The sequence below is a fragment of the Brucella pecoris genome, from assembly GCF_006376675.1.
GTDB lineage: Bacteria > Pseudomonadota > Alphaproteobacteria > Rhizobiales > Rhizobiaceae > Brucella > Brucella pecoris.
The window spans coordinates 1-54,398 of the sequence record NZ_VEWK01000004.1 but is presented as its reverse complement, the minus strand read 5'-3'; the positions used below and the strand labels follow the sequence as shown (position 1 = coordinate 54,398).

The window sequence follows — 54,398 nt, the reverse complement described above, 5'->3', positions numbered from 1 at the left end:
GGTATTGGCCAGAATGAAATCGCGCGCGCTTTTATGTGCCGGATCGAGCATCAGATTTCTTTAACATCGAGTCCGCCCATGCGGCAGACTTCGATCCATTCGTCTTCCATGACCGGCTGTACCGAAAGCCGCATCGAGGTGACGAGTGCCATCTTCTCCAGCTTCGGATTGGCCTTCACATCCTTCAGCGTCACCGGCTTCGGCATGTCGCGGACAGCCCTGATGTCCACGCAGTCCCAGCGCGGATCGTCCGTTGTACTGTCAGGATGTGAAAGGGCGCAGACCTCGACGATGCCGACAACTTCCAGCCCTTCATTGGAATGATAGAAGAAGCCCTTGTCGCCCAGTTTCATGGCACGCATGTTGTTGCGCGCCTGATAATTGCGCACACCATCCCACTGCTCGCCTTTTTCGCCACGGGCTTTCTGCATTTCCCATGACCATTTGAACGGTTCGGATTTGAACAGCCAGTAAGCCATCAGTCATGAGCCTCAAGCGTTGGCAGGGTTGTTGATCGCCCAGTTCCACGGGCGCACGGTCACATCCTGAAACAGACCTGCGAGTGCATAAGGGTCATTGGCGGCGATCTTTTCCGCTGCGGCTTTGTCGGCAGCTTCGACAACGACAAGGCTGCCGTTCGGCTTTCCATCTTCACCAAGGAAGGGGCCTGCGAACTTCAGCCCATCACCAAGACCCTTGAGATAGTCGAGATGCGCGGGGCGCGTATCAAGGCGCACTTGCAGATGGTCCGGCTTGTCGTTGCACAGAAGAGCAAAAAGCATTGTCAATTATCCTTTCCGTTCGAGCATGATCTTGTCCGAAAACCGGTTCCCACTTTTCGGGGTCACGCTCTAGTCCTCGGTCTTGAGTGGTCGGTTGAGCAGAGCCGTCACGGCTTCGTCAATGGTGATGGTGCCGTCGAGCAGCGCACCTGTTGCATCAATGATGGGCGCGGAGATGGCATGTTTGCGGCATAGCTCGGCGGCAATCGGCGCGGTGGCCACGCCTTCGGCGAGCGGGCGATTGGTCAAATCCTCCCCGCGTCCGAGTGCCAGACCGTAGGAATAATTGCGCGATTGCGACGACGAGCAGGTCAGCATCAGATCGCCGAGGCCGGAAAGGCCCATGATGGTTTCGGGCCTTGCACCCATGGCCCGACCAATGCGGCGCAGTTCGGCAAATCCGCGCGTGACGAGTGCGGCTTGAGCGCTCGCGCCAAAGCCGCGCCCAATGGCAGCACCGGCGGCAATGGCAAGAACATTTTTCAAGGCACCGCCGATTTCAACCCCCTTGAGATCAGTTGTCGAATAGCAGCGGAAGGCGGGGCCGGACAAAAGTGCAGCGAGCTGATCGGCGGTTACCGCATCCTCGCAGGCAACAGTCACGGCGGTCGGAAGCCCTCTGGCGACGTCTGTTGCAAAACTTGGACCGGATAGCGCTGCGATCCGGTGGTTTGGCAGAACTTCGGCCACGACTTCCGACATCAGTCGTCCGGTACCGCGTTCTATCCCCTTGGCGCAGAGCACGACGGGCGCGCTTTGGGGGATGAGGCTGCTCAACTCCGAAAGTCCGGCGCGCATGGCCTGGGCGGGAATGACGGCCAGAACGGCATCCGCTCGCTCGATGACAGCGGCCGCATCCGTGCTTGCATTTATAGCGCGGGGAAGTTCGATCTCGCCCAGATAGCGTGGATTGCGGTGTGTCTGGTTGATGGCTTCGACCATCACCTCGTCGCGGGCATAAAGCCATGTGTGATGTCCGCTGCCGCATGCCATGGCCGCAAGGGCCGTGCCCCAGGCGCCGCCACCCAGAATGGCAATCTTGCTAGTCTTTCCGTTCTTGCCTTGGCCGTTCATGCCTTGGCTCCACGTCGTCCGGTTCCGATCAGCGGAGCCGACTTCTCGTCCAGCGGCCAGCGCGAGCGCGGTGCAAGATCAAGCTTATCGGGAGCCTCGGTCGCTGCACGTTCGGCACCGGCCCAGGCGATCATCGCGGCATTGTCGGTGCACAGATCGAGCGGTGGGGCGATAAAACTGAAACCGTGCCGGGCGCAAAGAGTTTCGAGAGCTGTGCGCAAGGTCTTGTTGGCCGCGACCCCACCGGCAACGACAAGTGCCGGCGTTTCGCAGTCGGGAAATTCGTTTCTGAAACGTTCAAGCGAACGCCCCACCCGGTCGGACAGCGTGTCGGCGACCGCAGTCTGGAAAGAGGCACAAATATCGGCGACGTCCTGATCCGACAATGGCACCAATTCGGTTGCCGTCTGGCGCACTGCCGTCTTGAGACCGGAAAAGGAAAAATCGAGTCGTGCTTCGCCTTTCAACGGCCGAGGCAGGGCGAATCGCTTCGGATCGCCCGTGAGCGCCATGCGTTCGACTGCCGGGCCCCCTGGATAAGGCAGGCCTAGTAGCTTCGCCGTCTTGTCGAAGGCTTCACCAAGCGCATCGTCGATTGTTGTGCCAAGCCGTTCGTAGTCGCCAATGCCGCGTATCAGCACCATCTGCGTATGACCGCCGGAAACGAGCAGCAGCAGATAGGGAAATGGCAGGCCGTCGGTCAGACGCGCCGTCAATGCATGGCCTTCCAGATGGTTGACGGCGTAAAACGGTTTCTGTGCAGCCATGGCCAGCGCCTTGGCGGTCATGAGCCCCACGATCAGCCCGCCGATCAGTCCCGGCCCCGCCGTGGCTGCCACCGCATCGACGTCGGCAAGTTTCATATCGGCGTCATCTAGCGCGCGAGCAATCAGCCGGTCCAGCGCTTCGACATGGGCGCGTGCGGCAATCTCGGGCACCACGCCGCCATAGGGCTCGTGCTCGGCGATCTGGCTCAGAACCACATTGGACAATATCCGTCCTTCGCCCCGATCGTCACGTTCGACGATTGCGGCGGCTGTTTCGTCGCAACTTGTTTCTATTCCAAGAATGCGCATTTGCGGTTAGACCCTGCCTGTCTCATAATTCATTGAAAAATCCGGTATCATGGACGGCGCAATATGCAAACAGCATCCTTGAAGAATGGCACGTTGAAGATAGGCACGCGGGGCAGCAAGCTTGCTCTCGCCCAGGCTTACGAGACGCGTCGCCGCCTGATGGAGGCGCATGGTCTGCCGGAAGAAGCCATTGAGATCGTCCCCATGTCGACGGCGGGCGACCGCATTCAGGATCGCGCGCTTTCCGAGATCGGCGGCAAGGGACTTTTTACCGAAGAAATCGAGCAGGCGCTGACGGACGGGCGAATCGATCTTGCGGTCCATTCGACCAAGGATATGCCGACGATTCTGCCTGATGGACTTCATCTTTCCGTTTTCCTTGAGCGCGAAGATCCCCGCGATGCCTTTATCGGTCGCACGGCTTCCCGCCTTCTTGATCTGCCGCAGGGCGCGACAGTCGGATCGTCATCGCTGCGTCGTCAGGCTTTGATCCGCCGTCTTCGCCCCGACATTCAAGTGGTGATTTTCCGCGGGAATGTCGATACCCGCCTGCGCAAGCTGGAAGCTGGAGAAGTCGACGGGACGTTTCTCGCCTGTGCGGGATTGCGGCGTCTGGGGCTTGGCGATGTCATTACCGATCTGGCCGATCCGGAAAGCTTCCCGCCTGCGCCCGGACAGGGTGCCATCGGCATAGAAACCCGTATCGGCGATACACGTATCGATGCGTTGCTGGCGCCTCTTGCGCATCGCGAAACAGGCATAGCCCTTGCCTGTGAACGAGCATTTCTGGCTGCCCTTGACGGTTCCTGCCGCACACCGATTGCCGGTCTTGCAACCGTGAATGGCGATACGGTCTCGTTCCACGGCATGATTTTGAAACCCGACGGGTCTGAGGCGCATGAGATAAGAGCGGAAGGTCCGGTATCGAATGCGGCCGCACTCGGTACGCAAGCAGCAGAGCATCTGCGCGTGAAGGCCGGTCCCCAATTCTTTGAGGGCTGGGAGTAGATTTGGCGGGGCGCGTACAAATCGCATCTGTCGGCCGCGTTTTGGTGACGCGGCCACAACCGGCTGGCTCCGAGACCGCCGTAAAACTGGCGTCGAAAGGGTATGAGCCGGTTCTGCTTCCTTTGAGCCGGACCGTTGCGCTCTCCTTTGCTATGCCCGAGGGCTCGTTTGCGGCTTTAACGGTGACGAGCGCCAATGCCTTTCACCACATCGACATGGAACGACTGATGCCGTTTCTCGACCTGCCGCTCTTTGCAGTGGGGCACGGAACAGTTGAGGCGGCGCGGAAGGCCGGGTTCAGCCGGGTGATCGACGGCGGCGGCGACGCGGTTCGTCTTGCTGCAACGATGCGGCGTGATCTTCCCGAACGATCCCGTGTTCTTTATCTCGCCGGACGGGTACGCCAGCCGGTGTTCGAAGACGAGATGCGGGCCGGAAAACTCGATATGCATGTCGCCGATGTCTATGACACGGAGATGATTCCTTATTCTGCGCCAGCACTTCTGGATGTGCTTCACGGCGCGCCTTTTGTCGCGGTCATGCTTTATTCCGGTGTCGCTGCGACGAGCTTCATCGAAGCAATGCGTGAGGTCGAGCCGCCTTTTGACGAGAAAACGCGGTTTTTGTGCATTTCAGCCCGCGTGGCCCAGCGATTGCCGCCATTCTGGCGGGCAAAAGCTCTTGTTGCAGACCATCCGGATGAAGAAGGACTTTTCCGGCTGTTTGCCAAACTTTGACTCATTTCGGCGCAACCTTCCTTCATCTGGCGATTTTATCTGTTAGACTTTCAGGCAACCAATCGGCATTTACGAGAGGATCCATGGCGAAACCCGGCACTCCGCGACATTCCAAACCGGCCCGTAATCCTGTGACGATCAATCTCGATCCATCAGACGTCAAGCGGGTTGACGAACCGGCGAAAGCGACGCCCGATGCGGAGCCGGTAGGAAACTTCTCAAAACCTGAGAACCCAAAGCCGGAAACCCCGAAGTCCACATCGCCTAGACCGGAAGCAGCGACTGCCGAAAAGACCGTGAAAACCGAAACGCCGGAAAACTCGACATATGCCAGGCCGCCTTTTACGTCGGGCGTGAAACCTGAAACTCAGCAGCCTGCGCAAAAGAGCGGTGCGACCGCGTCACATCTTCTGGCCGGTGTTGCCGGTGGTATTATCGGACTTGGCGGATTGCTGGCGCTGCAATGGGGCAATGTTATTCCCTCTCCGGGTACAAGAGTGACCGCAGAACAGCTTGCGCATATGGAGCAGCAGATCGCCGATCTGCGGAGCAATCCAACGCCCGCACCGCTTGATGATGCGAGCCGCGCGCAGCTTGCAGCTCTGGAAAAGAACGTACAGGCCGCCGAGATCAAGTCAGAGGCGGTTGCAGGTTCCTTCGCCGATCTTCAGCAGCAATTTGCGGCCTTGCCGAAAGAGGCGGGACAGGAAGCGGCAGCCGATACCTCTGCTCTGACCGAGCGGCTTGACGCGCTGGAGAGCAAGCTTTCAGCGGCGCAGAGCCGGGCCGATGAGGCGACAGCCGGAGTTTCGGGAAATAGCGGCACGATTTCATCGCTCGAATCGAAACTGACCTCCTTGCAGGAAAAGGTCAGTCAGGCTTCGCGCCAGCCCGATGCGACGGCGCTTATAGCGGCAAATGCGCTGAAAACGGCGATCGATCGCGGTGGTTCTTTCAAGGCGGAACTGGACACTTATGCGTCGGTGGTGCCCGACGAGGCATCAATCGAACAGCTCCGTGCCCTCGCCGAGAAAGGCGTTCCGACCGTTGCAGACCTGAATGCCTGGTTCGGTGCCATTGCAAACCGGATCATCGCGACGGAGAACAAGCTGCCTGCCGATGCCGGAATTTGGGATCAGCTTGTCGCCAGCGCCAAGGGGTTGGTCAGCGTACGTCCGGTTGCGGGCAATGTCAGCGGCACCGGCGTCGGACCGATCACGGCCCGCATGGAAGCAGCACTTCAGGCAGGCGATCTGGAGCGTGCGCTCAGCGAATGGGAGCAGTTGCCTGCCGATGCCAAAGCCACCTCACAGGAATTTGCCGATCAGGTCCGGGCGCGACGGGATGCTGATGCGCTTGTACAGCGCCTCGTGGCGGATAGTCTGAAACCGAAGGTTTCGGCGGGTGAAACCGGCGGGGCTCCGGCCTCTTCCGGTCAATAGGAGGCGGGCCGATGCTGCGTGTCCTGTTTTATCTCTTCATCGTTGCTGCGCTCGGCTTCGGCTTTGCCTGGCTTGCGGATCGTCCGGGCGAACTTGATGTCACCTTCGCGGGCAACCACTACAATGTGCCCCTGATAACTGCCGTTGCGGGAATCGTTGCCATTGTCGCGGCCATTCTCATCCTGTGGTGGCTGGTCAAGAGTATCATCCAGTCGCCCTACACGCTGCGCAGGCATTTTCGTGCTCGCAAGCGCGATCGTGGCTATCAGTCGCTGTCGACCGGACTGATTGCAGCCGGTGCCGGCGATGCGGAAGCAGCGCGCCGTATGACGAAGCAGGCGGGCAAATTGCTCAGCTCCGACCAGGAACCGCTGATAAAGCTTCTGGAAGTGCAAACCGCGATGCTGGAAGGGCGTACGGAAGATGCCCGCAAGGGTTTCGAGGCGATGGTGGATGATCCCGAGACACGACTGCTCGGTTTGCGTGGGCTTTATATCGAAGCCCAGCGTGTTGGCGCTCGCGATGCCGCTCGTCATTATGCTGCCGAAGCCGTCAGCCAAGCACCGCAACTTGAATGGGCCTCGTCGGCCATGATGGGGCAGCTTTGTGCCGAGGGCGATTGGGATGCGGCGCTGAAGCTTGTCGATGCACGCAAGCAGGCGCTCGCCCATAGCAAGGATGTCGTGAAGAAGGAACGCGCCGCGCTTTTGACCGCCAAGGCGATGGCGATGGTCGATGTCGATCATGCGCAGGCAAAGGCGCTGGCGCTTGAGGCGAACAAAATCGCGCCCGATCTGGTGCCTGCTGCCGTGGTTGCCGCGCGTGCGCTTTTCGCCGATGGTGATGTACGGAAAGGTTCGAAAATTCTCGAAGCGGCCTGGAAACGGTTTCCGCATCCCGACATTGCTTCGACCTATGTCTACGCCCGGTCTGGCGATACCACACAGGATCGCCTGAAGCGTGCAAAACATCTTGTATCGCTGCGCTCCAACAATGCCGAGGGCAGTCTTGCTCTGGCGCGTGCCGCCTATGAAGCAGGCGATTATCGTCTTGCCCGCGACAATGCCGAGCAGGTTCTGCGCGCTTCACCACGCGAGAGCGCTTATCTGCTGCTTGCCGATATTGAAGAAGCCGAAACCGGCGATCAGGGCAAGGTTCGTGAATGGCTGGCGCGTGCGGTCAAGGCACCGCGTGACCCCGCCTGGACCGCTGACGGCTATGTTTCCGAACAATGGTCGCCTGTATCGCCGGTCACGGGGCGGCTCAACAGTTTCGAGTGGAAGGTTCCAGTGGTGGAACTCGCTCCGGCTATTGAAGCGGAAAAGCCAGAAATCAAGGGACCGGTGGAAGCAAAGCCGATCAATCCACTTGTTCTGGCTGAGCCGAAAGACAAGGCTGATATGGTGGATATATCCGACAGTGTGGAGAGCAAACCGCTTGTTCGTGATGTGGAGGAAGCCGAAGTCGTGCCTGCTGCCGAGCCCGTCAAAGTGTCGTCAGCCCCTCCGGCAAGGACGGTCGAAAGGATGGAGCCACCTATGGCCGACGATGATGCGGATGATGAGCCGCGCCGCGCGCATATTGTGGTGGACGATCCGGGCGTCGAGGAAAGCAAGCCTTCACAGAAAGCCCAGAGCGGATTGAGACTTTTTTGATTCTGCTCTGCTAAGCGTTGCCGAAAAACAACGCGACACATCTCTTGGGCGACAAACGGCTGTGCAAACCGTTTATCGCCTTGCTTGGCGTTTTCAGCCCGTTACCTTCAATCTTGCTAACAAAGGATGCCGGAATCGCCGTTCCGGTCGACAAGCAGTGAATGTGGCAGCGAGGTTGAATGTTCGATCGTCTCCTGGATTTTTTGAAAGAACTTCCCGCAAATGGTTTTCGCGACCGGAGCGAAAAATTTTCCAATGACGATCCGAGACTGGCTGCTGCTGCTTTGCTCTATCACATCATGGATGCCGACGGCGAAACGCGCGAAAGCGAGCGCAAGAAGCTCTCATCAATGCTGTCGCAGAAATATGGCCTGAAGGGCGACAGTCTGAAACGGCTCATCCGTGCGGCGGAAAAAGCTGATCAGGAAGCGATCGACCTGTCCGATTTTACGTTGGTTTTGAAGCGGCAGCTCGATTATCAGGCCCGTCTCGACCTGGTCGCCCTGATGTGGGAGATGGTCTATGCCGACGGTAAGGTGAGCGAAGTCGAGGCCGACGTGATGTGGCGGGTTGCCGAACTTATCGGCATTCGGGAAGACGACCGCAACATTATTCAGGATCGCATGGACAAGGCGAACCGCAGCACGCCTGCGTCCTGACGGATTCTTATATTTCCAACGATCAGGTCCGTCCCTGCAGGTGACGGGCCTTGCGCAATTGCGGGAACATGGCAGCCCAGGCGACCGCAACGGCGATTGATCCCAACCCGCCAATGACAACGGCGGGAACAGCGCCGATGGCTGCGGCCATCAGACCGGCGCGAAATTCGCCGAGTTCGTTTGATGCGCCGACAAAGACCATATTGACGGCATTGACCCGGCCACGCACGTGATCAGGTGTCCAAAGCTGCATCAGCGTTTCACGGATATAGACGCTGATCATGTCAGCCGCGCCCGCAAGTGCCAGGGCAACGACCGACAGCCATGTCAGGGTCGAGACGCCGAAGATAATATTGAAGAAGCCGAAGAGACCGACGAAGACGAACATCACGCGGCCTGCATGGTCGCGGATCGGATGCCCGGCCAGCCAGACCGCAGTCAGAACCGCGCCTATACCGGGAGCGGAGCGCAGCAATCCCAGCCCCCAGGGGCCAAGATCGAGGATGTCGCGTGCATAAATCGGCAATAGAGCCACTGTCCCGCCGAGAAGAACGGCGAAAAGGTCGAGCGAAATCGCACCAAGGACGATCTTTTCCTTCCATATATATCGGAAACCCGCCAGCATGCTTGTCAATGAGCGCTGTTCGGCAAGCGTGTGCTGTTTGGGCTTTGGAATGGAAAAGATCAGGAAGGAGCCGAACAGCAGGAATACCGTTGCGACGGAATAAGCCGCAACGGGCGAAATTCCATAAAGCAAGCCACCTGCGACCGGACCGACGATTGTCGCCACTTGCCATGCAGATGAATTCCAGGAAACGGCGTTGGCGAAATCCTCCGTCGGCACGAGATTGACCACCAGCGATGCTGAGGAAGGTCCGAGAAATGCACGCGCTACGCCAAAAAGTGTCAGTGCTGCAAAGACGGTCAGGGGCTCGAACAGGCCTGCAAGAGTCAGACCGAGCAGCAACGCCGTCACGACACTTTCCAGGATAAGCGACAGGCCCATGATGAAGCGCCTGCCGAAGCGGTCGGCAGCAGCGCCGGTTACCAGAACCAGCAGCAGGGCCGGTAGAAATTGTACCAGTCCGACCATGCCCAGATTGAAGGCGTCGCGGGTCAGATCGTAGATCTGCCAGCCAACCGAAACACTTACGATTTGAACCGCAAATGCGCTCAGGAAACGGGCGCCCCAATATTTTTTGAAGGCAGAGTGCCGGAATGCTGCGTAACGATCCGCAGGAGAAGCATCGGTGGAGGGGGACATCGCTCACAACATCTAGGGCATTTCCAGCAAAAGTGCGTAGCGGTTTTGCGTTGGACAATGCGCGACAACAAGAAGATAGATGTTACTTACAGCATCCTTCCCATGATCGGAACCATTTTTTGGGATCTGTTCGAGACAGTCCAAGGGTAGCCAGAAAGCATGAAAGGCCGGTTTCAACCGACCTTTCATTGTTATGGTTCTGGATCAATCCTTGCCGAGCAAGCCTTTCCAGATGATCGCGCCGATCGCGGCGCCGACGAGTGGTGCAAGCCAAAACAGCCAAAGCTGGCTGAGCGCTGCCGTTTCGGCGAAGAGCGCAACGCCGGTCGAGCGGGCCGGGTTGACCGATGTATTGGTGACTGGGATCGAAATCAGATGGATCAAGGTCAGGCCAAGACCGATGGCAATCGGGGCAAAGCCAGCCGGAGCCAGCGACGAGGTGGAGCCCAGGATGATGATGAGGAAAAAGGCCGTCAGGATGATTTCGATCAGCAGGCCAGCCATCATACTGTAACCGCCAGGCGAAAGTTCACCATAGCCGTTCGAGGCGAGGCCACCGGCCGAGAAGCCTTCCTTGCCCGAAGCGATGAGGAAGAGCACGGCTGCGGCCGCAATGGCACCCAGAACCTGCGCGACCCAGTAAGGGATCAGGTCTTTGGCCGGAAGACGGCCAGCCACCATGAGGCCCAACGAGACGGCGGGGTTGAAATGGCCGCCGGAAATGCCGCCGACGGCGTAGGCCATTGTAAGGACCGTCAGACCGAAAGCGAGGGCGACGCCAAGAAAGCCGATGCCCAGTTCAGGGAAGGCTGCGGCGAGGATCGCGCTGCCGCAACCCCCGAAAACGAGCCAGAACGTTCCGAAAAATTCAGCCGACAATTTATTGAGCATGAAAGTCCCCAAGGTTGGTGTAGTGAAACTGTCGCATGCGAATCATTTAACGAGAAGCATATAATTGTATTTTTCTTCGATCAATCTTGTTTAACTTGTTATGTCGTGGCCGTTTTCTGTGGGTTTGACCAGTCATTTCAGTAAACGAGAAAGCTATTCTTCTTATATTCGTAATTGCTTTTATAACTCTTCCAAATTGGGTGCCGAGGGATGGTAGGCGTTGATTGGTCTGTTCTTTGGAGCGCGTTTCGAACTGATTGAAACAGGTCGGAGCTCTAAATATTTGTTTTAACGCGCATCTTTTTCGAAAACCGTTTCACACTTTTCGGGATGCGCTCTAAACGGTGTCGAACCAGTTCAGCGATATTGCGGAGAGGGGCGGCGGCACGTTATAAGCACAACTGTCGAATGGGCGACGCTGGCCAGTGCACGTGCAATTGGCAGGTGATTTCGCGGGGCAGATAGGAGTTGTCAGCCTTGAACACTCATCCTGGGACGAAAGCGCAAAGGCTTGTTTTGGGGGTTGTCAAAGTCGTTCCGATTATTGCAGCCTTGTCGGGTTGCACGGCGACGGCATGGACGGAGAAGGTGAAGATCGACACCACCCCGATGCCGACTGAATGCACGGGCTGGCAGAAAATCGATCTCAAGCAGCGCACGACACTGGTTCTTTTGCGTGAAGACCCGCGTCTTGTGGTCGATATTGATGCGCACAATCTTAAGGGGCGTAATTTGGGTTGCTGGCAATAGAGCGCCGTGCGTCCATTTGGACGCACAAAGGTCGCTCTGACTTATTGAATCCACGCATCGCGTCAGGCCGGGCTGGCCAACCGGACATCGACTTTTTCGATTGTGCCGCGCAGAGCCGGGAACATTGTTTCGAAGTCGATATATCCACCTGGTTTCAGCATTGCTTCTCCCGAGGCCAGAGGACGTTCGCGCTTGCTGCCGTCGCTATAGATAATCGTGACGATCAGCGGTGGCGCGGCGCGTTCTTTGGTTGTGTTGTTCAGGATGCGTCCAGCAACACTCAAAACGTCACCCTTGTCACGTATTCCGACACTGGTTTTCAGTTCTGTGAGCTGAAGCGCTGAAATGAGCGGCAGTGTCGATTGTTCGACGGAGAGGGCGGGCCTCTTGTCGGAAAGCAACGTATATCCGCCAGCTACCCAGAAAGCGGTTGTCGCGCAAAGAGCGACGAAAACCCAATATCCGAATCCTGGCCATTCGCTGGCGAGATATGCTTCAGACACAGATTTTCGTTTGATGAGCGGCATTTCCGAAATACTGGGCGAGAAAGATTTTCGGGGCGCAGAGGCGGGAACAATGGTTTCGAATTCTGCGTCCTCGACCGGCCCGGCATTGGAAGTAAACCATGCTACAGGAAGCTGTCCACGCGAAGGCGTGCGCGAAATCTGCGCTGTCGATGGTTGTTTCGCCATCATGACGTCATCTTCCTTTGCGTTTTTCGCCGCTTCGACCGGTGTTATACACTGGCTCATAATGGTTAATGCTTCATGGGGGCAGCTTCGTTCACGTATTTTTTTGAAGCGCGCGCACCCGGATTTAACGCAACATTAACCATAGAGGATAAAGGTCGATCTGATATCGATGTCATCCGTTCGTCTTCAAAACGCGCGGACAATTTAAGAGAAACAGCCGGTGATACGTTTTGAGAATGTCGGCCTGCGATATGGAATGGGTTCTGAGATCCTGCGCGATGTCAGTTTCCATATTCCGCCGCGTTCATTCCAGTTTCTGACCGGCCCTTCCGGGGCGGGAAAGACTTCGCTCATGCGCCTTCTCTTCATGGCGCTGAAGCCGACGCGCGGTCTTATCAATATTTTTGGCAAGGACGTTGCACGGCTCAATCATGCCGAAATTCCGCTTTTGCGCCGCCGCATCGGTATTGTGTTTCAGGATTTTCGCCTGCTTGACCATATGACCACCTATGAGAACGTGGCTCTTCCGCTGCGGGTGCGCGGAAAGGAAGAGGCAACCTACCGCCATGAGGTGGAGGAGCTTCTGCATTGGGTTGGGCTCGGCGACCGCATGAATGTACTGCCGCCGGTTCTTTCAGGCGGTGAAAAGCAGCGTGCCGCAATTGCTCGAGCGCTTATTGATCAGCCAGAACTGCTTTTGGCCGACGAACCGACCGGGAATGTCGATCCACCGCTCGCAAAGCGCCTCCTGCGCCTTTTCACCGAGCTGAACCGTTCGGGCACGGCTGTTATCATCGCGACCCACGACCTTTCCCTGATGGATCAGGTCGATGCGCGGCGCATGATCCTAGAACATGGGCGGCTCGACATCTATGATTGATGCAAGGAAGGCCTGGCAGCGCACGCTGGATGATATTCGGGTTCGTCTTGAAGACCTCAAGGATATGGTGCTCGTCCGTATCGGCAAGCGCCGGAAACGTCAGGGGCCAAGTCCCATCGTTCCCGATGGCAGCGTTACGGGCACCGCACTTGTCATTGTTATCGCCATCATGACCTTTCTGGCATGTCTGACGATGGGCGGCGTGACACTCGTTCGCGCCTCGGCTGCTGCCTGGCAGAGCCAGATCGCTCGAGAGGCCACGATCCAGATACGGCCTGTCGATGGACAGGACATGGAGAAGGCTCTGGCTCAGGCAAGTGACATCGCGCGCGGGTTTGCCGGTGTGAAAAGCACAACTATTGTCGACAAGGATGCGACCGCACGCCTGCTCGAACCATGGCTCGGCAGTGGTCTTAATATCGATGAACTGCCTGTGCCGCGCCTTGTCGTCGTCACGATCGATGAAAATGCACCGCCTGATTTTGAAACCATGCGCGCTGAAATCACACGTGCTATTCCGGCTGCGTCCTTCGACGATCATCGCACCTGGGTCGACCGGCTCGTCTCCATGGCGCATACGACGGTGTTCGTCGGCACGGGCGTTCTCTCGCTTGTGATCGCCGCGACCGTCTTGACGGTAATCTTTGCCACACGCGGCGCGATGTCGGGCAACGGGCACATTATTGAGGTATTGCATTTCATCGGCGCGGAATCGAAATTTGTGGCGCGCGAGTTCGAATGGCATTTCTTTCGTACCGCATTGAAGGGCGCTCTGTGTGGAGGAGCGGCAGCAATGCTGGTCTTCCTGATCTTTTCCTGGTGGGCATCGAGCCGCATGGCGACACCCGAAGGCGATCAGGCAGCGGCCCTGTTCGGCAATTTCGCCATTGGGCGCAACGGCTATATCGGGGCTGCCATCATCATCATTCTGGTCAGTTTCCTGACCATGCTGACCAGCCGGCTGACGGTGATCCGTCAGCTTGCTACCATGGATGGGCCGGGAGTGCGCTCTGAATGAGGGCCTTCTCGGACACAGGTGCTTTCAAAGCAAGATTTTCGGCTGTTTCTCCGACTTCTCGCCGCAATGCTGGCTATGATGAAAGAAGAGATGGTACGCGAATCCCGCAAGCGCTATCGGGCGGGCACCGGTCGAGTGACGATGCAGTGGCACAGAGGCAGACAGCGAACGGATTTTCCACGGGAGATGTGGTCTGGCGCCGCAGCCGGAACGGCATTCCCCTGCAATCCTTTGCACTTGCGTCCGGCAATTTCCTATGGTCTGTCATGATGCGCATGTTCAGACGTTTCCAACCCGTTTCCATCGTCTTGTTTATAATTCTTCTGGCGTTTCTCGTCGGCTTCGTCGCGTTCGGCGAAAAGGTTACCAGCATGCAGCCTCCCGTCATCGACGAACCTGCCGATGCGATTATCGTCCTGACCGGTGGCCAGTCCAGAATTCAGGCTGCGGTCGACCTCCTGAAGGACAAGCGGGGAAAGCGCCTCCTCATCAGCGGCGTTCATCCGGCGACCAATGAAAAAGCACTGCAGCGTGCGACCCATGCCGACCAGAGCTTGTTCGATTGTTGTGTTGATCTCGATCGGTCGGCCCTCAACACCATCGGCAATGCGGCCGAAAGCGAACGCTGGATCCGTAGCAACAATTATCGTCGTGTGATCCTGGTCACCAACAACTATCACATTCCGCGCAGCACGCTGGAAATGTCTTATCGCATGAAAGACGTGGAATTCATTCCCTATCCGGTCGTGAATGGCGAGCGCCGCGAACATAGCTGGGTTGCCGAAGGCGACACATTGCGTGTGCTCTTCATCGAATATGTGAAATATCTCGGAGCCGCCGTTCGCGTGGGTACGACCGAACTGTTTGGAACACAGCCCGAGCACAGCGCAACGACCGAGAACTGATCTCACCGCCGGATTACGATTTCCTGATGGAAATGGCCGATCTTCCTGATATATCGATGCCGTCACTTTCTGAAGAAAGTCCAGAATTTGCGCATGATCGTTTCCCGCCAGCCGGGAGCGGGAATGCTTTAGCCAGGGTCTCCGCCGACAGATGCTTCTCTATCTGCGCTCAATCGTGTTCAATGCGGCGTTTTATATCTGCACACTGGTTCAGATGATCGTCTATACGCCTTTCTATTTTCTCCTGCCCCGCAAGAAGGCCTGGATCGTGCCGAAGCTGTGGGCACGGGTCAATCTCTGGCTCCAGAAGCATATCGTGGGCACCGACTATGTGGTCGAGGGATTGGAGAACATTCCCGAAGGAGCTTACATTTGTGCGCCCAAGCACCAGTCTGCCTGGGACACCTACGCTTTCCTGCCGTATCTCGATGATCCTGTGCTGATCCTGAAGCGGGAACTGATGCGCATTCCACTTTTCGGCTGGTATATCGCCAAGATGCAGATGATACCGGTCGATCGCGGTTCCCGTGTGAAGGCGCTGCATTCCATCACCAAGGGCGCGGAAAAGGCGATTGCGGAAGGTCGCCAGATTCTCATCTATCCCGAAGGAACGCGCCGGGCACCGGGCGCTCCGCCGCAGTACAAATACGGCATCGTCCATCTCTACGAAGCGCTCAATCTCCCGGTTGTGCCGATCGCGCATAATGCCGGCCTCTACTGGCCGCGTCGCAAGTTCCTGCGCTATCCCGGAACCGTTCGTGCCCGTATTCTGCCACCTATCCCGCCGGGCCTTCCGAAGGAAGAATTCCTCAAACGATTGATCGAAACGACCGAGACGGCTTGCGATGAATTTCTGGTCGCTGCCAGCCGCGATCCTAATCCACCACCCATGCCACCGACCGCCGTTCAACGATTGAACGAGCTCGGCGCTTAACCTTCACAGCATGTTAACGGCCTGATCACGTTCAATTGCGTTGCGAGAACGACAATTCGCCGCGTTTTCTAGAACTTTCGTTTTTCTTGCGCGCAACCTTGAAACCCGTTATCAGAGCCCGACACGAAAGGACACATCATGAATATTGATGCCATCTCCATCGGCTCCAATCCTCCTGAAGACGTCAACGTCATCATTGAAGTGCCTGTCGGCGGCCAGCCGATCAAGTACGAGATGGACAAGAAAGCCGGCGCCCTCATCGTCGATCGCTTCCTCTACACGCCAATGACCTATCCGGGTAATTACGGCTTCGTGCCGCATACGCTTTCGGAAGACGGCGATCCGATTGACGTTCTCGTCTGCAACACCCGTCCGCTGGTTCCTGGCTGCGTGATCAATGTACGCCCGATCGGCGTTCTGGTCATGGAAGACAATTCCGGCAAGGACGAGAAGATCATCGCAGTTCCGTCGCCACACCTGACGCGCCGCTACGAGAAGATCCACGACTATACCGATATGCCGGAGATTACTCTGAAGCAGATCGCGCACTTCTTCGAACACTACAAGGATCTGGAACCCGGCAAGTGGGTCAAGATCGGTGACTGGGGCGACGAAGATTACGCACGCAAGTTCATTGTTGAAGCTATCGAACGCGCCAAGGGCAAGTAAGCGATAGCTCTCCGATCTGCATAAAACAAAAGCGCCCGGCAATGTCCGGGCGCTTTTGTTTGTGGGCTTGTGAACGTGAGCTTTTGAACAGTCGTGCACGCTTACAGGAAAAGCGGCAGCAGCGTCGTCCACATGAACTGGCGGATGAAGAAGATAATCAGCAGCAGGACAATCGGCGAAATATCGATTCCGCCGAGATTGGGCAGAATATTACGGATCGGGCGTAAAACGGGTTCCGTCACCTTGTAGAGAAACTCACCGATCGAGGCCACGAAGCGGTTGCCGGAATTAACGACATTGAACGCATAGAGCCATGAGAAAATGGCACTCGCAATAATGATATAGGTGTAGATATCGAGCGCCAAATCAATGGTGCGAAACAATGCGATCATGGAGGCCTCCTTGGCAATTGGCCGAGATGTAGCGGTTGCATGGGGCAAGAACAAGGGCTGAGCGCGCGGCCGTCCGAATTTTTGAGAAGTGCGGTGCGCTCTTTTAGTCGCTCGAATCGTCCGATTGTCGTTGAATATTGCGGTAAATGAGATCGTTGACATGCTCCAGCCAGTGGTCGCGCACACGCATATTGCGCAGATGCTGGAGCGTATTGGTGACGTAATCCACATTGGCGCCAGAATCGCCACGGGCGGATGCGACGATTGCCGCTGCATTCTCGGCTGAGAGCGATCCGGCATATTGCAGGTGACGACGGTCGGCCACATAGGTGACCGCGTCGACATTGCGCCCGTCGTTGAGACGCAGGCGAAGATGCCTCTCGTGGTAAACCTGGTTCGACATTTCACGTTCGCGCAGATAGGTCATCACTTCATCGGTCATGTCGCCGGGCACGCGAAAAGCAATGCCGAGGCACGAACCACCGGCATCCAGACCGAGGACCAGACCGGGATGGTCTGGTGTTCCACGATGAACGTGCGAATAGATGCAGAGGCTGCGCCTGTAGCCATAAAGACGTGCGCGCACGGTTTCCACATGCGCAAAGCCCGGCCGCCACATCAGCGACCCATAGCCGAAAACCCAGAAATCATTCATTCGTCCGTCATCGAGGCGTGTGGTCATGAGGGTATCCATAATGATTTAGTGAACGCTGATTTCCACCGGTAATCAACGGATATCCCTCGATTTTTCTGCTCAATCCCTTCACAAGGCACATTCCTGCCATAATATGGCCAACAGTCGGGAGGAGCAAACATAACGGTGTTGGAATAATCATTCTGAACCGGGAGCGAGGCTCTTCGAAACAACCGTCTGATAATGTAAGGCTTTTGAAATGGCGCACACTCGAATGAACGCACCGAAAGCCAGAAAGCGTCCCATAGCGCTTATCGTCATTCTGGTTGTCTTGATCGCTGGCTATACGGCGGGCTGGTTCTATATAGCAAACAGGCTTGAGGTGCGGGCCAAGGCAGACATGGCCAAGCTTGCTGCCCAAGGTGTCGGCGTGAAATGCGAAGACCTGCGCATGGGCGGTTATCCGCTGCGCGTCAATGTCATTTGCGACAGCATTTCCTGGCAGCGCCCTTCCGAGGGCATGTCGTTCCGTGCCGGACGTTTCACTTCGGGGTCTCCGGTCTATGCGCCACGTTCCCTGTCGAACGACTTGACCGGACCTGCCTTCATCGAGTTTCCGGGGCTGGAACCACTGGAAGTCAACTGGAGCAAGTTTAATTCCAGTACCCGGCTCGCCCGTCCGTTCCCGACCGAAATCGAGTTGGCGGCACGTGAGGTCGCGGTTGGTCTCCGCACTGAAACCACCACGACGGAGCCGCTCAGCACGCTTGAGCAGATGGATTTCCGCATGAGCGAAGCGGATGGCACCTTGAAGATCAATGGTCGCTTTGCTGGATTAAAGCTTGCCAAGGCCGTGATCGGCAGTGCCACCAGTCCTGAAATCGACGGTGTGGCGGATATCGATGTGTCAGACGCTGCGACACTGCTTGCAAGGGGCGACGCTCCTTTTCATGAACGGCTGCGCGGGCATTCCGGCACCATCAATCAAGCTTTCCTTTCGATGCCCAATGGAGCCATGGTTTCAGTTGCGGGACCGTTTTCGGTTGATCCTGATGGGCTGATCAATGCCGATGTAAAGCTTACGCTGGTCAATCCGCAAACGCTGGCACAGGCAGGACAAACGGTATTCCCCGAGCAGGGCGGCAATATCGCGACCGTTCTGTTTGCTCTCTCGGCCATGCCGAAAGACGAAAACGGCAATCCCGTGATGGAGATTGCCGTTCGCAAGGGCAAAGTCAGTGCCGGATTTATTCCGCTCGGGCGACTGCCTTCTCTTTAGGGGAGTAGGGGAATAGGGGAGTAAGGCAATAGGGCAGTATGTTTTTGCCCTATCCGTTGTTCCTACTTCTGTTCGCTGGTGCGCGTCGCGGCCTGACGGCCGAAGTCGGGCGCATCCACTTCCTGACCCGCATCGATGATGCCGCGCCGGACAGCGCGTGTGCGCGTGAAAAGATCGAACAGTGCTTCACCGTCACCCCAGCGTATCGAGCGCTGCAGCGAGGCGAGGTCCTCCGAAAAGCGCCCGAGCATTTCGAGAATGGCATCCTTGTTATGCAGGCAGACGTCGCGCCACATCGTCGGATCGGATGCGGCAAGGCGCGTGAAGTCGCGGAAACCGGAAGCGGAATATTTGATGACTTCCGATTTGGTCACCTGTTCCAGATCGCTTGCCGTGCCGACGATATTATAGGCGATGATGTGCGGCAGATGCGAGACGATGGCAAGTACCAGATCGTGGTGCTGCGGGTCCATGCGATCGAGCCGCGAGCCGCAGGCGATCCAGAAGTCGCTCAGCTTTTCCAGTGCTGCTTCATCCGTATCGGGCAGGGGTGTCAGGATGCACCAGCGATTGGTGAAGAGCTCCGCGAAGCCGGCATCGGGGCCGGAATATTCAGTACCTGCCAATGGGTGGCCGGGAATGAAGTGCACATAGTCTGGCAGCTCCGGCTGCATCTGCGCGATCACGGAAGCCTTGGTGGAGCCGACATCGGTGACGATAGCGCCAGGCTTGAGGTTTGCCGCGATCTGGCTTGCCACTGTTCCAGATGAGCCGACCGGAACCGACACGATGACCAGATCGGCATCCTTGACGGCTTCGGCACTGTCAGTTGTGTAGCTGTCACCGAGTCCCAGTTCTTCGGCGCGCTTCAGTGTTTCACTGCTGCGTGTGGCAATAGCGATGTGATCTGCGAGCTTTTCACGTCGAATGACGCGGGCCAGCGATGAACCGATAAGGCCGATGCCGATCAGGGCGATCTTGTTGAAATGGACCGTGGACATTGTTCTACTTCAAAAATTCGGTCAGGGCGGCGACTACGCCGCGATTGGCTTCTTCCGGTCCGACCGTCATGCGCAACGCATTGGGAAAACCGTAACCGCCGACACGACGCAGAATGTAGCCACGTCTGGAAAGCCATTCGTCAGCCTTGTCCGCCGAATGCGTGGCATCGCCCGGAAAATGGATCAGCAGGAAATTCGTGACCGAAGGCGTTACCCGAAGACCGAGCTTGGTGAACTCTTCAGTCAGCCAGCCAAGCCATTTGTCATTATAGGTGATCGACTTTTCAACATGGGCGCGGTCGCGTATGGCCGCAGTACCGGCGGCAATGGCGGCTGAATTCATGTTGAACGGTCCGCGAATGCGATTGACGGCATCAACCACGTGCAGCGGCGCATACATCCAGCCGATACGCAGGCCCGGCAGCCCGTGAATTTTTGAGAAGGTGCGCGTCATGACGACGTTCTCGTTGGATGAAACGAGCTCGAGGCCTGATTCATAGTCGTTACGACGGACATATTCGGCATAGGCTGCATCGAGAACGAGAAGCACGTGCTTCGGCAATCCGGCATGAAGGCGACGGACCTCTTCGAAAGGCAGATAGGTTCCGGTCGGGTTGGCTGGATTGGCGATGAAAACGATCTTCGTGCGCGGAGACAGGCCAGCCAGAATGGCATCCACATCGATCCGCTCGTTCTTCTCCTTGACCGTGACCGGCGTCGCACCGGCGCCCAGCGTCTGGATCTTGTAGACGGCAAAACCGTGTTCGGTGATGATGGCTTCGTCGCCCGGAGCAAGATAGGTCTGGCAGATCAGGCCGAGCAGCTCATCGGAGCCGTTGCCGCACAGGATATTGGCCATGTTGAGCCCCTGCGTTTCGGCAATTGCCTCGCGCAATGCGAACGCCTGCCCATCGGGATAAAGCTCCAGTTTTTCGCCCGCGTGTCGATAGGCTTCAACCGCATGCGGGCTTGGGCCTACCGGCGTTTCGTTGGAGGAGAGTTTATAGACCTTGGCAACGCCTTCCACATGTTCCTTGCCGGGTACATAGGCTGCGATATCGAGCAGGCCTGCCTTGGGCTGGGGACGGGTAAGGTTCTGCGTATCGGTCATGTTTTTGGCTCCGCCAAAAGGTCAACGTTGATTGTACGATGGCGGCATATCCCGCCATTGCGTCCAAGTCGAGAAAAACCTTGTTCGATAGTACGTGCCGACCGCAGCAACTGTACGTTTTTGCGGGCCATGATGCGCAAATGCCCTAGCTTTTTCTCTCTGTCCGGCTGATCTGCGCCGGTGTTTTCCGCAATCCGCCGACGGGTGTTCCTTGCGGTGCGAGAACCGGAACGAAGACGCGACGTGACGAGCGTTGAGCGACAGGCAATCCCTGATAGAGCCGTTTCTGCGCCTCGACTATCAGAACGCCTGAAAAGACCGGCCACAGCCGCCGCCCCATTCCTTCCAGTGCGAGACAAGGCCGCATCATCCATCGGCGTGTGGCGGGTGGAAAATGCAAGGCATCGCTCACCGTGTTGACAGTGAAATTCGCCTCACGCAATAGGGTCGTTAGCTGCGTCCGGCTATAAGGCCGCCCGCTGCCGAAAGGTGTATGTTCGAAGCGGGCCCAAACCCCGCGGCGGTTTGGCACCACGATAACGAGCCGCCCATTGGGGGCAAGGACGCGCCACATTTCCTTCAGCGTTTCCGTCGGGTTTTCTGCATACTCCAGCGCATGGACCATAAGCACGCGATCAATCGAGGAATCGGGCAGCGGCAGTTCCTCATCGAAGACGAGAGCGGTGGCCGTTTTCTCAACCGAAGGCCAAGCTACGGCTCCCTGACCTGCCGGCATGAACGCGAATGTGCGCTCGGTATCGGCACTGAAGCGGTCGAGATAGGGCAGGCTGTAGCCCATGCCGACAAGCCGCTCTCCCGGTACGTGGCCCCATAGCCCCGCAAGTGCCATGCGGATGGCACGCTCCGCGAGATGGCCCAGCGTGGTGTCGTAAAATGATCGCAGTTCAATGATGTCCGGATGCATGACGGTCACGCTATATGAAATCTCGACGCTGGGAAATGGAGAAGCCTGAGCATCTTCATCTGGTGGGGTGCAATTTCCTCAAACCATGCTATAGAGCGTGCCTTTCCGGCGCCTTTGATGCGCGCCAAGTCTGCGCGAAAGCGAACGATCAGGAGAAGCAGCAGATGCCCGAAGTCGGTGGCAAGACAATCGAAGTTCTCTTTAGCCCGGACGAGATTGCCAGTCGCAATCTCGATCTCGCCAAGGCTATTGCTGAACGCAAGTTCCACAATCTGCTGACGATTTCGATCCTGAAAGGTTCCTTCATTTTTGCGGCCGATCTTATTCGTGCGATGCATGATGCAGGCGTAGAGCCCGATGTCGAATTCATCACCGTGTCGAGCTACGGCAAGGGCACGACCAGTACGGAAGTTCGCCTGTTGCGCGATATAGATAGCGACGTGCGCGACCGTGATGTGCTGCTGATCGACGATATTCTGGAATCCGGCAAGACGCTGAAGTTCGTTCGCGAACTCATGCTGGAACGCGGGGCGCGGAGCGTCAGCATTGCTGTTCTTCTCGACAAGAGCGTGCGTCGCAAAGTCGATCTCGATGCTGATTTCGTAGCCTTCGAATGCCCGGACTATTTTGTTGTCGGTTATGGCATGGATGTGGGGCACGCCTTCCGCCAGTTGCCCTTTGTCGGTCGTGTGATGGAATAAGGCTGCTCGGTAGCGGCCTATCGGCTCAATCGAACTTCAACAGGCGCTGCAGATATTCCTTTTCCATCTGCGGCGTCAGTGCATTGCCAAGCTTGCGGCGGATTTCATCGAGAATTTCACGCGCGCGCTGAATATCGATTTCACCGGGAATCTTGACATCATCGTTGAGGCCGCTGTCCCCGGTGCCCTGCTGGCGCCCAAGCGGGTCCTTTCCGCGACTGCCATTAGCGCCATTCTGACCCTGGCCTTGCTGGCCCATGGCCTGCTGCATTTTCTGCATCATGTCGCGTCCGCCGCGCCGCAACGCATCGAGCGCATTGCCCTGCTGGTCGCTCGCTTCCGCGCCCTCGCTGCGGCCGAGCGCATCCGTGGCGTCGCCCATTGATTTTCCGGCGTCCGAAAAATCCTTGCCGGGTTCGATGCCCATGCCTTTCAGATCGTCCATCAGCTTTTGCAGATCGGACTGGAGATCCTTCTGTTTCTGCTGCAGCTTGCGCATGGCTTCGGCCATATCGGGCGGAATGTCACCTTTACCGTCCTGACCGTTTCCGCTTTGGCCGTTTTCGGCTTCCCCGCCCGGCTGCCCGCCGCCCATGGAGCCGTCATCGCCGGGGAACATGTTATCGCCGAATTCGCCTTCACCTTCATTGCCGCCGAACTGGCGCTGCATTTTCTGATCGAGATCGAAGGTCTCATTCATCGTTTGCTGCTGTCGTTGCATCAGCTCGCCAAGCTTGTTCATCTGCTGCTGCATCTGGCCCTGTTGGCCTTGTCCCTGGCCTTGCTGTCCCGGCTGCGCCTGTCCCATCTGCAGATTGTTCATTAGGTTCTGCAATTGCGACAGCAATTCTTGTGCCTGATCGCGCGAGCCCTGGCGCGCCAGATTTTCAATCTGGTCCATCATGCGCTGGAGGTCTTTTTCCGTCAGCATCCGCGCATTAGGATCTGGCGCGGCGCGACGTGCATTCGGATTTTGCTGCTGGCGTTGGGCGAACTCCCGCAGAAAATCCTGCATCGCCTTGCGCAGTTCAGCCGACAGCTTTTCGATTTCCTCTTGTGAGGCGCCGTTCTGAAGAGCGTTTTTCAGCGCTTCCTGTGCCTGCCGCAGGCGCTTTTCGGCTGCGGACAGGTTTCCGTCCTCGATACCAAGTGCAACCTGCCACATATAGTCGACCGCATCGCGCAGGGCGTCATCGCTGTTGGCGACCCGAAGACGTGTACGGATCGTGACCAGTCCCAGATAATGGCCCGCGTTCTTGATCGTTTCTTCGGGACGCAGCATGATTGCCGACAGCATGTCGAGAACATGATCGCGCTGCGTGGCATCGAGCGCCAGAATACGGCGTTGTTCAGCGACGGCGCGGGCAAGCGGATTGCTGAAAGGGCGCTCGGGCAAGGTGATGATCTTGGTTTCGCTGCGCCCCGTTTGTCCTGCCGCATCCGTGACGACGAGCGTAAGCGCAACTTTCTCGCCTGCCCATGGGTGTTCGGTCAGGTCCTTCGATGTCGTGGCATCCTTCACGCCGCGGCGCGGCAATGCAAGTGGCAGTTCCGGTGCATCGTAAAGCGGTGCGGCTTCCTCGTCCTCATCATTGTTGAGCGAAACGATCTGACCTTCGGCCTTCACCGGCGCATAGTCGTCATCGATTTGATAGGAAAGCTGCAATGTGCCGTTCAGCGCATGCCCCGGTTCCTTTGTGAAGCGGATCGTCGGCGGATTGTCTGGCGTGACTGCAAATTTCCAGCGAGCATCGGTGCCGGAAAGCGCCCCCGAAAGCGCCAATGTCTCGTCCTGCTGCAAATCGTAACGGAAATTGCGGCTTCCATCGACAACGGCCTGCTCTGCAGGCTCCTTTTGGTCTTCCTTTGCGCTTACCGGCTGCACGTCGCGGCGCTCGCCCTTCGCATTGGTCGCAGTCAGGCGTTCAGAACCGCCACCGATCACACGGACCGAGAGAATGCTGCCTTGCGGAACATTGATTGCGGCCTGTTCACTGTCATTCGTGGTGGTCAGGAAAACCGGAGCGCGACCGGTATAGCGCGGCGGCGTTACCCAGGCATCGATGCGGGCAACAGCGCTGCCGTCGCCCGGATGGATATGAAAGGCATCGGCAATACGACCGCTGTTGGGGCTGAGACTATAGGCAAAGGCGGTCACGAAGAGCAGGGCGACCACTGCACGAATGCCAAGGGGGTCATGCTCGGGGACGCGTGTATGAGGCAAACCGGATTGCAGGTTCCTGAGCTGGTCTGCCATGCGGCGCTGGTGTTCCTGCCACAAGGCGACGGCGAAGGGATCATGTTCACCGGTCGCCAGATGGCCTGTCTGCACTGCGAGCGGCTCGTGAACCAGACCGTTGATTGCCTCAATACGGTTCGTGATGTCACTTTCCGTCGGCGGTCGAAACCGGAACGGCAGGTAAAGCGCAATAAGACCTGCAAGGGTGAAGAGCGCCAGAACGGCGATATGCAGCCATCGCGGCATCATGCCGAAAAGGCCGAACCAGCTCAGGCTGGCAAACAGGCTGATGAGAAGGATCAGCGGCAGAACGAGCGGCCAGAACCGCTCGAAACTGATCGAGAAAAAGGCGCGCAGACGCAAACGGCGCAGGCCAGCGCCTTCACCTGAAAACAGCCGTAGAAAAGCATCCCGCGCATGACGCGGCAGGTTGTTCCTGTTGTTGCTGCTATCTGCCTGTGGGGCCGCCTTTGGGGCAGTCATAGGGACTCGTCTTTCGCGTCAGCCGATTTCGGTTCGGCTGACAGGATAACATGCATCATGGCAAAGACGAGGCTTTGCCATGAGAATTATGGGCCACGAGAATTATGGACCACGAGAATTATAACCACTCCGGCACGGAATCGAGCGCGAGCAGTTCTTCGTAGGTAAGGCGCGGGCGCACGACATGATAACGGTCGCCGTCGACCAGTACTTCGGGAATGAGCAGACGGCTGTTGTAGGTACTGGACAGCACCGCACCATACGCGCCCGTTGTGCAGACGGCGATAAGGTCGCCCGAAGCAGGTTTTGCCACTTCCCGGTCGAGCCCGAGATAATCGCCGGTTTCACAGACCGGGCCGACAAAATCGGCGCGGATGCGCGGCGCATCATCCCTTGGCGCGACTACTGGCTTGATGTCGTGGAACGCATCGTAAAGTGTGGGGCGAATCAAGTCGTTCATCGCCGCATCCACGATGACGAAGTTCTTGGCGTCGCCTTCCTTGACGAAGATCACTTCCGTTACCAGAAGTCCGGCATTGCCGACGATCAGGCGGCCCGGCTCGAACACGGTCTTTAAGCCGAGCGGCTTGATGTGCTTGGCGACGATTTCCGCGTAGGCGACGGGTAGCGGCGGCGGCGTGTTGTCGGTGCGGTAAGGAATGCCAAGCCCGCCACCAACATCGACGTGGCGGATGTTGTGGCCGTCGGCCTGCAGTTCCTTGACCAGTTGCGCCATCAGGGCAAAGGCATTGTCGAATGGCTCGAGGTCGATGATCTGGCTACCGATATGCATATCGATACCGACCACGTCGAGACCAGGCAGGCTTGCCGCGCGGGCATAAGCCTCGCGCGCCTTGACGCGTGGAATGCCAAACTTGTTTTCGGATTTGCCGGTCGAAATCTTGGCATGCGTCTTGGCGTCCACATCGGGATTGATGCGCAGTGACACGGATGCGACCTTGCCCGCCTTGACGGCACGAGCGGAAAGAATTTCCAGTTCCGGCTCGGATTCAACATTGAAGCAGTAGATGCCTGCTTCCAGCGCAAAATCCATTTCGTGCGGTGTCTTGCCGACGCCCGAAAAGACGATTTTTTTTGCCGGGATACCCGCAGCAAGCGCCCGGCGAATCTCGCCTTCCGAAACGGTGTCGGCGCCGGCGCCAAGCTTAGCCAGCGTTTTCAGCACTGCGAGGTTGGAGTTGGCCTTCAGCGCATAGGTGATGAGTGTTTCCATGCCGGCAAAGGCTTCGCTGAACACGCGGAAATGACGCTCGATGGTTGCGCGGGAATAAACGTAGAAAGGTGTGCCGACGGCCTGAGCGATTTCAGGCAGGCTGACATTTTCGGCGTGAAGAACGCCGTTGCGATATTCGAAATGGTTCACGGGAAGGCCCTGCAGCAGAAACTTACAACAGCTTGTCGAGGATGATCGGCTTGTCTTCCTTCGGTTTCGGCTTGGTGTGGCCCTGTTCGTCCGTCACGACGGCGGATGGCGGCGGCTCCAACGGGCCCTTGCGACCGCAAGCAGCGAGCGTGGCGCTAAGCGCGGCGATCAGAAGCACAGAAGAAATGGCGGAGCGGCCTGTCATCAGCTTTGGTTCCCGAAATATATAATCTTGTGATAGGTCTAACTCATAACGACCAAAAGTGGAATCATCAGTTGGAAAGATGATTCCACATGACATCATGTTGATTGGCCATCAGGCTTTTGCGATCCGCTTTTTCCAGTAACGGATCTGGCGGCGCACTTCCTGCGGGGCTGTGCCACCGAAGGACTGACGGCTCTTCACTGATTTCTCGACCGTCAGATAGCCGAATATCGCATCCGTGATGCCCGGATGTATCGATTGCAGTTCCTCAAGTGAAAGCTTTGCCAGATCGACCTTGCGGCTTTCTGCCAGAGCGACGGCCCGACCGGTGACGTGATGGGCTTCACGGAATGGCAGTCCCAGTTCGCGCACCAGCCAATCGGCGAGATCGGTCGCTGTGGAATAGCCGGAACCGGCGGCCTTCTTCATCGATGTGACATTGATCGTCAGGTCGCGCACCATGCCAGCCATGGCTGCGATGGCGAGTTCCAGATTTTCGGCGGCGTCGAAGACCTGTTCCTTGTCTTCCTGCATGTCCTTGGAATAGGCGAGCGGCAGACCCTTCATAATGGTCAGAAGGGCGACCAGCGAACCGTTGATGCGGCCCGTCTTGGCACGGACCAGCTCGGCGGCATCCGGATTCTTCTTCTGCGGCATGATCGACGAGCCGGTGGAGAAGGCATCGGAAAGGCGCACGAAGTTGAACTGCGGCGTCGACCAGATGACGATTTCTTCAGCGAGGCGCGAGAGATGACCGGCGCAGATGGCTGCGAGCGACAGGAATTCCAGCGCATAATCACGGTCTGAAACGCTGTCGAGCGAATTGCGGGTCGGTTCGCGGAAACCAAGCGTCTTTGCCGTCATGTGGCGATCGATTGGGAAGCCGGTGCCGGCAAGGGCTGCAGCACCCAAAGGCGATTCGTCCATGCGTTCGATCGCATCGCGTACGCGGGACAGATCGCGGCCGAACATTTCCACATAGGCCATGCAGTGATGACCGAAGGTGACAGGCTGCGCGGTCTGCAGATGCGTAAAGCCCGGCATCACGGTCGCGGCATGTTCTTCGGCGCGTTCCAGAAAGGCTTCGATCAGATTTTTCAGGGCAATCGCGGTCTTTTCCATTTCCTGCTTGACCCAGAGACGGAAATCGACGGCCACCTGGTCGTTGCGTGAACGGGCCGTGTGCAGGCGTCCGGCGGACGGTCCGATCAGATCGGCCAGCCTCGCCTCGATGTTCATGTGAATGTCTTCGAGCTTGCGGGAGAAGGTGAATTTGCCGTCCTCGATCTCCTTGAGGATGTCTTTCAGACCGTTCTCAATCTTCTCATGATCTTCTGCCGCAATGATGCCCGTCTTTGCGAGCATGGCTGCATGGGCGAGCGAGCCCTGAATATCCTGCGCATAGAGCTTGCGGTCAAAGCCGATCGATGCATTGATCTCTTCCATGATCGCATCGGGTCCTGAGGCAAAACGGCCGCCCCACATCTGATTGCTTGATTTTTGTTCGCTCATGCTCATATGCCCCGAGTGACGATTTGGCCGGATAATGGAAAGAAGTGACGCGACATGGCAGAAGACAGCGAAAAGGCGAAATCGGGAAATCGCAAGATCGTCCTTCTTGCAGCCCTTGCCGGTGTCATTGCCGGTATCGGGGCGGTATACGTGATGGAGCGCCCCTCTGGCAATGTGGTAGCCCAGAATGTTTCGGTCGAAAATGACGAATCGTCAGCCCAATGTGCCCTCAAGGCGGAATCTCTAAAGGCCCTCGACGCGGCTGCGACCGGTGGCGTGGCCGCGATGCGCGCCGCCGAAAAGCCGATTTCCGTCTCGCATATCGCTTTTACAGGCCCGGACGGCAAGCAGATGACGCTCGGCGATTTCAAGGGCAAGACGCTGCTGGTCAACCTCTGGGCCACATGGTGCGCGCCATGCCGCGAGGAAATGCCAGCCCTCGACAAGCTAGAGGCGGAGAAGGGCGGGGCCGATTTCGAGGTTGTCGCGATCAACATCGATACCGGCTCGGATGACAAGCCCAAGGGATTCCTGAACGAAATCGGCATCAAGAATCTGACGCTGCACCGGGACGCTTCCATGTCGAGTTTCAATGAATTGAAGCGCAAGAATCTGGCGTTCGGCCTTCCGGTGACGCTGCTCGTCGACAAGGAAGGCTGCCAGATTGCAGCCATGAACGGTCCGGCGCCGTGGGATAGCCCGGAAGCCGTGAAACTCATCGAATCGGCACAGAATCTTTAACGCTCGACAAAATCGAGAATCAGTGGCTTGCTTCCCCTTCAAGAGAGGGAGTTACCCATGAGCCTTGAGGTCTGGCTTGCATTTTCCGCCGCGTCCATCGTGCTCCTGGTCATTCCGGGACCGACCGTCCTGCTCGTCGTCTCATATGCCCTGGGACAAGGGTGGAAGGCGGCTTTCCCGATGGCGGTCGGTGTCGCACTTGGCGACTTCACGGCGATGACGCTTTCCATGCTCGGTGTGGGTGCACTGCTGGCAGCGTCAGCAACCGTGTTCACCGCTGTCAAATGGGCCGGAGCGGCCTATCTGGTCTGGCTCGGCATAAAATTGTTTCGCGCTGGCGGGACACTTCATGCCAAGGCGCGGCATGACAAGGTGCACCCTGTAAGAATGCTGGTTCATGCCTGGCTGGTAACCGCGCTCAATCCAAAGAGCATTACCTTCTTCGTGGCGTTTTTGCCGCAGTTCCTTAGCCCGCATCGCGATTTTCTGACCCAGATGCTGGTTTTCGAAAGCACCTTCCTTGTACTCGCTTTCCTCAACGCCTTTGCCTATGCGCTTCTGGCGACCCGCGCACGCCGCTTCTTCTCAAGCGAACAGGCGTTGCGTATTTTCAATCGAGCTGGCGGGACATTGCTGATCGGCGCAGGTGTTGTCACCGCCTCAATGCGGTCAGCCTGAGACGAACCCGGCGCGTTTCAGCCGGACGATGGCAAGTTCAAGCGCGGAGAGAAACGCTGAGCGGTCCTTCGGTGAAAAGGGTGCGGGACCACGAGTAACTTCGCCTGCAGAGCGCAACGAATCCATCAGGTTACGTGTCGCCAGCGTATTGCCGATAGTGCTTTGGGTGTGGACACGACCATTCGGTGCGATGACCGAGGCACCTTTTTCGAGCGAACGGCTGGCCAGGGGAATATCGGCGGTAATCACGATTGCACCCGGTCGCGAATTATCGGCAATCCAGTCATCGGCAGCATCGAGCTTATCCGATACGACAACGCGCTCCACGCGTTCTGCATCGCGCGGGATGGCAATGAAACTATTGGCCACCAGCACGACAGGCAGGTTATGTCGTTCCGCCACGCGATAGATTTCGGCTTTTACCGGGCAGGCGTCGGCATCGACGAGAATGCGGATTGTTTCGGGTTCGCTGTTCATGCTGCTTCATAAAATGCGGACGCCTGTTTGGCAAATTCAACGCTGCGATCAGTTTTATGAGATAGGCGTTCGTCGCGAACCGGTATAAGGCGAGCCGCGAAAGTGAGAGTTCCGCCATGGCTGCCCGTTTCTTCCCCATCATGTTTGTCCTGCTTTGGGCCACCGGTTTCATCGGGGCAGGGCTTGCCATGCCTTATGCGGAACCATTCACCTTCATGGCGGTGCGTTTTTCCATCGCGGCGGTCATCATGACACTCTGGGCGCTGGCAAGCAGGGCGGTGTGGCCAAAGGGGCCGGTACTGGTTCATGCGGCAATCGCCGGGTGTCTGATTCATGGCGCCTATCTCTCCGCTCTGTTTTGGGCCGTTCATCACGGCCTGCCAGCCGGCATGTCAGGCCTTGTCGCGGGCCTGCAACCCATGCTCACCACGCTCATCGCCGCCATGCTTCTCGGTGAGCGAGCAAGCGGACGCCAGTGGGCAGGATTGCTCATCGGCTTTCTCGGTGTTGCGATGGTTGTGTGGCCGAAGTTTTCGGCTGGTAGCGGCGTTGATCCGAAAAGCCTTGCAGCGGCGTTCTTTGCAGTTCTGGCCATCAGTACAGGCACGGTTTGGCAGAAACGTTTCGGAACGACCGGCGATCTGAAAACGGGCACGGCAGTTCAATATATCGCCGCCGCTATGTTGACCGCTCTTTGCGCCTTTGTGTTCGAAACCCGGGTGATGATCTGGTCGCCGCAGCTCATTTTCGCGCTGGTCTGGCTGACGCTCGCCATTTCCATTGGGGCCATTCTGGCTCTGCTGGTGATGATTCGTGAGGGCGCCATGTCGAAAGTCGCGTCGCTGTTCTATCTCGTGCCGGGAACTGCGGCGATCATGGCCTATCTGATTTTCGGCGAGACGCTCGGTCCGATCCAGATTTCCGGCATGGTTATCACCACGCTTGGCGTGGCCTTGACCACGATCAAGCGCTGATTATTCGACGAGCAAATCTGGCTGCTGCTCGCGTTTACGGAAATTCATGATCGCTGCGTTGATTTCTGCACCGATGATGAAAATGGCCGACAGCATGTAGAGAAAGACGATCGCAACCATGATCGAGGCAAGACCTGCATAGGTCGTCACATAAGTAGCAAAGGTTTCCAGATATTTGGCAAAGGCCATCGCGGCGGCGAGCCACGCGAGAAGCGTGATCAATATGCCGGGCAGGATGTCACCGAGGCTGCGCCGCCCGGCTGGAAGCCAGATATGCACCGTGAACAGTGCCAGCACCAGAACGGCCACAGCCACGCTATAGCGCCAAAAGGCAATGGTACCGGTGAACGGCGCGATGTCGGGAAACCATTGTTCGGCGATGCGCACGGCAAGCGGCGCCAGTACCAGCAGGAAGCTGATCGCCATCAGGCTGAGTGTGCCGACCAGAACGAAGCCGAGGCTCTGAAGGCGGCAGAAAATGATCGAGCGCTGGTCGGTGACGCGATAGGCGCGGTTGAGCGCAATGCGTAGCGCCTCCACGCCGTTGGAGGCGAAATAGGCGGCGGCGATCACGCTCAACGTCAAAAGTCCGCTGCGCTGCACGGTCAGAACATTGGTCACTTCATTGGCGATGGGGGCTGCAATGTTCGATGGCCACATATCGAAAATGACGTGGACCGCCGTTTCGGCGAATTCCTTGGTGCCGAGAAAACTCGCAAGCGTCGTGGCGAAGATGAGAAATGGAAACAGTGCCATCAGGCCGGAAAGCGCAATATGACTGGCGAAAGCCCAACCATCGTCCGAACTGAAATGACCGATGACGTCGTAGGTGATCTGACGGAGAAAACGTTTGATTTTTCGCATCCGTAGATTTGTCCCCTAAAGCACTTTCGATGTTCGGTACGTGTTCAGCCTGTGTTTCAAGGCCTTAAATCTAGTATCGGTCTGCGGATTGCAAGAGCATGGGCCGTTTTAAACCGAGCCCGAATCAAGCAAGCTTGGCGAAATGGCAGCGGGAAACAGACATATGACTCTGGCAAAAACCGGTCAGAACCGACAGCGCAGTATAATCATCACCGGCTGCTCCTCCGGTATCGGCGCCTATTGTGCCGAGGCGCTTCACAAACGTGGCTGGCGCGTCTTTGCGACCGCCCGCAAGGATGAGGATATTGCGACACTGAAGGCAAAGGGAATAGAAGCCCATTATCTTGACTACACGGAGTCGCAGTCGATCGCGGTCCTTGCCGATGAGGTTCTGCGCCAGACCGGTGGGACCCTCGACGCTCTGTTCAACAACGGTGCCTATGCTCAGCCTGGAGCGATTGAGGACTTGCCGGTCGAAGCCTTGCGCCAGCAGTTCGAAGCCAATTTTTTCGGCTGGCATGATCTCACCCGGCGTGTGGTTCCGGTCATGCGTCAGCAAGGACATGGGCGGATCGTCCATTGCTCATCGATCCTCGGTCTCGTGCCGATGAAATGGCGCGGCGCCTATGTGGCGTCAAAATTTGCGCTCGAAGGACTGATGCTCGCCCAGCGCATGGAACTGGAAGGCTCCGGTATCGACGTGTCGCTGATCGAACCTGGCCCGATCGCTTCGCGGTTTACTTATAATGCTGCCAGCCATGCTAGAGCCAATATCGATATGGAAGCCTCGGTGCATCGCGAGCTCTATCAGCGCCAGATGGCAAAACTGACAAGCGGCGGGACAAAATCCAAGAACAAGCTTGGACCGGAAGCCGTCTATGCTGTACTGCTTCATGCATTGGAGGCGCCGCGTCCCCGTCCGCATTATGTGGTGACAAGACCGGCAAAACTTGGGTCATTGGCGCGGCGCCTGATGCCTGCACGCTGGCTCTACCGGATGCTGTCCGACCAGTCATGAGGTCAGGAACAGTGCGCATGGGAAGGAAATAAAATGGACGTTCTGTTCAAGGGCGCGGCAATGGTGGCCATGTTTGCTGTGGCTGTCGTTCTGATCATCGGTCTGCGCAACATGATGCGCGGCGGTGACGGCAATTTTTCAAACAAAATGATGCAGTTGCGTGTTCTCCTGCAATTCATTGCCATTGTTCTGATCGTTGGGGCTATCTATTTTGCCCGCCAGAAAACCGGCCAGTAAATATGGTTAAACTCAACAAGATCTATACCCGCACAGGCGACAATGGAACGACCGGCCTTGCCAGCGGGCCACGTCGGTTGAAGTCGGACCTGCGTGTCGAAGCCTATGGTACCGTGGATGAAACCAATGCCTGCATCGGCATGGTGCGTCTTCACACCGGCGGCGAAGATAATCCACATGCGCAGATCGATGCCATGCTGGGCCGTATCCAGAATGATCTTTTCGATCTTGGCGCGGACCTTTCGACGCCGGATGATGGCCAGCCGCTTGCCTATGAACCGTTGCGCATTGTCGCATCGCAGGTCGCGCGCGTGGAGGCCGATATCGATCTCCTCAATGCCGATTTGCAACCGCTGCGCTCGTTCATTCTCCCCGGTGGTTCGGCAGCATCGGCTGCATTGCACCTCGCTCGCACTGTCTCACGCCGAGCCGAGCGACTGATGGTTGCGCTTGCCCGCGTCGAAGGGGAGGTCGTGTCGGCGGAGGCTCTGCAATATATCAACCGCCTTTCCGATTTCCTGTTCGTGGCATCGCGAACCGTCAACGATAATGGCGCGCAGGACGTACTCTGGGTGCCCGGCCAAAACAGATAATCAGACACCGCGTCTGTTGCCCCAGATCAGCACGTGAAGCTGGGGCAGGACGTGCGCTCCGTACCAGCCGTCCCCGATCACCTTTTCCACCAGCCATTCCATCCGCCGCATAATCCCGTCGATATCGATTGCGGCATCATGTGCTTCAGGCGGCGGCGGTGTGTGATTACCGGGCTGAAGATAGACCGGTAGGCGAGGGTATTGACGGGCCACCTCTTTCGCGAAGGCATAATCGGCATCGTCGAAGATGACGAATTTCAGCACCGTTCGCGGCGCCTTACCCACAGTCTCGACACATGCGGCGAGCGCATCGAAATCTGTGTTCATGGCACTTGAGGGAGGCTTGGGGCTAAGGACCAGCGTGTCGATTGCGGAAAACCAGTCTTGCGCAACGGAACCTTGGGTTTCCAGTGCAAAGCGATAGCCCTCGGCCTTGCCGCGTTCAATCAACGGTCCGAGCGGCTGGATGGCCGGGTTGCCGCCAGAAAGTGACACCATTAGCGGCTTGTTTCGGGAAAGTGCCGTCACTTCATCCCAAATCGCCTCCACGCTCATCGCTTTCCATTCATGGCGGAAGCGGCTTTCGACGGCATGGAGACTGTCGCACCAGGCACAGCGATAATCGCAGCCGCCGGTTCGCACGAAAACCGTCGGCTCACCGATGAGCACACCTTCGCCCTGTATCGTCGGACCGAAAATCTCTGCGATACGGATGTCTCGCGGCGGTTTCTGTTCCGATGTCACGGTCTGTACTCGGCCCACGTCTTGGGCGTTTCGCTGACCCGCACGGCGGAAATTTCCGGCCATCGCGTTTGACACCATTCGAAAAAATGCCGGGCAAGCGTTTCAGCAGTGCTCTGGTTGTGGCCCAGAACATCGTTGAGATGGCGATGGTCAAAACAATCATCGATGTAGCGCTTGAACGGCGCCAGCTCATGATAGTCACGGACAAAACCGTGTTGGTCGAGATCGCGAGCGGAAAGCTCTACTTCCACAACATAGTTGTGGCCGTGCAGGCGGGCACATTGATGATCTTCCGGCAGCCCGGTTAGTTGATGCGATGCAGAAAAGTGAAACTCTTTGGTGATGCGAAACATCAGGTGTTCCTCCGCGCAACGGCATCGCGCCAGAAATCCGCGTCCTCATAGAGCGTCGGGTCTTCGATACCGGCATGATGGAAAGCTTCGCGCCGTTCGACGCAGGTGCCGCAGCGTCCGCAGTGATATTCGCCGCCCTTGTAGCACGACCATGTCGCCGCAAAGGGCGTACCGTATCTTGCACCGTCGATAACGATGTCGGCTTTCGACGCGTGCACATAAGGCGCAAGCAGCTTTATGTCCGCATAACCGTCCAGCGCATGGTTCTGCATGATCTGGAAAGCATCGATAAAGCCGGGGCGGCAATCCGGATAGATGAAGTGATCGCCGCCGTGGACGGCAAGTGCTACGGCGTCTGCCGTTTGCGCGGCCGCTACGCCGAATGCAATCGCCAGCATGATCGCATTGCGGTTCGGAACGACGGTGATCTTCATCGTTTCTTCGGCGTAATGTCCGTCCGGCACGTCGACATCGTCGGTGAGTGCTGAACCGGTAAGGCTTGCGCCGATGTTGGTGATATCGATGATCTGATGGCGGACGCCCAGCCTTTCGGCGCAGGCTTTGGCCGAGTCCAGTTCCTTCTTGTGGCGCTGGCCATAGTCGAAGGAGAGAAGCGCGGCGAGTTGGTATTCGGATGCTATTCTGTAAGCAAGCGAAACGGAATCGAGTCCGCCGGAGCAGACGACGAGCGTTTTCATAAGTCAGGGTTCCTTGTTTTGACCGGGTAGGCTGCGACCGGATTACGGGGCGTTACCTAAAGCATGGCATGTGGCTTGTAAACGACATGAAAACAGGAGGCGCCGGGTTGCGCAGTTTCGGAATGACCTCTTGTCAAGATAAATTGATTTTAATCGATATAGCGGCCCAACCCTGATTGACGTGCACGTCAACCGTCTTTAGGTTTCGTGCCGGTTCCCGGCGGATAGGCAGCGCATTTGCGCCATAACCCAAGTTGCGCCGGTGCCGCTTTCATGTCGGATTTTGACATGCAGGTGGGAGTTCACGGCGGCATAGTCCTGCTGCAAGAGTTATTGAAGAGGTAATCGCGGATGAAAGTCCTTGTCGCAGTGAAACGGGTTGTCGATTACAACGTAAAGATCCGTGTAAAGGGAGACGGATCGGGCGTTGAGCTTGCGAACGTCAAGATGTCGATGAATCCGTTCGACGAGATCGCAGTTGAAGAAGCGATCCGACTGAAGGAAGCGGGCAAGGTGACGGAAATCGTTGCGGTTTCAGTTGGCCCGGCTCAGGCACAGGAAACGCTGCGCACGGCGCTCGCCATGGGCGCTGATCGTGCCATTCTGGTCAAGGTTGATGAAGCGGTTGAACCGCTCGGCGTCGCCAAGGTGCTGAAGGGCGTGGTCGATGCGGAAAAGCCGGACCTCGTCTTCCTCGGCAAGCAGGCCATCGACGATGATTCGAACCAGACTGGCCAGATGCTGTCGGCGCTCCTTAACTGGAGTCAGGCAACTTTTGCCTCGAAGGTGGAACTGGGCGACGGTTCGGCCAAGGTAACGCGTGAAGTTGACGGCGGTCTCCAGACCATCGACGTGAAGCTTCCGGCAATCGTTACCGTCGATCTTCGTTTGAACCAGCCGCGTTATGCGTCGCTGCCGAACATCATGAAAGCCAAGAAGAAGCCGCTCGATGAAAAATCACCTGCCGATTTCGGCGCTGATATAACGGCACGTCTCAAGGTCCTGAAGACGGAAGAACCGGGCGGCCGCAAGGCTGGTGTGAAGGTCGGCTCCGTTTCCGAACTGGTCGAGAAGCTCAAGGCCGACGGCGTACTTTAAAGAAATCGGAAGGGACGAGATAAATGGCTATTCTTCTTATTGCCGAACACGACAATGCAACCCTTTCGGATCAGACGGCCAAGGCGCTGACGGCAGCCGCCCAGATCGGCGGCGATGTTGATGTCCTGGTTGCAGGCAAGGGTGCGAAGGCTGCAGCCGATGCCGCCGCCAAGCTTAAGGGCGTACGCAAGGTTCTGCTGGCTGAAAGCGATGCGCTGGAAAACCGTCTGGCCGAGCCGACGGCAGCTCTCATCGTGGAACTGGCAGCCAATTACGACACGATCATTGCGCCGGCGACGACCTCGGCCAAGAACATCCTGCCGCGCGTTGCAGCGCTTCTCGATGTGATGCAGCTTTCGGAAATCATGGAAGTTGTGTCGGCTGATACGTTCAAGCGCCCGATCTATGCGGGCAACGCGATCCAGACGGTACAGTCCACCGATGCCAAGAAGGTGATCACGGTACGCACGGCTTCGTTCCAGGCAACGGGCGAAGGCGGTTCGGCTGCGGTTGAAAGCGTCAATGCAACCGCCGATCCGGCGTTGTCGAGCTTCGTGGGCAATGCGCTCTCGGATTCAGACCGTCCGGAACTGACCTCTGCCAAGATTATCATCTCGGGCGGTCGTGCGCTTGGTTCTGCCGAAAAATTCCAGGAGGTGATCCTGCCTGTTGCCGACAAGCTCGGCGCAGCCGTTGGCGCAAGCCGTGCGGCGGTCGATGCAGGCTATGCGCCGAACGACTGGCAGGTCGGTCAGACGGGCAAGGTGGTTGCACCGGATCTCTACATCGCCGTCGGTATCTCCGGCGCGATCCAGCATCTGGCGGGCATGAAGGACTCCCGCGTCATCGTGGCAATCAACAAGGACGAAGAAGCGCCGATCTTCCAGGTCGCCGATTACGGCCTCGTCGGTGATCTCTTTACAGTTCTGCCGGAACTGCAAAAAGCGCTTTGATCGATCAGAAAGCGGCGGGCAGGTCCCGCCGCTTTTTATTTATGGGAAGCTCTCCGGTATGAAAGCGCTGTTTTTGCCTTTCGCAATATGAGAGCTGTATCTGTCTCGGACGGAATTGGTATACTCGCCCCGGCTCCGTTCCGGAGCGGCTGAATGAAGGAGTTATGACTGTGGCAATCAAGACGGTAGGGGTGGTCGGCGCAGGACAGATGGGCAGCGGTATTGCTCATGTATGCGCGCTGGCCGGGTTCGATGTGCTTCTTCACGATGCGGCAGCGGACCGGCTCGAAAAGGGCATTGCCACCATCAATGGCAACATGGCGCGTCAGGTTTCTTCCGGCAAACTGCTTGAAGATCAGCGCGCCGCAGCGATGAAGCTGATCCGTCCGGCAAATTCCATGGCTGATCTGGCTGGCGTCGATCTCGCCATCGAAGCGGCAACCGAAGACGAAACCGTCAAGCGCAAGATCTTTGCGCAGCTTTGCTCGGCTTTGAACCCGCAGGCGATCCTCGCGACCAACACGTCGTCGATCTCGATCACGCGTCTCGCCTCCACGACCGATCGTCCTGAGCGTTTTATCGGCATTCATTTCATGAATCCTGTGCCGGTGATGAAGCTTGTCGAACTGGTGCGCGGCATTGCCACCGATGAGGAAACCTTCCGCAAATCGAACGATTTCGTAACCGCGCTTGGCAAGACGATAACCGTTGCCGAGGATTTCCCGGCCTTTATCGTCAACCGTATCCTTTTGCCGATGATCAATGAGGCTATCTACACGCTTTACGAAGGTGTCGGCAGCGTCGAGGCGATTGATACGGCCATGAAGCTTGGCGCCAACCATCCAATGGGGCCGCTACAGCTCGCCGATTTCATCGGTCTCGATACCTGTCTTTCGATCATGCAGGTTCTGCATGACGGGCTGGCGGATTCCAAATATCGCCCATGTCCGCTTCTGGTCAAATATGTCGAGGCAGGCTGGCTGGGACGCAAGACGGGCCGTGGCTTTTACGATTATCGTGGCGAGCATCCGGTTCCGACGCGGTAAGACACATAATCTTTCGCACGGAAAAGGCCGGTTCAATCCGGCCTTTTTCAATTGTGGCAGCAATTCGCGACCTGTGGAAAGCTTCAACATCCTTACCATTAACTTACCCTTAACCATAAAGGTTCAGAGCTTATTCATCTTTGATTGTTAAAGTTTTCATTAAGATGTTCGGAAATGAACAACGTTTCATGGTCCCGATTGAACGGGACATGACGAGCATCCATTCCGAATAGCGTGTTTTTGACGAAGGTTAAGACGATGAGCATTCTTGTTCAGTTGCGTGACAGCGTTAATGTCATCCGTGAGTTCGTCGTACCGAGCTATCGGCCCGAGCGTCATTATATGCGTGGACCTGGTCCGGCTTGCGCGGCACGTACGCATCATTGATATGAGCGCTTAAAGCCTTCCCGTTCGTTTGACGCACAGCAGGTACGTTTAAAGTAAAGCCAGAACGGTTGCCCGCTCTGGCTTTTGTCTTTTGAGACCGCGCTCGTGAAACGGGCTATTCGAGGCCCTCGAACAGCGCGGTCGAAAGATAGCGCTCGGCAAAGGATGGAATGATGATGACGATGTTCTTGCCAGCATTTTCCGGACGTTTGCCGATCTCGACGGCAGCCGCCAGAGCAGCGCCGGAAGAAATGCCAACCGGAATGCCTTCGAGGCGGGCGAGCAGGCGTGCATTGGCGAAAGCATCGTCGTTGGAAACCTGAACGACTTCGTCATAGATGCCGGTATCAAGCGTCTTTGGGGCAAAGCCTGCGCCGATGCCCTGAATCTTGTGCGGGCCTGGTGTTCCGCCCGAAAGAACGGGTGAATCCTTCGGCTCCACCGCGATCACCTTGAAGGACGGTTTGCGTCCCTTGATGACCTGACCGACGCCGGTAATTGTGCCACCGGTTCCGATGCCGGAGATCAGGATATCGGCTTCGCCATTGGTGTCGTTCCAGATTTCCTCCGCCGTTGTCAGACGATGAATTTCGGGGTTGGCAGGGTTTTCGAACTGTTGTGGGATGATCGCGTTCGGATTGCCTTCTGCAATGGCTTCCGCTTCTGCGATAGCGCCCTTCATGCCTTTGGCGCCCTCGGTCAAAACCAGTTCAGCGCCAAGGAGCTTGAGAAGTTTGCGACGCTCCACCGACATGGTTTCCGGCATGGTGAGGACGAGGCGATAGCCCTTGGCTGCTGCGGCAAAGGCAAGCGCGATGCCTGTATTGCCGGAAGTGGGTTCGACGAAGACCGTCTTGCCCGGTACAGCCTTGCCATCGCGTTCAAGCGCTTCGATCAGTGCCAGGCCGATGCGGTCCTTCACACTTGCCAGCGGATTGAAGAATTCAAGCTTGGCGAGAAGGTTGGCTTCCACGCCCTTTTCCTTGGCAAACTTGTCGATGCGCACAAGTGGGGTGTTGCCGATTGTGTCGAGAATGGAATCATAAATGCGGCCGCGACCTGCGGTTTTACCGGCTTTCGGTTCGTTCAGGGGCTTGTTCATGGCGTGATCTCCCTTTTGTCGCGCAAAGTTTAAGAGGAAACTGCGCAAAAGCATAGTTGGGTATATGCGCTTGTCGTATCAAGTTTAGAAATTTATTCTTTATAATCGAATAAATTGGAAGTAAATTCCATCATAATTGGGAGTTGGCGTATTAGCTTGGGTTAAAGCTCGATTGATCCGCGTCAATGCGTTGCGACGGGGAGACGCGCATCATCGGGCATCAGGCAGCCAGGAGAGCACGAATGTATAAGAACATATTGATCGCAACCGACGGATCGGAACTTGCCGAGAAAGGCGTCGACCAGGGCGTGGCGTTGGCCAAGGAAACGGGTGCCAGGGTTACCTTCGTTTCCGTGACCGAACTCCTGCCATCCTACGGTATCGTTGTCGCGGCAGAATGGGCATCGAGCCCGGCGGCATTTCAGGAATATCGGGAGGCTATCACCAAGGCAGCCACCGAAATCCTATCGAAGGCAAAAGCCAAGGCAATGGAGATCGGCGTCAGCGTTGAGGCGGTGCATGTCGAGAATCAGTCTCCGGCGCAGGGCATCGTCGAGGCCGCGAATGCCAAGAATGCCGATCTGATCGTCATTGCATCGCACGGCCGTCGTGGCGTGAACAAACTGCTGCTGGGAAGCCAGGCTGCGGAGGTTCTGTCACTCAGCACCGTACCGGTATTGGTCGTCAAGTAATCGAGGTATTTCCACCCAATCTGCATCTTCTGCCATTGCAGCGATTTCTCCAGAGAGCGTAACAACGCAAGAAGATTCTCGAAGACCTCTGTTAAGCTCCTCCTGTCCGAATACGGGCGGGAGGATTTTTCTCAAGGAGGTATTCATGACTGCGCCACGGCCTTCAAAGACCATGTTGGGCAATCATCCGCTTCATCCCGAAACGCAGATGCTCAATTACGGCTACGACCCCGAACTCTCCGAAGGAGCGGTCAAACCACCGGTATTTCTGACTTCGACTTTCGTTTTCAAGACCGCAGAAGACGGGCGTGATTTTTTTGATTTTGTTTCCGGTCGCAAAGAGCCGCCCGCCGGTGTGGGCGCCGGTCTCGTCTACTCCCGCTTCAATCACCCCAACAGCGAGATCGTTGAAGATCGCCTCGCCGTCTATGAAGGCACCGAGAGTTGTGCGTTGTTTTCTTCCGGCATGTCGGCAATTGCCACGACGCTGTTCGTTTTCGCGCGCCCTGGCGATGTCATCCTACATTCGCAACCGCTCTACGGCGGCACGGAAACCCTCCTTGCCAAGACATTTCTCAATTTCGGCGTCGAAGCGGTCGCCTTCGCCGACGGCGTGCACGAAGCCTCGATAGAACAGGCAGCGGAAGAGGCTGTTCGCAAGGGGCGCGTTTCGGTGATCCTGATCGAGACGCCTGCCAATCCCACCAACAGCATTGTCGATATCGCAGCCATCCGGCGTGTCGCGGAAAAAATCGAACAAAAGCAGGGGCACCGTCCGATCATTGCCTGCGACAACACTTTGCTTGGTCCGGTTTACCAGAAGCCGCTCGACCATGGTGCCGATCTTTCGGTCTATTCGCTGACCAAATATGTCGGCGGGCATTCGGATCTGATCGCCGGGGCGGTACTGGGTCAAAAAACTGTCGTAAAGCAGGTCAAGGCATTGCGCGGCGCCATCGGTACACAACTTGATCCGCATTCATGCTGGATGCTGGGACGCTCGCTTGAAACGCTCGGACTGCGCATGGAGCGCGCCAACAACAATGCCCAGGCAATTGCGGAATTCCTGCGCGATCATCCGAAGGTGGAGAAATTGCACTATCTCCCATTTGAGGATGAGAACTCGGACGTTGGTGCGCTGTTCAAGCGCCAATGCAGCGGTGCGGGATCGACTTTCTCGTTCGATATCAAGGGTGGGCAGGCGGCGGCTTTCCGCTTCCTGAATGCGCTTCAGATATTGAAACTTGCGGTCAGTCTCGGCGGAACGGAATCGCTTGCGAGCCATCCTGCCGCGATGACCCATTCGGGCGTTCCCGTCGACGTGAGAGAACGTATTGGCGTGCTGGAATCAACAATCCGGCTTTCCATCGGCATCGAGCATCCCGATGATCTGATTGCCGATCTGGCGCAGGCGCTTGAAGCGGCGTGACGAGAAAACTTGTGGTGGGACGATTGGTGCGGGTGGTCTGCAACTAATTGAAATTACATTGTAAATCACCTTTTATCATTGTATATCAAGCCCATTGAACAATAGGCGTGTTCTTGTTACGTTCAATATCATGGCTTATCGTTAAATCTCACCGAAGCGCAAGCAGAGATAGGGGCCGTGGTAGGGGCTGAGAAATCGGCGTTATGACCATCAAGCGCGGGAAGGGCGATATGCATGGGCGCGGTGAACCGATTGAGTGCGCTGGCTGTCGCCAAGATGAAGGCGGGCAAATATTGCGATGGTGCCGGACTATACCTGCAGAAGAAATCGGAAGGTGCTGGAAAGTGGATTTTCATTTTTACCCTTCATGGGCGCAAGCGGGAAATGGGCCTTGGCTCCTATCCCATCGTTTCATTGAAGGCAGCGCGCGAAGATGCGGAAAAATGGCGTGGCCTTGTTCGGCAGAATATTGACCCGATCAATGAGCGTGAACGCCACAGACGCGAAGCTGCCCGCAACCTTCATTTGTTGGAAGACATAGCGAAGGCGGCCTTTGAAAGCCGAAAGGCAGAGTTGAAGGGCGATGGCGAGAATGGGCGCTGGTTCAGTCCGCTTGAGCTTCATGTGTTGCCAAAGCTCGGCAAGGTTCCAGTTGCAGAAATCCATCAGAACGATATTCGCGAAACCCTTTCCCCAATCTGGCATTCAAAGGCAGCAACAGCAGAAAAGGCTCTTGGTCGCCTAGCCATCTGCATGAGACATGCCGCTGCCCTCGGTCTGGATGTGGATTTGCAGGCCACGGAAAAGGCCCGTGCGCTTCTTGGTAAACAACGCCATGCAGTCAAGCATATCCCGGCTATGCCGTGGCAGGAGGTTTCAGCCTTTTACGCATCATTGAAGGATGGCAGCGTGACGCACCTTGCGATGCGCCTGCTTATCCTGACTGGCGTTCGGTCTGGGCCATTGCGTTTCATTCACGAAAGCCAGATCGAAGGCGATGTTTGGACGATTCCCGGTGACGCCATGAAAGGCGAGGAGGGGAAAACATCAGATTTTCGCGTCCCGCTTTCACAGGAAGCCTTGATCGTAATCGAACAGGCGCGCCGACATGCGCGTGACGGTTTCCTTTTTCCAAGCATTCGCAAAGGCGTTATCAGCGACATGACGATGGCGGCATACATGGAACGCGCCGGGATGGATTATCGCCCTCATGGTTTCCGCTCCAGCTTACGGGACTGGATTGCTGAAACTACAACCACACCTCATGACATTGCTGAAACCATTCTCGCTCATACGGTGGGCGGTAAGGTCGAGCGCTCCTATCGACGCACTGATTTCTTGGAACAGCGGCGCGTTTTGATGGAGCGATGGGCGGGGTTCATTTCCGAAGTGAATGACAATGTTGTTAAGATGTTTGGGGGCTGAAATTGATAGAGGACAAAAATTACGTTCCGCTGCTGGAGATTTATAAACAGATTGAGTTCTCGATTAGGATTAGATTGCCAGCAGCTCTGAACCTGACAGCGGACGACTTGAAGCACGGGGTGTTACCAACTTGGACGGCAGCGGTTGCTGCCAAGTACGTAATTTATGATTTATTTCAGCGTATCAACAAGGAGCAGTGCGTTTACATACTGTCGAAAGATGGCCGGGTTTGTAGTTATCCGGCGATAATTACGAGACCAAGACAAAAGTTTACTCCTTGCCAAGAGTTCAGTGCGCCTCGGATGCAGGTGGTGGAAAGCGGATTAGTTAGCCGTGACGAAATGGTTTTCGGATGGGACTCATTGCGTTTAGATTATTGGCACTCAGCTTTTTCCAAATGCCGTATCTTTGACGATGGGTCTAGCAACGTGTTGATGGCTGTCCTTCGTGTTTACGGTGCTATCCCCCTGATAAATTGGGGAACTTGCGCCGTTGATCTAGATAGAGCCTACAGTTTCTTGGCGTCCATGGACGCTCTGATGGGCGAACGAACCAAACTCAAAATATTGAACATAATTGACGATCCGGAGGACTGGGGAAGGATGGCGGCGGCTCTTAATTGTTTAGAAGATGGTTCGTTACGTTCGATATTGAAAGTATTATCGCCGTTTGATGGCTGTCGTCTTCTCGCCCCAGTTGCGTGGCAAAAAATGATCGAACAAGTATTGCCGGACGTGAGTAGCCGCGATCAAGGCAATCTTTTGCCCCCCAAAATGGCTATTCTTGACGCCTATAGGGATAACCCACTTCTTTCCAAGCAGGAAATCAGGCTGATGCTTTATCCTAATTGGTCGGAGCGTCAGTTCGGTAAACATTGGTCCGCAGCCTCTGAAATTGATCCCACGATGAAGCGTCCCGGCAGGCGAAAGGCGAAATCATGACACCGTATCGATACGCTTTTTAATTCTGGTAGACTATTTGTTGTTGGTTTGTTCCAGCACCTTTCACCTCGTATCAACTGATTTCGAGGATGAAGCATGCAAATCACAGACCCACTTTTGACTGCCCGTGAAGGTGCAAAAATCCTTCAGGTGAGCATTCCAACATTTTACCGTCGCATCGCTGACGGTACGCTGCCGAAGCCTATCAAGATGGGTAGTCTTTCCCGCTGGGCGCAGTCGGAAATCAACGCAGCAATCGAAGACGCCAAAGCCAAACGCCACGCCGCATAAAAAACGACCCCGCCAGACAAGGACGGGGCCGAAGGGCTTATTGAACTCTCTCAACGACAATAGCCCTTCCCGTTCTTTGGTGCAATTCCAAAGGATAGGCAGATGACTTCTAAAAATTCTCTCTGGGGTTCTCGGATTTATCGCGTGATCAATCGCGGGGCAGAGCCTTTTTCAATTCGCGTGAAAGGCCGTGACCGTTGGGCGCTGGAAAACCTTATCAATGCTGGTGACGCTGGCTGCACACCTATCGACAACCCGGTTCCGCGCTGGTCGGCCTATGTGTTCAAGCTGCGCAGCTTCGGCGTCAATATCGAAACAGTGCATGAAGAACATACCGGCCCATTCAGCGGCACGCATGCCCGCTATGTTCTGCGCTCGGAGGTTTCCTGTCCTGAACTGGATGCGGAGGCAGCAGAATGAAGAAAGCCAGAGAGATTACCCGCGCTCTGGGTGGTCACTGGCATGGCCGGTATGGTGTTGCGCGCTGTCCGGCACATGGTGACAAGCGCCCAAGCTTGAGCCTGTCAGATGGAACGGACGGCAGGCTGTTACTGCGCTGCCATTCCGGTTGTGAGTTCACGCACATTCTCGATAGCCTCAAAGGGCTTGGACTGGTTGAGGGCGAGGGCAACTATTCCCCACCTTCTGCTGCCGATTTGGAGCGCATCAGACAATCCGAGATTGAGGAAGCCGAACGCAAGGAAGCGTTGGCACTTTCTTGCTGGCGTGATGCTCGCCCTATTCGTGGCACGATAGCGGAAACATATCTCAGGCATCGCGGCATCACCTGCGAGCATGCAGACAGTCTGCGCTTTCATCCTGATTGCTGGCACCCTTCACGCAATCGTTTTCCTGCGCTGGTTGCGCTGGTCGAGGGTGCTACACGGCTTGCGGTTCATCGCACTTATCTGCGTGCTGATGGTCTCGGCAAAGCCCAGATTGAACCAGCAAAGGCAATGCTCGGAACTGTAGCAGGCGGCGCGGTGCGGCTGTCTCAAGGTAATGACAAGCTGATTGTATGCGAAGGAATAGAAACCGGCCTGTCGCTTCTGTCAGGGCTTGTGCGCGGTTCTGTGTCCGTATGGGCCGCATTATCAACCAGTGGAATGAAATCTCTCTCATTGCCGGATAGTCCGGCATTGCTGACAGTTGCCACGGATGGAGATGCAGCGGGCCGGGAAGCTGGCAAAGCTTTAGCCACACGCGCCACGGCAGAAGGCCGAAAGGTCAGCCTGTTGCCTGCCCCAGACGGTCACGACTGGAACGACATTCTTTTGATGAAGGGGGCGGCGGCATGAATAGTCACGCCAAGCCTGACGATATTTCTTTAGAAGCGCAGGAGTTTCCTTTCAGTCAGTCGCAGGCAGAGGCAAAGATTGCCGAACTGTCGAAGCTGTCTGAACTGGAATATGAGCAGTGCCGTGAAGAAGTAGCGAAAGCCCTTTGCCTTCGCGTGTCCAAATTGGACGAGTTTGTCAGCGCATTGCGTCCAAAGGCTCCAGAGGAAGAAGGCGGCGAGCCATTTGAAGATATGGACCCTTGGGCTGATCCGGTGGAAGGCGCAGAGCTGCTGTCTGAGATACAGGCGACCATTCTAAGGTTTTCAGTTCTGCCGGAGCATAGCGCGCCTTTAATGGCTGTCTGGGCGCTGCATGCATGGTCACATGATACGGCTGACATTTCCCCTGTCCTTGCGTTCGTCTCACCTGAAAAGCGATGCGGGAAGACTACAGCCCTGTCAGTCATGAGTGCGCTTGTGCCGAAGGCCATGCACGCGGTGAACATCAGCACGTCAGTCCTGTTTCGCGTTATTGAGAAATATCGGCCCACTGTCCTGATCGATGAGGCAGACACATTCCTTGAAGCAAATGACGAACTGCGTGGCGTTCTCAATGGCGGGCATAATCGGCTCAGTGCTTATGTGTGGCGCTCGGTTGGTGATGACCATGAGCCGCGCCAGTTTCGCGTCTGGGCACCCAAATGCATTGCGATGATTGGAAAGCTGCCGGACACGCTGGAAGATAGGGCGCTGGTCGTTCACCTTCGCAGAAAGCAGGAAGGCGAAAAGGTCGAGCGCTTCCGTGCTGACCGCATCAATGAGTTTCGTCATCTTCGTCAGAAGGCGGCGCGTTGGGCTGCTGACCATGAACAGACACTCCGTGACAGCGATCCATCGGTACCGGACGAATTGAACGACCGCGCGCAGGATAACTCCAGGGCGATATGTGCCATTGCAGACGCGGCAGGCGGAGACTGGCCGAAAGCTATTCGTGCGGCGCTGGTCGGTTCAGCCAGTCAGTCAGATGAAGATTCGCAATCAATCGGCGTCATCCTGCTTCGCGACATCGCAGAAATATTTGAAAGCAAGCGCGTTGATCATATCGGCAGCGTCGAACTTCAAGAAGCTCTTTGCGCCATGGAGGAAAGCCCATGGTCGGAATGGAGACGCGGACAAGGCATCTCAACTCAGGGCATTGCGAAGAAGTTGAAAGAGTATGGCGTCAAGCCGCGCCGGGACAGAACGCAGCGGTTTTATGCGCAATCGGACTTCGCTGACGCTTTCACACGCTATCTCTCTGACGGACCTGAAATAACCGTCACAGGCGTCACAACCGTCACACATACAGCTAACCATATGAAAGAAAACAATAATCTCTGTGACGGTTATAATGGCGGTGACGGTTGTAACCGTCACGCCCAGACGCTGAACCCTCTTTTTGATGGGGAATTGTGATGAGCGCGATTGATCTGATTAAAGCCCTGACAAGTGAAGGCGTTGAGTTCTCGACTGATGGTGAGCGCATACGCTGGAGAAATTCAAACGGCAAGATTACCGATGATGTGAAAGCGCAAATTGCTTCCGATAAAGCTGCGGTTATCGCGCACCTCAAAGCTAGTCGGGGGATAAAACGTTGGAGGCCAATACCTCCTGCAGAATGGTCTCGTCACCTTAAGCCACAGCGAGGCGACCCGGAACGCTATCTGGAAGCCCTGAAAGAATATGGCCCCTTGTCTTATGGCATGGCGATGCGGGTGCTCGGCTGGGGCGGTACGCGCGCCGGACAGGTTCAGGACGAACTACACAGACAAGGCCGGATCAAATTTGACAAACGCGGATGGGCTTATCCCGTCGATAGCTCGGAGGATTCAAATGACCGATCCAGTTAAACGCGCCGCTCTCTGGCTGGCAACCACACCAAACGCAGCAAAGCCGCGCCCTGTCATTCCATACCTTCGCGAACAGTTTGGGCTATCAGCGGTCGAGGCTGTCCGCGCAATTACAGAAAGCAATCTCATCAGAGCGAGGGCGCAATAATGAACGCCATTGAGAAACGTCTCCCACCAGCGGCAGGCAAGGGCAGGCCGAAAGGTGCAATGAATAAAACCACGGCTTTGCTGAAAGATGCAATCCTGACCGCAGCGGCGGATGCTGGCAATAAGTCGGGTGAAGATGGGCTGGTTTCATATCTGACAAAGCAGGCAGAAGAGAATCCAGTCGCTTTTATGGGACTGCTTGGCAAGGTGCTGCCGTTGCAGATTTCAGGCCATGCAGAACAGCCTGTTCAAACCATTACACGCATTGAACTTGTGCCGCTTCGTGCGGATTGAGGCGAGGGCACATGAATATTCACACTGCGTCCAATTTCGACATTGAACGGTTTCGCAAGGTTTATGCGCTGGTCACTGGTGGCGCAACCGAAGGTGAACGCGCAGCGGCCAAGGCAAGAGCCAGCAAGATAGTCGTCTCAAGTTGTAAAGCTGTGGCAGTGTGATTATTAGAGGGTGAATGCTATCTCGTAGTTTGTCCTCAGCGGATAGTTTAATAAGGATGCATCGTGCCCTTGCCTTCCCGAAGAGTATTAAAACGGACAGCGGCGGTATCGATCATAGCCGCTATTGTTTCAATCTCGATTTCAACTGGCATTCGCTTTGTCTTGGGTGTGCATTCTGACACCATCACCATTGTTGTTCGTTTAGTGCTGCCGTTTTTAATCGCTATTCCAATAGCTTTGATATGGTTCAGCAAGCTTGAGCGCCTTGAAACTGCGTATCGCGTTTTGATGAGACGAGCTAATGAACTTGCGCGAACGGCTAGTACAGATCCTTTAACCGGCGTCTTGAACAGACGCAGCTTTATCGAGCAATTCGAACGCGCAATGGAGTTAGGTGTGCGGGGGTGGTTTCTTTTAGCAGACATTGATTATCTGAAAATGATTAATGACAATTTCGGCCATCTTGCAGGAGACGAAGCGGTGATTTCTGCCGCGAGAGCATTGGAAGCCGTTTTGCCGGATGACAGCCTTCTTGCTCGGATCGGAGGTGATGAGTTCTGCGCATTCGTCCCAGGCGTTTCTCAGGACAATATGCTCGCTTTCTCCAAACACATCAGTGAAACAGCGGGAACGAATTTCAAAGAAGCCGTCCAGACTGACGGAGCCGCCTTGTCGGTTTCGATAGGGAATATCGTTTGCAAGCCTAAGCAGACATTCAAGGACGTTATTCGCCAAGCTGACGAAAGGCTCTATCGGAAAAAAAAGGTTGCGCATTCTTCCAGCCGGATAATTATACCGAACGGACAGATTGTCGCACGCCTAATCTTCATCGGAATTTGACGGAACATGATAGACGATGATGCAGCCTGATATAAAGCAAGCCACTGATATTAAATAGCTTTTTTACGATACTCTACCCCTTCCGTGATACAATCGTATTAACGAAAGGAGACAGCAAATGCGTGCTGATGTTGCAATGCCGGACCATATCCTCATTCGGGTATTTTCCGAAGAAAAGAAAACCTTGAAAGAATTGGCTCGAAAGAAGGGGACTTCTCTTTCGGGGCTGATACGGGCGGCAGTCTTACCGGCTCAAGGGTCCGAGAATGTAGCGAGGGCGAAATGACCGCTACGACAATCCGTGATTTTCTCATTTCTCTTGGCTATCAGGTCAACAAGTCGAGCGAACAGACATTCAATGACAGCTTGAAGAAAACGGCTGAGAATGCAGTTAAGCTGGGTATTGCCATTGAAGCGGCTGCCGCCGCCGTGACCGGTGCTGTCGTTAAGATGGCTCAAGGCATGGAGCAAAGCTATTACCAGTCGAAGCGCCTCGGCGCGGCTGTCAGCGATATCAAGGCTGTCGGCTATGCTATGTCTCAGGTTGGCGGAAGCGCAGAAGGCGCGCAACAAGCCATGGAAGGCATTGCGGACTTCATACGCCGTTTGCCGGGTGGAAAGAGCTATATTCAAAAGCTGATCGGCAGTGAGGCGGATGCATCGAACATTCCTGCCGTTATGGGCGTCTTGGCTAAAAAGTTTGCCAGCATGCCTTATGCCAACGCCAAAGTGCAGGCAAATTTCATCGGCATTGACGACAACACACTACAGGCCATGATCCGTGATGGCGGGCGCTATTACGACGAATATCAGAAGCTGGTCAAAAAGGCCGGTGTGAATGAGGACAAGCTTGCAGGCGATAGTCAGGCGCTCATGGTCAAGGTTCGCAGTCTGGGCCTGTCATTTCATATTCTCGGCCAAAAGATACATCAGGCTCTAATAGCAAAAGCGGGGCCGATTATCGAGAAGTTCAAGAACTGGATAGATAAGAACTTTGACGCCATCACAAAGTCGGTGTCGCAAGTCGCGGAGTTTATTCTCAGGCTATCGGACCGAATTGGCGCTTTTGTTTCCCGAGCGATGGAATGGTATGACAAGCTTGATCCGAAATCGAAAAATCTAGCCAATACAGTCGGCGGCGTTGCGGCGGCGGTGTGGGCCTTCAATAAGGCGTTCGGTTCATCTCCAATTGGTATAATCCTCTCGCTCGCTGCTGCGATGGCCATTCTTTATGACGATTATCAACGATGGAAAGAAACTGGCGACGTGGGGCTGGTTGATTGGAGTAAATGGGAGCCGACAATCCAATCTGTCACGAAGGCACTCGAAACAATTTCGGGGTGGTTCAAGAAACTCGCAGGTGATGAAGACGGCAGTATCGGCGGGCTGCAAATAGCCATGGGTGCTTTTGCTACCTACATGGCGACAAACTGGGCTGCATCGATCCTTGCGACCTTCGGGCGTATTCGACTGGGTATGGTGGGCCTTGCAGCTTATATCGCCTACGAAACCCACAAGGCTTTGAACGACAATATCGATTACGATTCTTTGCAGAAACATATCGATGCCGGGGACGCCAAGGAATGGCATGACGAACAGGTCAGCCAGAACTGGTTCGGCAAAATCGTCAGACGTGGGCTTAACTGGGGCTATCGAAGCGTCGGTAAAGAAGAACCTTACGACGAAAATCTGCGCACAAAGGGCTTGAGCAGGAAAGACGCACAGTTGGTTTCAGAAAACCAAAGCGGAACTCGCAATCTGCCAATAACAAACGAACTGCGTGGAATTTTGGATAACGCCGCTAAGAGAAATGGAGTGAAAGTTAACGTAACTTCTGGCGGCCAACCAATTATAGGCACCTCTACCCGGCGCAAAGGCTCGACAAGGCATGACGTTGGCGGCGGGCGATTAGGCGCCGCAGATGTACAGCTGATTGACTTGGAGACAGGGCAAAAACTGGATATTCGTAAGCCAAGAGATGCAAAGCGCATAGAGAATTTTATGGCTGATAGTGTTGCGGGCGGAGCAACCGGTCTCGGTATGGGGTCAGGCAAAAATTACATGGGGCCTTACACGATGCATATCGGAGGAGGCACGCGTGCACATTGGGGCGGCGCGCCATTCCTCGCGTCGGCTCTCAAGGAAGGTGAGAAGAGGAGAACGGCGGAAAGCAGAAAGAAGCGCGAGGAGCAGGAAGCATTTATTGCAGACCGTCTGTCCTCATTGCCAGAAGGAGGCCTGCCAATGGTTGACGGGCCTTTCGCTCCAGCAGGTGTGCAACCTACTTCGCCGCTAATGCCGGGCAATGTCGCAAACAACTCAACGGCCAATATGAACCTAAAAGTTGAAAACAACTTTATGGGAGCTACAGACGCAAAACAGGTTCAAAGCGGCGTAGAAAAAGCTGGCGGCAGCCTTTTAAGAAATATGCAGCCAGCAATTAGGTGAGGATTTTTTCCGCAATAGATGGATTGTGTTTGGCGATTTGCAATCAAGCCAATCCATCAATGCTCTAAGTTCTAATTTAAGCACGCATTATAGGCTTGAAGCGCTTCAAGAGATCCAGAACCACTGAACCTGCCGATAACTGAGCCGTTTGAGTTCTGCACATCAAATGATTTGGACGTCGAAAGCAGACCGAGTATTAGCTCGTAATTTTTAACATCTGTGAAATCGTGAGTGTAACTATCGCCCCACGACTTGCCAGCGATTTCAGCTTTATAGTTTTCATTTTTAACGTCGAAATCTATCGAGAATTTTACGTTCCCTTCCATCATGGTCCAGTCGGCGTTGTAAAGTTCGAGAAAGGTATCACTGGTGTCTTTGTAGCGATTTATTCTAAAAATCGTATTACCATCGCTGGTTTCAGCAGCACAGAATAGCCTGTTCCCGTTTAAATTCTTGAAAAGGCTGGTGGTCCAAGCCCCATGTTTGACGGATTGCTGTGTTTCAAATGTTGCTGCCATTGAATGATTATTCAACGCAACTGCGATAAGCGCCGATAACGCCAGCTTGATTGTTGAGTGAACCATATTACCCCTCGACTAGGTTCGCTAAGTATGGACATACTGTCCTTGTATTCTTATCAATCCTCATTTCCGTGCCCGCTGGTCGCCTATCAGTGCATCCTGAAATCGGAAAGCAAGGCGGAAGGAATACAGCCGCTTTCGAACTCATATTAAGTCTTCTGCAAGCTCGGCACCGTCCATAAGATGAATGATAATTCGTTCATATTGGTGAGCTTCCTGAGCAAGCCACGTTTCTGCGTTCTTGATGGCTTCGCTGACCGAAGTGCGTTTGTGATTTAGGTAAACATCCTTGTTGCGCGGGCAAGCAGTGCCATCGCTGAACAACGTTACGATAATATCGCGGTCTGTCCATTCAGAGTTATCCGTCGTTACATCATATTTCATGACTGCCTCGTGAATACTGTTAGGAGAAAATGCGAGTTATTTTCTTGCCTTACCACCCTCGGAAATGACTTTTATGCCGCCTTGCATATCTAGCACGTAGTAAAATGATGCAGTGCCCGCTGCCTTTTTATTGCGCTTAGGGCTGCTTACAAACCAGTCATACTCACCGGTAACGGCGCATTTATTATTCTCGCAGAACACTTCAACGGTGTAGTCTCGAACTTGGCTAGTCCGTATCGGCCAACGGTCGTAGTATCGCTTCTTGTCAGCCAAAACTTCGCGGTGTGTTGTGGTTTTTCCAAAATAATCAACGTAGTTTGCATACGCATCATTCGCCACGCTTAGAGCAGTACGGCCATCGCTATTGCTGCTAATCAGAAGCTTTACGTATTCGGCAGCAAGGCTGTTAAGACGCGATGAGCTTGTATCTCGATATGTAGGTGATGGCGTTTGCTGTTCCACGGCTGGCGGTGGTGGAGGCGGCGCAGAGGCTACAGCCTTTGGCAATTCATTCGAATAACAGACGATTTGGAAAACAGATTTCGAAACCTTCTCGGCTAGATCAGCAGAAGACAACTCGGAAGCAGCAGCATCTTCTTTTGTGAAGTTAATGCTTCTAGACTGAAGGAATAGCTCAAGAATATTGCTTTTTATTGCAAAGTTGACGTTCTGCGGGATGCTTCCGCTTGTCTTAATAGCATAGCTATCGTCCAATTTTGCTGAGTTAATTCCCAGAAGAAACCCGCTTCTATCGACCAGCGGACCGCCAGAATTGCCTGGCTGGATTGGCGTAGATATTTGCAGATAGCGCGTATCGTTTTCCAATCCTATGAGCGAATTGATATTGCCCATTGTGATTTTGATGCTGTCAGACAGGAGTTTTGCGAGAGGATAACCTAATGCAGCGACGTCTTCGCCAAGCTTAGGCTGAGCGTTCCTGAGTTTTAGGGGTTGGATATCGGCTGGCACTGTCGGAAGGCGAAGAACTGCAAGGTCATTTTGTTTGTCAGACTGAATCTCAGCAGCTTTGCCAAATGATGACACCTCAACGTAATCGCAGCCATCAACGACATGAGCGTTCGTGACTACCCAGCCTTCTTTCGCAATCAAAAATCCTGTCCCGGATCCGGTCGCTTGAGCGGCCAATGCGCCGTGAGAGAATAGCAACGGAAAAACTGCCGCGCTTGCGAAAATACTACGCCTTAGAACCATGACGCCCAAACCCTTATATACCCACAAAGTTTATAAGCATAGAGGTGGTTCGGGAAATCTGGACAGCGGAGATAAGTGGAATTTCTGCCTGACTTCGGCTTAGATGCCGAGAACAGG

The 54,398-nt window shown here is 55.8% G+C and carries 63 protein-coding genes and 1 pseudogene (1 of these 64 running past the window's edge); 38 read left to right on the top strand and 26 right to left on the bottom strand.

All coding sequences use genetic code 11. From position 1 onward, the window contains the following. The 5 genes from FIB18_RS09205 to tsaD form a co-directional block, all read right to left on the bottom strand. Positions 1-51, bottom strand: partial view of a class I SAM-dependent methyltransferase gene (locus tag FIB18_RS09205; protein WP_140020426.1) — the 5' portion only. The gene continues 606 nt to the left of window position 1, outside the view; the window shows 51 of its 657 coding nt (coding positions 1-51); its start codon is at positions 49-51; its stop codon lies beyond the left edge, outside the window. Further along, entirely contained in the window at positions 51-479 is a 429-nt protein-coding gene (locus tag FIB18_RS09200; protein WP_174977407.1) for an EVE domain-containing protein, read from the bottom strand. The genes FIB18_RS09205 and FIB18_RS09200 overlap by 1 nt, the downstream gene beginning before the upstream one ends. Positions 480-491: 12 nt before the next feature. Then, positions 492-782 carry a YciI-like protein gene (locus FIB18_RS09195; protein WP_104755016.1) on the bottom strand — a complete coding sequence of 97 codons (291 nt, stop codon included), beginning with the start codon at positions 780-782 and terminating at the stop codon, positions 492-494. A 69-nt stretch (positions 783-851) separates the two neighbouring features. Beyond that, positions 852-1,856: an NAD(P)H-dependent glycerol-3-phosphate dehydrogenase gene (locus tag FIB18_RS09190; RefSeq protein ID WP_140020424.1), complete on the bottom strand. Its 1,005-nt coding sequence runs from the start codon at positions 1,854-1,856 to the stop codon at positions 852-854. Then, positions 1,853-2,932, bottom strand: a complete 1,080-nt coding sequence (gene tsaD, locus FIB18_RS09185) for a tRNA (adenosine(37)-N6)-threonylcarbamoyltransferase complex transferase subunit TsaD (RefSeq protein ID WP_140020423.1) — start codon at positions 2,930-2,932, stop codon at positions 1,853-1,855. Before tsaD ends, FIB18_RS09190 begins: the two co-directional genes overlap by 4 nt. A gap of 63 nt (positions 2,933-2,995) precedes the next feature. Here tsaD and hemC point away from each other — a divergent pair, with 63 nt between their 5' ends. The 5 genes from hemC to FIB18_RS09160 all read left to right on the top strand — a co-directional run bounded on the left by hemC (position 2,996) and on the right by FIB18_RS09160 (position 8,433). Further along, complete coding sequence (gene hemC / locus FIB18_RS09180; protein ID WP_140020422.1) at positions 2,996-3,940, top strand: hydroxymethylbilane synthase; 945 nt, start codon at positions 2,996-2,998, stop codon at positions 3,938-3,940. Positions 3,941-3,942: 2 nt separating this feature from the next. Then, positions 3,943-4,677 carry a uroporphyrinogen-III synthase gene (locus FIB18_RS09175; RefSeq protein WP_140020421.1) on the top strand — a complete coding sequence of 245 codons (735 nt, stop codon included), beginning with the start codon at positions 3,943-3,945 and terminating at the stop codon, positions 4,675-4,677. An 83-nt stretch (positions 4,678-4,760) separates the two neighbouring features. Then, on the top strand, positions 4,761-6,119 hold the full coding sequence (locus tag FIB18_RS09170; protein ID WP_140020420.1) for a COG4223 family protein: 1,359 nt from the start codon (positions 4,761-4,763) through the stop codon (positions 6,117-6,119). Positions 6,120-6,130: 11 nt separating this feature from the next. After that, the gene (locus FIB18_RS09165) at positions 6,131-7,774 is read left to right on the top strand and encodes a heme biosynthesis protein HemY (protein WP_140020419.1); all 1,644 of its coding nucleotides are present in this window, start codon (positions 6,131-6,133) and stop codon (positions 7,772-7,774) included. Positions 7,775-7,953: 179 nt separating this feature from the next. After that, the gene (locus tag FIB18_RS09160; protein ID WP_140020418.1) at positions 7,954-8,433 is read left to right on the top strand and encodes a tellurite resistance TerB family protein; all 480 of its coding nucleotides are present in this window, start codon (positions 7,954-7,956) and stop codon (positions 8,431-8,433) included. A gap of 22 nt (positions 8,434-8,455) precedes the next feature. Here FIB18_RS09160 and FIB18_RS09155 read toward each other — a convergent pair whose 3' ends face one another. Both FIB18_RS09155 and aqpZ read right to left on the bottom strand, forming a co-directional pair. After that, on the bottom strand, positions 8,456-9,697 hold the full coding sequence (locus FIB18_RS09155) for an MFS transporter (protein WP_140020417.1): 1,242 nt from the start codon (positions 9,695-9,697) through the stop codon (positions 8,456-8,458). A gap of 204 nt (positions 9,698-9,901) precedes the next feature. Continuing rightward, a complete protein-coding gene (gene aqpZ / locus FIB18_RS09150) occupies positions 9,902-10,588 on the bottom strand; it encodes an aquaporin Z (RefSeq protein ID WP_140020416.1) in 687 nt (228 codons plus the stop codon). A 477-nt stretch (positions 10,589-11,065) separates the two neighbouring features. On the opposite strand from aqpZ, the gene FIB18_RS09145 reads away from it, so the two are divergent. Further along, positions 11,066-11,338, top strand: a complete 273-nt coding sequence (locus FIB18_RS09145) for a hypothetical protein (protein ID WP_140020415.1) — start codon at positions 11,066-11,068, stop codon at positions 11,336-11,338. Between the two features lie 62 nt (positions 11,339-11,400). Here the strand turns inward: FIB18_RS09145 and FIB18_RS09140 are convergent, their stop codons facing one another. After that, a complete protein-coding gene (locus FIB18_RS09140; protein WP_235894864.1) occupies positions 11,401-12,033 on the bottom strand; it encodes a hypothetical protein in 633 nt (210 codons plus the stop codon). 253 nt (positions 12,034-12,286) lie between these two features. Here FIB18_RS09140 and ftsE point away from each other — a divergent pair, with 253 nt between their 5' ends. The 5 genes from ftsE to ppa all read left to right on the top strand — a co-directional run bounded on the left by ftsE (position 12,287) and on the right by ppa (position 16,436). Further along, the gene (gene ftsE / locus FIB18_RS09135; RefSeq protein WP_210296078.1) at positions 12,287-12,910 is read left to right on the top strand and encodes a cell division ATP-binding protein FtsE; all 624 of its coding nucleotides are present in this window, start codon (positions 12,287-12,289) and stop codon (positions 12,908-12,910) included. Continuing rightward, positions 12,903-13,928: a cell division protein FtsX gene (locus FIB18_RS09130; protein WP_235894863.1), complete on the top strand. Its 1,026-nt coding sequence runs from the start codon at positions 12,903-12,905 to the stop codon at positions 13,926-13,928. The genes ftsE and FIB18_RS09130 overlap by 8 nt, the downstream gene beginning before the upstream one ends. Further along, complete coding sequence (locus tag FIB18_RS09125) at positions 13,925-14,833, top strand: YdcF family protein (protein ID WP_140020411.1); 909 nt, start codon at positions 13,925-13,927, stop codon at positions 14,831-14,833. Before FIB18_RS09130 ends, FIB18_RS09125 begins: the two co-directional genes overlap by 4 nt. A 151-nt stretch (positions 14,834-14,984) precedes the next feature. Next, entirely contained in the window at positions 14,985-15,767 is a 783-nt protein-coding gene (locus FIB18_RS09120; RefSeq protein ID WP_140020410.1) for a lysophospholipid acyltransferase family protein, read from the top strand. A gap of 138 nt (positions 15,768-15,905) precedes the next feature. Further along, complete coding sequence (ppa, locus tag FIB18_RS09115; protein ID WP_010657539.1) at positions 15,906-16,436, top strand: inorganic diphosphatase; 531 nt, start codon at positions 15,906-15,908, stop codon at positions 16,434-16,436. Between the two features lie 101 nt (positions 16,437-16,537). On the opposite strand, the gene FIB18_RS09110 is transcribed toward ppa, so the two are convergent. After that, complete coding sequence (locus tag FIB18_RS09110) at positions 16,538-16,828, bottom strand: YggT family protein (RefSeq protein WP_010657538.1); 291 nt, start codon at positions 16,826-16,828, stop codon at positions 16,538-16,540. A gap of 103 nt (positions 16,829-16,931) precedes the next feature. After that, a complete protein-coding gene (locus FIB18_RS09105; RefSeq protein ID WP_140020409.1) occupies positions 16,932-17,510 on the bottom strand; it encodes a gamma-glutamylcyclotransferase in 579 nt (192 codons plus the stop codon). A 226-nt stretch (positions 17,511-17,736) separates the two neighbouring features. Here FIB18_RS09105 and FIB18_RS09100 point away from each other — a divergent pair, with 226 nt between their 5' ends. Beyond that, positions 17,737-18,741: a DUF2125 domain-containing protein gene (locus tag FIB18_RS09100; protein ID WP_235894862.1), complete on the top strand. Its 1,005-nt coding sequence runs from the start codon at positions 17,737-17,739 to the stop codon at positions 18,739-18,741. Positions 18,742-18,803: 62 nt separating this feature from the next. On the opposite strand, the gene FIB18_RS09095 is transcribed toward FIB18_RS09100, so the two are convergent. The 3 genes from FIB18_RS09095 to FIB18_RS09085 form a co-directional block, all read right to left on the bottom strand. Beyond that, on the bottom strand, positions 18,804-19,742 hold the full coding sequence (locus FIB18_RS09095) for a prephenate/arogenate dehydrogenase family protein (protein ID WP_140020407.1): 939 nt from the start codon (positions 19,740-19,742) through the stop codon (positions 18,804-18,806). 4 nt (positions 19,743-19,746) lie between these two features. Then, positions 19,747-20,853 (bottom strand): histidinol-phosphate transaminase, encoded by a 1,107-nt coding sequence (gene hisC / locus FIB18_RS09090; RefSeq protein ID WP_140020406.1) that lies wholly within the window; start codon positions 20,851-20,853, stop codon positions 19,747-19,749. A 145-nt stretch (positions 20,854-20,998) separates the two neighbouring features. Then, entirely contained in the window at positions 20,999-21,778 is a 780-nt protein-coding gene (locus FIB18_RS09085) for a class I SAM-dependent methyltransferase (protein WP_140020759.1), read from the bottom strand. A 164-nt stretch (positions 21,779-21,942) separates the two neighbouring features. Between FIB18_RS09085 and hpt the strand changes: the two genes are divergently transcribed. Further along, positions 21,943-22,479 (top strand): hypoxanthine phosphoribosyltransferase, encoded by a 537-nt coding sequence (hpt, locus tag FIB18_RS09080; protein ID WP_140020405.1) that lies wholly within the window; start codon positions 21,943-21,945, stop codon positions 22,477-22,479. Between the two features lie 25 nt (positions 22,480-22,504). On the opposite strand, the gene FIB18_RS09075 is transcribed toward hpt, so the two are convergent. From FIB18_RS09075 to argH, 4 genes are all read right to left on the bottom strand, one after another. Continuing rightward, entirely contained in the window at positions 22,505-25,201 is a 2,697-nt protein-coding gene (locus FIB18_RS09075; protein WP_140020404.1) for a TIGR02302 family protein, read from the bottom strand. A gap of 118 nt (positions 25,202-25,319) precedes the next feature. Next, positions 25,320-26,585 (bottom strand): diaminopimelate decarboxylase, encoded by a 1,266-nt coding sequence (gene lysA, locus FIB18_RS09070; RefSeq protein WP_140020403.1) that lies wholly within the window; start codon positions 26,583-26,585, stop codon positions 25,320-25,322. A 22-nt stretch (positions 26,586-26,607) separates the two neighbouring features. Next, positions 26,608-26,790, bottom strand: a complete 183-nt coding sequence (gene lptM, locus FIB18_RS09065) for an LPS translocon maturation chaperone LptM (protein ID WP_021587436.1) — start codon at positions 26,788-26,790, stop codon at positions 26,608-26,610. Between the two features lie 111 nt (positions 26,791-26,901). Next, positions 26,902-28,302, bottom strand: a complete 1,401-nt coding sequence (gene argH / locus FIB18_RS09060; protein ID WP_140020402.1) for an argininosuccinate lyase — start codon at positions 28,300-28,302, stop codon at positions 26,902-26,904. A gap of 54 nt (positions 28,303-28,356) precedes the next feature. On the opposite strand from argH, the gene tlpA reads away from it, so the two are divergent. Beyond that, positions 28,357-29,043, top strand: coding sequence for a thiol:disulfide interchange protein TlpA (gene tlpA, locus FIB18_RS09055; protein WP_140020401.1), 687 nt, complete (start codon positions 28,357-28,359; stop codon positions 29,041-29,043). 57 nt (positions 29,044-29,100) lie between these two features. Then, positions 29,101-29,721: a LysE family translocator gene (locus FIB18_RS09050; RefSeq protein ID WP_140020400.1), complete on the top strand. Its 621-nt coding sequence runs from the start codon at positions 29,101-29,103 to the stop codon at positions 29,719-29,721. Here the strand turns inward: FIB18_RS09050 and FIB18_RS09045 are convergent. Beyond that, complete coding sequence (locus FIB18_RS09045) at positions 29,713-30,198, bottom strand: YaiI/YqxD family protein (RefSeq protein WP_140020399.1); 486 nt, start codon at positions 30,196-30,198, stop codon at positions 29,713-29,715. The genes FIB18_RS09050 and FIB18_RS09045 overlap by 9 nt on opposite strands. A gap of 116 nt (positions 30,199-30,314) precedes the next feature. Here FIB18_RS09045 and FIB18_RS09040 point away from each other — a divergent pair, with 116 nt between their 5' ends. Continuing rightward, positions 30,315-31,172, top strand: coding sequence for a DMT family transporter (locus FIB18_RS09040; RefSeq protein WP_140020398.1), 858 nt, complete (start codon positions 30,315-30,317; stop codon positions 31,170-31,172). Here the strand turns inward: FIB18_RS09040 and FIB18_RS09035 are convergent, their stop codons facing one another. Further along, a complete protein-coding gene (locus tag FIB18_RS09035) occupies positions 31,173-32,036 on the bottom strand; it encodes a YihY/virulence factor BrkB family protein (RefSeq protein WP_140020397.1) in 864 nt (287 codons plus the stop codon). Between the two features lie 163 nt (positions 32,037-32,199). On the opposite strand from FIB18_RS09035, the gene FIB18_RS09030 reads away from it, so the two are divergent. The 3 genes from FIB18_RS09030 to FIB18_RS09020 are packed head-to-tail and all read left to right on the top strand — an operon-like array spanning position 32,200 to position 33,884. Then, positions 32,200-33,054: an SDR family oxidoreductase gene (locus tag FIB18_RS09030; RefSeq protein WP_140020396.1), complete on the top strand. Its 855-nt coding sequence runs from the start codon at positions 32,200-32,202 to the stop codon at positions 33,052-33,054. A gap of 33 nt (positions 33,055-33,087) precedes the next feature. Further along, entirely contained in the window at positions 33,088-33,291 is a 204-nt protein-coding gene (locus tag FIB18_RS09025) for a twin transmembrane helix small protein (protein ID WP_140020395.1), read from the top strand. A 2-nt stretch (positions 33,292-33,293) separates the two neighbouring features. Further along, on the top strand, positions 33,294-33,884 hold the full coding sequence (locus tag FIB18_RS09020) for a cob(I)yrinic acid a,c-diamide adenosyltransferase (RefSeq protein WP_140020394.1): 591 nt from the start codon (positions 33,294-33,296) through the stop codon (positions 33,882-33,884). On the opposite strand, the gene queE is transcribed toward FIB18_RS09020, so the two are convergent. Genes queE through queC form a run of 3 tightly spaced genes read right to left on the bottom strand, consistent with a single transcriptional unit; the run spans position 33,885 to position 35,679 of the window. Further along, complete coding sequence (queE, locus tag FIB18_RS09015; RefSeq protein WP_210296079.1) at positions 33,885-34,706, bottom strand: 7-carboxy-7-deazaguanine synthase QueE; 822 nt, start codon at positions 34,704-34,706, stop codon at positions 33,885-33,887. It lies immediately after the preceding gene. Then, complete coding sequence (gene queD / locus FIB18_RS09010) at positions 34,625-34,981, bottom strand: 6-carboxytetrahydropterin synthase QueD (RefSeq protein ID WP_140020392.1); 357 nt, start codon at positions 34,979-34,981, stop codon at positions 34,625-34,627. Before queD ends, queE begins: the two co-directional genes overlap by 82 nt. Beyond that, entirely contained in the window at positions 34,981-35,679 is a 699-nt protein-coding gene (queC, locus tag FIB18_RS09005) for a 7-cyano-7-deazaguanine synthase QueC (RefSeq protein WP_140020391.1), read from the bottom strand. The genes queD and queC overlap by 1 nt, the downstream gene beginning before the upstream one ends. A 351-nt stretch (positions 35,680-36,030) precedes the next feature. Here queC and FIB18_RS09000 point away from each other — a divergent pair, with 351 nt between their 5' ends. The 4 genes from FIB18_RS09000 to FIB18_RS25350 all read left to right on the top strand — a co-directional run bounded on the left by FIB18_RS09000 (position 36,031) and on the right by FIB18_RS25350 (position 39,163). Continuing rightward, positions 36,031-36,777 carry an electron transfer flavoprotein subunit beta/FixA family protein gene (locus tag FIB18_RS09000; RefSeq protein ID WP_140020390.1) on the top strand — a complete coding sequence of 249 codons (747 nt, stop codon included), beginning with the start codon at positions 36,031-36,033 and terminating at the stop codon, positions 36,775-36,777. A gap of 23 nt (positions 36,778-36,800) precedes the next feature. Next, positions 36,801-37,730: an electron transfer flavoprotein subunit alpha/FixB family protein gene (locus FIB18_RS08995; protein ID WP_140020389.1), complete on the top strand. Its 930-nt coding sequence runs from the start codon at positions 36,801-36,803 to the stop codon at positions 37,728-37,730. Between the two features lie 170 nt (positions 37,731-37,900). Then, a complete protein-coding gene (locus FIB18_RS08990) occupies positions 37,901-38,776 on the top strand; it encodes a 3-hydroxybutyryl-CoA dehydrogenase (RefSeq protein WP_174977406.1) in 876 nt (291 codons plus the stop codon). 258 nt (positions 38,777-39,034) lie between these two features. Continuing rightward, positions 39,035-39,163: a hypothetical protein gene (locus FIB18_RS25350; RefSeq protein ID WP_268898993.1), complete on the top strand. Its 129-nt coding sequence runs from the start codon at positions 39,035-39,037 to the stop codon at positions 39,161-39,163. 115 nt (positions 39,164-39,278) lie between these two features. On the opposite strand, the gene cysK is transcribed toward FIB18_RS25350, so the two are convergent. Further along, positions 39,279-40,265: a cysteine synthase A gene (cysK, locus tag FIB18_RS08985; RefSeq protein WP_140020388.1), complete on the bottom strand. Its 987-nt coding sequence runs from the start codon at positions 40,263-40,265 to the stop codon at positions 39,279-39,281. A gap of 242 nt (positions 40,266-40,507) precedes the next feature. On the opposite strand from cysK, the gene FIB18_RS08980 reads away from it, so the two are divergent. From FIB18_RS08980 to FIB18_RS08915, 15 genes and pseudogenes are all read left to right on the top strand, one after another. Next, positions 40,508-40,957 (top strand): universal stress protein, encoded by a 450-nt coding sequence (locus FIB18_RS08980; RefSeq protein WP_140020387.1) that lies wholly within the window; start codon positions 40,508-40,510, stop codon positions 40,955-40,957. Positions 40,958-41,102: 145 nt separating this feature from the next. After that, positions 41,103-42,386 carry a cystathionine gamma-synthase family protein gene (locus tag FIB18_RS08975; protein ID WP_140020386.1) on the top strand — a complete coding sequence of 428 codons (1,284 nt, stop codon included), beginning with the start codon at positions 41,103-41,105 and terminating at the stop codon, positions 42,384-42,386. A 234-nt stretch (positions 42,387-42,620) separates the two neighbouring features. After that, positions 42,621-43,811, top strand: a complete 1,191-nt coding sequence (locus FIB18_RS08970; protein ID WP_140020385.1) for a tyrosine-type recombinase/integrase — start codon at positions 42,621-42,623, stop codon at positions 43,809-43,811. 2 nt (positions 43,812-43,813) lie between these two features. Continuing rightward, on the top strand, positions 43,814-44,752 hold the full coding sequence (locus FIB18_RS08965; RefSeq protein WP_140020384.1) for a hypothetical protein: 939 nt from the start codon (positions 43,814-43,816) through the stop codon (positions 44,750-44,752). A 96-nt stretch (positions 44,753-44,848) separates the two neighbouring features. Further along, positions 44,849-45,043 (top strand): helix-turn-helix transcriptional regulator, encoded by a 195-nt coding sequence (locus FIB18_RS08960; RefSeq protein WP_094509054.1) that lies wholly within the window; start codon positions 44,849-44,851, stop codon positions 45,041-45,043. Positions 45,044-45,145: 102 nt separating this feature from the next. Then, a complete protein-coding gene (locus tag FIB18_RS08955) occupies positions 45,146-45,463 on the top strand; it encodes a winged helix domain-containing protein (RefSeq protein ID WP_140020383.1) in 318 nt (105 codons plus the stop codon). Beyond that, entirely contained in the window at positions 45,460-46,341 is an 882-nt protein-coding gene (locus FIB18_RS08950) for a DUF7146 domain-containing protein (protein WP_140020382.1), read from the top strand. Before FIB18_RS08955 ends, FIB18_RS08950 begins: the two co-directional genes overlap by 4 nt. After that, positions 46,338-47,777, top strand: a complete 1,440-nt coding sequence (locus tag FIB18_RS08945) for a DUF3631 domain-containing protein (RefSeq protein WP_140020381.1) — start codon at positions 46,338-46,340, stop codon at positions 47,775-47,777. The genes FIB18_RS08950 and FIB18_RS08945 overlap by 4 nt, the downstream gene beginning before the upstream one ends. Further along, positions 47,777-48,211, top strand: a complete 435-nt coding sequence (locus FIB18_RS25450) for a TubC N-terminal docking domain-related protein (protein ID WP_140020380.1) — start codon at positions 47,777-47,779, stop codon at positions 48,209-48,211. Before FIB18_RS08945 ends, FIB18_RS25450 begins: the two co-directional genes overlap by 1 nt. Next, a complete protein-coding gene (locus FIB18_RS24975; RefSeq protein ID WP_168436402.1) occupies positions 48,195-48,359 on the top strand; it encodes a hypothetical protein in 165 nt (54 codons plus the stop codon). The genes FIB18_RS25450 and FIB18_RS24975 overlap by 17 nt, the downstream gene beginning before the upstream one ends. Next, positions 48,359-48,652: a hypothetical protein gene (locus tag FIB18_RS08935; protein ID WP_140020379.1), complete on the top strand. Its 294-nt coding sequence runs from the start codon at positions 48,359-48,361 to the stop codon at positions 48,650-48,652. Before FIB18_RS24975 ends, FIB18_RS08935 begins: the two co-directional genes overlap by 1 nt. Positions 48,653-48,663: 11 nt before the next feature. After that, positions 48,664-48,783: pseudogene (locus FIB18_RS08930) on the top strand (winged helix-turn-helix domain-containing protein); the annotation flags it as partial. A gap of 96 nt (positions 48,784-48,879) precedes the next feature. Beyond that, positions 48,880-49,656: a GGDEF domain-containing protein gene (locus tag FIB18_RS08925; protein ID WP_140020378.1), complete on the top strand. Its 777-nt coding sequence runs from the start codon at positions 48,880-48,882 to the stop codon at positions 49,654-49,656. Between the two features lie 118 nt (positions 49,657-49,774). Beyond that, positions 49,775-49,942 (top strand): ribbon-helix-helix protein, CopG family, encoded by a 168-nt coding sequence (locus tag FIB18_RS08920; protein ID WP_140020377.1) that lies wholly within the window; start codon positions 49,775-49,777, stop codon positions 49,940-49,942. Then, positions 49,939-52,104: a phage tail tape measure protein gene (locus FIB18_RS08915; RefSeq protein WP_140020376.1), complete on the top strand. Its 2,166-nt coding sequence runs from the start codon at positions 49,939-49,941 to the stop codon at positions 52,102-52,104. The genes FIB18_RS08920 and FIB18_RS08915 overlap by 4 nt, the downstream gene beginning before the upstream one ends. A gap of 71 nt (positions 52,105-52,175) precedes the next feature. Here FIB18_RS08915 and FIB18_RS08910 read toward each other — a convergent pair whose 3' ends face one another. The 3 genes from FIB18_RS08910 to FIB18_RS08900 all read right to left on the bottom strand — a co-directional run bounded on the left by FIB18_RS08910 (position 52,176) and on the right by FIB18_RS08900 (position 54,179). Further along, positions 52,176-52,688 carry a hypothetical protein gene (locus FIB18_RS08910; protein WP_140020375.1) on the bottom strand — a complete coding sequence of 171 codons (513 nt, stop codon included), beginning with the start codon at positions 52,686-52,688 and terminating at the stop codon, positions 52,176-52,178. A gap of 141 nt (positions 52,689-52,829) precedes the next feature. Then, positions 52,830-53,069: a hypothetical protein gene (locus FIB18_RS08905; RefSeq protein WP_140020374.1), complete on the bottom strand. Its 240-nt coding sequence runs from the start codon at positions 53,067-53,069 to the stop codon at positions 52,830-52,832. A 36-nt stretch (positions 53,070-53,105) separates the two neighbouring features. Beyond that, a complete protein-coding gene (locus FIB18_RS08900; RefSeq protein ID WP_158295702.1) occupies positions 53,106-54,179 on the bottom strand; it encodes a S1C family serine protease in 1,074 nt (357 codons plus the stop codon). Positions 54,180-54,398 lie beyond the last annotated feature (219 nt).

Bases quoted from the DNA above. Each gene is read 5' to 3' on its own strand.
- FIB18_RS09040 (WP_140020398.1), top strand. From the start codon at position 30,315: ATGGCTGCCCGTTTCTTCCCCATCATGTTTGTCCTGCTTTGGGCCACC.
- FIB18_RS09140 (WP_235894864.1), bottom strand. From the start codon at position 12,033: ATGATGGCGAAACAACCATCGACAGCGCAGATTTCGCGCACGCCTTCG.
- FIB18_RS09130 (WP_235894863.1), top strand. From the start codon at position 12,903: ATGATTGATGCAAGGAAGGCCTGGCAGCGCACGCTGGATGATATTCGG.
- FIB18_RS08995 (WP_140020389.1), top strand. From the start codon at position 36,801: ATGGCTATTCTTCTTATTGCCGAACACGACAATGCAACCCTTTCGGAT.
- FIB18_RS08960 (WP_094509054.1), top strand. From the start codon at position 44,849: ATGCAAATCACAGACCCACTTTTGACTGCCCGTGAAGGTGCAAAAATC.
- FIB18_RS08915 (WP_140020376.1), top strand. From the start codon at position 49,939: ATGACCGCTACGACAATCCGTGATTTTCTCATTTCTCTTGGCTATCAG.
- hemC (WP_140020422.1), top strand. From the start codon at position 2,996: ATGCAAACAGCATCCTTGAAGAATGGCACGTTGAAGATAGGCACGCGG.
- tsaD (WP_140020423.1), bottom strand. From the start codon at position 2,932: ATGCGCATTCTTGGAATAGAAACAAGTTGCGACGAAACAGCCGCCGCA.
- FIB18_RS09125 (WP_140020411.1), top strand. From the start codon at position 13,925: ATGAGGGCCTTCTCGGACACAGGTGCTTTCAAAGCAAGATTTTCGGCT.
- FIB18_RS08935 (WP_140020379.1), top strand. From the start codon at position 48,359: ATGAACGCCATTGAGAAACGTCTCCCACCAGCGGCAGGCAAGGGCAGG.
- ftsE (WP_210296078.1), top strand. From the start codon at position 12,287: ATGGGTTCTGAGATCCTGCGCGATGTCAGTTTCCATATTCCGCCGCGT.
- FIB18_RS08945 (WP_140020381.1), top strand. From the start codon at position 46,338: ATGAATAGTCACGCCAAGCCTGACGATATTTCTTTAGAAGCGCAGGAG.
- FIB18_RS09045 (WP_140020399.1), bottom strand. From the start codon at position 30,198: ATGAACAGCGAACCCGAAACAATCCGCATTCTCGTCGATGCCGACGCC.
- FIB18_RS25350 (WP_268898993.1), top strand. From the start codon at position 39,035: ATGAGCATTCTTGTTCAGTTGCGTGACAGCGTTAATGTCATCCGTGAG.
- cysK (WP_140020388.1), bottom strand. From the start codon at position 40,265: ATGAACAAGCCCCTGAACGAACCGAAAGCCGGTAAAACCGCAGGTCGC.
- FIB18_RS09170 (WP_140020420.1), top strand. From the start codon at position 4,761: ATGGCGAAACCCGGCACTCCGCGACATTCCAAACCGGCCCGTAATCCT.
- FIB18_RS09085 (WP_140020759.1), bottom strand. From the start codon at position 21,778: ATGCATCCGGACATCATTGAACTGCGATCATTTTACGACACCACGCTG.
- FIB18_RS09075 (WP_140020404.1), bottom strand. From the start codon at position 25,201: ATGACTGCCCCAAAGGCGGCCCCACAGGCAGATAGCAGCAACAACAGG.
- FIB18_RS09120 (WP_140020410.1), top strand. From the start codon at position 14,985: ATGCTTCTCTATCTGCGCTCAATCGTGTTCAATGCGGCGTTTTATATC.
- argH (WP_140020402.1), bottom strand. From the start codon at position 28,302: ATGAGCGAACAAAAATCAAGCAATCAGATGTGGGGCGGCCGTTTTGCC.
- FIB18_RS09190 (WP_140020424.1), bottom strand. From the start codon at position 1,856: ATGAACGGCCAAGGCAAGAACGGAAAGACTAGCAAGATTGCCATTCTG.
- FIB18_RS09035 (WP_140020397.1), bottom strand. From the start codon at position 32,036: ATGCGAAAAATCAAACGTTTTCTCCGTCAGATCACCTACGACGTCATC.
- FIB18_RS24975 (WP_168436402.1), top strand. From the start codon at position 48,195: ATGACCGATCCAGTTAAACGCGCCGCTCTCTGGCTGGCAACCACACCA.
- FIB18_RS09030 (WP_140020396.1), top strand. From the start codon at position 32,200: ATGACTCTGGCAAAAACCGGTCAGAACCGACAGCGCAGTATAATCATC.
- FIB18_RS08920 (WP_140020377.1), top strand. From the start codon at position 49,775: ATGCGTGCTGATGTTGCAATGCCGGACCATATCCTCATTCGGGTATTT.
- FIB18_RS08950 (WP_140020382.1), top strand. From the start codon at position 45,460: ATGAAGAAAGCCAGAGAGATTACCCGCGCTCTGGGTGGTCACTGGCAT.
- lptM (WP_021587436.1), bottom strand. From the start codon at position 26,790: ATGACAGGCCGCTCCGCCATTTCTTCTGTGCTTCTGATCGCCGCGCTT.
- FIB18_RS09050 (WP_140020400.1), top strand. From the start codon at position 29,101: ATGAGCCTTGAGGTCTGGCTTGCATTTTCCGCCGCGTCCATCGTGCTC.
- FIB18_RS09165 (WP_140020419.1), top strand. From the start codon at position 6,131: ATGCTGCGTGTCCTGTTTTATCTCTTCATCGTTGCTGCGCTCGGCTTC.
- FIB18_RS09155 (WP_140020417.1), bottom strand. From the start codon at position 9,697: ATGTCCCCCTCCACCGATGCTTCTCCTGCGGATCGTTACGCAGCATTC.
- queC (WP_140020391.1), bottom strand. From the start codon at position 35,679: ATGAAAACGCTCGTCGTCTGCTCCGGCGGACTCGATTCCGTTTCGCTT.
- FIB18_RS09195 (WP_104755016.1), bottom strand. From the start codon at position 782: ATGCTTTTTGCTCTTCTGTGCAACGACAAGCCGGACCATCTGCAAGTG.
- hisC (WP_140020406.1), bottom strand. From the start codon at position 20,853: ATGACCGATACGCAGAACCTTACCCGTCCCCAGCCCAAGGCAGGCCTG.
- FIB18_RS09000 (WP_140020390.1), top strand. From the start codon at position 36,031: ATGAAAGTCCTTGTCGCAGTGAAACGGGTTGTCGATTACAACGTAAAG.
- FIB18_RS08975 (WP_140020386.1), top strand. From the start codon at position 41,103: ATGACTGCGCCACGGCCTTCAAAGACCATGTTGGGCAATCATCCGCTT.
- FIB18_RS09160 (WP_140020418.1), top strand. From the start codon at position 7,954: ATGTTCGATCGTCTCCTGGATTTTTTGAAAGAACTTCCCGCAAATGGT.
- queE (WP_210296079.1), bottom strand. From the start codon at position 34,706: ATGGTGTCAAACGCGATGGCCGGAAATTTCCGCCGTGCGGGTCAGCGA.
- FIB18_RS08955 (WP_140020383.1), top strand. From the start codon at position 45,146: ATGACTTCTAAAAATTCTCTCTGGGGTTCTCGGATTTATCGCGTGATC.
- FIB18_RS08980 (WP_140020387.1), top strand. From the start codon at position 40,508: ATGTATAAGAACATATTGATCGCAACCGACGGATCGGAACTTGCCGAG.
- FIB18_RS08910 (WP_140020375.1), bottom strand. From the start codon at position 52,688: ATGGTTCACTCAACAATCAAGCTGGCGTTATCGGCGCTTATCGCAGTT.
- queD (WP_140020392.1), bottom strand. From the start codon at position 34,981: ATGTTTCGCATCACCAAAGAGTTTCACTTTTCTGCATCGCATCAACTA.
- FIB18_RS09095 (WP_140020407.1), bottom strand. From the start codon at position 19,742: ATGTCCACGGTCCATTTCAACAAGATCGCCCTGATCGGCATCGGCCTT.
- FIB18_RS08970 (WP_140020385.1), top strand. From the start codon at position 42,621: ATGGGCGCGGTGAACCGATTGAGTGCGCTGGCTGTCGCCAAGATGAAG.
- FIB18_RS09025 (WP_140020395.1), top strand. From the start codon at position 33,088: ATGGACGTTCTGTTCAAGGGCGCGGCAATGGTGGCCATGTTTGCTGTG.
- FIB18_RS09105 (WP_140020409.1), bottom strand. From the start codon at position 17,510: ATGACCACACGCCTCGATGACGGACGAATGAATGATTTCTGGGTTTTC.
- ppa (WP_010657539.1), top strand. From the start codon at position 15,906: ATGAATATTGATGCCATCTCCATCGGCTCCAATCCTCCTGAAGACGTC.
- FIB18_RS25450 (WP_140020380.1), top strand. From the start codon at position 47,777: ATGAGCGCGATTGATCTGATTAAAGCCCTGACAAGTGAAGGCGTTGAG.
- aqpZ (WP_140020416.1), bottom strand. From the start codon at position 10,588: ATGCTCAATAAATTGTCGGCTGAATTTTTCGGAACGTTCTGGCTCGTT.
- FIB18_RS09100 (WP_235894862.1), top strand. From the start codon at position 17,737: ATGAACGCACCGAAAGCCAGAAAGCGTCCCATAGCGCTTATCGTCATT.
- FIB18_RS09110 (WP_010657538.1), bottom strand. From the start codon at position 16,828: ATGATCGCATTGTTTCGCACCATTGATTTGGCGCTCGATATCTACACC.
- hpt (WP_140020405.1), top strand. From the start codon at position 21,943: ATGCCCGAAGTCGGTGGCAAGACAATCGAAGTTCTCTTTAGCCCGGAC.
- FIB18_RS09020 (WP_140020394.1), top strand. From the start codon at position 33,294: ATGGTTAAACTCAACAAGATCTATACCCGCACAGGCGACAATGGAACG.
- FIB18_RS08905 (WP_140020374.1), bottom strand. From the start codon at position 53,069: ATGAAATATGATGTAACGACGGATAACTCTGAATGGACAGACCGCGAT.
- tlpA (WP_140020401.1), top strand. From the start codon at position 28,357: ATGGCAGAAGACAGCGAAAAGGCGAAATCGGGAAATCGCAAGATCGTC.
- FIB18_RS09200 (WP_174977407.1), bottom strand. From the start codon at position 479: ATGGCTTACTGGCTGTTCAAATCCGAACCGTTCAAATGGTCATGGGAA.